At 32.8% G+C, this 57671-nt stretch carries 48 protein-coding genes and 5 pseudogenes; 33 read left to right on the top strand and 20 right to left on the bottom strand.

Features of this window, described 5'->3' with window-relative positions; all coding sequences use genetic code 11:
• Positions 1-49: 49 nt before the first annotated feature.
• The 16 genes and pseudogenes from ADIWIN_RS22270 to ADIWIN_RS00570 all read left to right on the top strand — a co-directional run.
• Positions 50-227: pseudogene (locus ADIWIN_RS22270) on the top strand (DapH/DapD/GlmU-related protein); the annotation flags it as partial.
• A gap of 106 nt (positions 228-333) precedes the next feature.
• Positions 334-1224 (top strand): alpha-1,2-fucosyltransferase, encoded by an 891-nt coding sequence (locus ADIWIN_RS00645; RefSeq protein ID WP_040756100.1) that lies wholly within the window; start codon positions 334-336, stop codon positions 1222-1224.
• On the top strand, positions 1209-2180 hold the full coding sequence (locus tag ADIWIN_RS19245) for a glycosyltransferase family 2 protein (RefSeq protein WP_020895732.1): 972 nt from the start codon (positions 1209-1211) through the stop codon (positions 2178-2180). The genes ADIWIN_RS00645 and ADIWIN_RS19245 overlap by 16 nt, the downstream gene beginning before the upstream one ends.
• 156 nt (positions 2181-2336) lie before the next feature.
• A complete protein-coding gene (locus tag ADIWIN_RS22050; RefSeq protein WP_051155377.1) occupies positions 2337-2687 on the top strand; it encodes an acyltransferase family protein in 351 nt (116 codons plus the stop codon).
• A gap of 794 nt (positions 2688-3481) precedes the next feature.
• Positions 3482-4246: a glycosyltransferase family 25 protein gene (locus ADIWIN_RS00625; protein WP_020895730.1), complete on the top strand. Its 765-nt coding sequence runs from the start codon at positions 3482-3484 to the stop codon at positions 4244-4246.
• A 1-nt stretch (position 4247) separates the two neighbouring features.
• Entirely contained in the window at positions 4248-4748 is a 501-nt protein-coding gene (locus ADIWIN_RS00620) for an acyltransferase (protein ID WP_020895729.1), read from the top strand.
• A gap of 2 nt (positions 4749-4750) precedes the next feature.
• Positions 4751-5812 carry an O-antigen ligase family protein gene (locus ADIWIN_RS00615; protein ID WP_020895728.1) on the top strand — a complete coding sequence of 354 codons (1062 nt, stop codon included), beginning with the start codon at positions 4751-4753 and terminating at the stop codon, positions 5810-5812.
• Between the two features lie 115 nt (positions 5813-5927).
• Positions 5928-7019: a glycosyltransferase gene (locus tag ADIWIN_RS00610; protein WP_020895726.1), complete on the top strand. Its 1092-nt coding sequence runs from the start codon at positions 5928-5930 to the stop codon at positions 7017-7019.
• Between the two features lie 4 nt (positions 7020-7023).
• Positions 7024-8160 carry a glycosyltransferase family 4 protein gene (locus ADIWIN_RS00605; protein WP_020895725.1) on the top strand — a complete coding sequence of 379 codons (1137 nt, stop codon included), beginning with the start codon at positions 7024-7026 and terminating at the stop codon, positions 8158-8160.
• Between the two features lie 13 nt (positions 8161-8173).
• The gene (locus tag ADIWIN_RS00600) at positions 8174-9124 is read left to right on the top strand and encodes a UDP-glucuronic acid decarboxylase family protein (protein WP_020895724.1); all 951 of its coding nucleotides are present in this window, start codon (positions 8174-8176) and stop codon (positions 9122-9124) included.
• A 14-nt stretch (positions 9125-9138) separates the two neighbouring features.
• Positions 9139-9690, top strand: a complete 552-nt coding sequence (locus ADIWIN_RS00595; protein WP_040756095.1) for a WcaF family extracellular polysaccharide biosynthesis acetyltransferase — start codon at positions 9139-9141, stop codon at positions 9688-9690.
• A complete protein-coding gene (locus ADIWIN_RS00590; protein ID WP_020895722.1) occupies positions 9691-10440 on the top strand; it encodes a glycosyltransferase family 2 protein in 750 nt (249 codons plus the stop codon). It begins immediately after the preceding gene.
• 90 nt (positions 10441-10530) lie between these two features.
• Positions 10531-11640: an MraY family glycosyltransferase gene (locus tag ADIWIN_RS00585; RefSeq protein WP_020895721.1), complete on the top strand. Its 1110-nt coding sequence runs from the start codon at positions 10531-10533 to the stop codon at positions 11638-11640.
• Positions 11641-11724: 84 nt separating this feature from the next.
• A complete protein-coding gene (locus tag ADIWIN_RS00580; protein WP_040756093.1) occupies positions 11725-12483 on the top strand; it encodes a polysaccharide biosynthesis/export family protein in 759 nt (252 codons plus the stop codon).
• Between the two features lies 1 nt (position 12484).
• Positions 12485-14821: a GumC family protein gene (locus ADIWIN_RS00575; protein WP_051155375.1), complete on the top strand. Its 2337-nt coding sequence runs from the start codon at positions 12485-12487 to the stop codon at positions 14819-14821.
• A gap of 96 nt (positions 14822-14917) precedes the next feature.
• Positions 14918-15337, top strand: coding sequence for a CBS domain-containing protein (locus tag ADIWIN_RS00570; RefSeq protein ID WP_020895718.1), 420 nt, complete (start codon positions 14918-14920; stop codon positions 15335-15337).
• 407 nt (positions 15338-15744) lie between these two features.
• Here ADIWIN_RS00570 and rpe read toward each other — a convergent pair whose 3' ends face one another.
• The 9 genes from rpe to rpsO all read right to left on the bottom strand — a co-directional run bounded on the left by rpe (position 15745) and on the right by rpsO (position 25714).
• Positions 15745-16407: a ribulose-phosphate 3-epimerase gene (gene rpe / locus ADIWIN_RS00565; protein ID WP_020895717.1), complete on the bottom strand. Its 663-nt coding sequence runs from the start codon at positions 16405-16407 to the stop codon at positions 15745-15747.
• Between the two features lie 298 nt (positions 16408-16705).
• Positions 16706-17569, bottom strand: a complete 864-nt coding sequence (locus tag ADIWIN_RS00560) for a sigma-70 family RNA polymerase sigma factor (protein ID WP_020895716.1) — start codon at positions 17567-17569, stop codon at positions 16706-16708.
• Between the two features lie 94 nt (positions 17570-17663).
• On the bottom strand, positions 17664-18038 hold the full coding sequence (locus tag ADIWIN_RS00555; protein ID WP_040756091.1) for a hypothetical protein: 375 nt from the start codon (positions 18036-18038) through the stop codon (positions 17664-17666).
• Positions 18039-18126: 88 nt separating this feature from the next.
• The gene (locus ADIWIN_RS00550; protein ID WP_020895714.1) at positions 18127-19326 is read right to left on the bottom strand and encodes a glutamate-5-semialdehyde dehydrogenase; all 1200 of its coding nucleotides are present in this window, start codon (positions 19324-19326) and stop codon (positions 18127-18129) included.
• 103 nt (positions 19327-19429) lie between these two features.
• The gene (gene proB, locus ADIWIN_RS00545) at positions 19430-20209 is read right to left on the bottom strand and encodes a glutamate 5-kinase (protein WP_020895713.1); all 780 of its coding nucleotides are present in this window, start codon (positions 20207-20209) and stop codon (positions 19430-19432) included.
• A 5-nt stretch (positions 20210-20214) separates the two neighbouring features.
• The gene (gene proC / locus ADIWIN_RS00540) at positions 20215-21021 is read right to left on the bottom strand and encodes a pyrroline-5-carboxylate reductase (protein ID WP_020895712.1); all 807 of its coding nucleotides are present in this window, start codon (positions 21019-21021) and stop codon (positions 20215-20217) included.
• Between the two features lie 298 nt (positions 21022-21319).
• The gene (locus ADIWIN_RS00535) at positions 21320-22693 is read right to left on the bottom strand and encodes a glycosyltransferase family 2 protein (protein WP_040756089.1); all 1374 of its coding nucleotides are present in this window, start codon (positions 22691-22693) and stop codon (positions 21320-21322) included.
• Between the two features lie 304 nt (positions 22694-22997).
• A complete protein-coding gene (locus ADIWIN_RS00530; protein WP_020895710.1) occupies positions 22998-25253 on the bottom strand; it encodes a polyribonucleotide nucleotidyltransferase in 2256 nt (751 codons plus the stop codon).
• A gap of 191 nt (positions 25254-25444) precedes the next feature.
• Positions 25445-25714: a 30S ribosomal protein S15 gene (gene rpsO, locus ADIWIN_RS00525; protein WP_020895709.1), complete on the bottom strand. Its 270-nt coding sequence runs from the start codon at positions 25712-25714 to the stop codon at positions 25445-25447.
• A 192-nt stretch (positions 25715-25906) separates the two neighbouring features.
• On the opposite strand from rpsO, the gene ADIWIN_RS00520 reads away from it, so the two are divergent.
• Both ADIWIN_RS00520 and ADIWIN_RS00515 read left to right on the top strand, forming a co-directional pair.
• Positions 25907-27013, top strand: a complete 1107-nt coding sequence (locus ADIWIN_RS00520) for a sensor histidine kinase (protein WP_020895708.1) — start codon at positions 25907-25909, stop codon at positions 27011-27013.
• A gap of 133 nt (positions 27014-27146) precedes the next feature.
• Positions 27147-28259, top strand: a complete 1113-nt coding sequence (locus ADIWIN_RS00515; RefSeq protein ID WP_020895707.1) for a sensor histidine kinase — start codon at positions 27147-27149, stop codon at positions 28257-28259.
• 77 nt (positions 28260-28336) lie between these two features.
• Here the strand turns inward: ADIWIN_RS00515 and accD are convergent.
• The 3 genes and pseudogenes from accD to tamL form a co-directional block, all read right to left on the bottom strand.
• Positions 28337-29193 (bottom strand): annotated as a pseudogene (accD, locus tag ADIWIN_RS00510) (acetyl-CoA carboxylase, carboxyltransferase subunit beta).
• Between the two features lie 298 nt (positions 29194-29491).
• Complete coding sequence (gene fbaA / locus ADIWIN_RS00505) at positions 29492-30559, bottom strand: class II fructose-bisphosphate aldolase (RefSeq protein ID WP_020895705.1); 1068 nt, start codon at positions 30557-30559, stop codon at positions 29492-29494.
• Between the two features lie 160 nt (positions 30560-30719).
• Positions 30720-33305 carry a translocation and assembly module lipoprotein TamL gene (gene tamL, locus ADIWIN_RS00500; protein ID WP_235046948.1) on the bottom strand — a complete coding sequence of 862 codons (2586 nt, stop codon included), beginning with the start codon at positions 33303-33305 and terminating at the stop codon, positions 30720-30722.
• A gap of 164 nt (positions 33306-33469) precedes the next feature.
• On the opposite strand from tamL, the pseudogene ADIWIN_RS00495 reads away from it, so the two are divergent.
• Positions 33470-34203 (top strand): annotated as a pseudogene (locus ADIWIN_RS00495) (TrmH family RNA methyltransferase).
• Here ADIWIN_RS00495 and porT read toward each other — a convergent pair.
• Positions 34190-34857 (bottom strand): annotated as a pseudogene (porT, locus tag ADIWIN_RS00490) (type IX secretion/gliding motility protein PorT/SprT). The pseudogenes ADIWIN_RS00495 and porT overlap by 14 nt on opposite strands.
• Before the next feature lie 49 nt (positions 34858-34906).
• Positions 34907-35638, bottom strand: a complete 732-nt coding sequence (gene ubiE, locus ADIWIN_RS00485) for a bifunctional demethylmenaquinone methyltransferase/2-methoxy-6-polyprenyl-1,4-benzoquinol methylase UbiE (protein WP_020895700.1) — start codon at positions 35636-35638, stop codon at positions 34907-34909.
• 135 nt (positions 35639-35773) lie between these two features.
• Here ubiE and trkA point away from each other — a divergent pair, with 135 nt between their 5' ends.
• The 5 genes from trkA (at position 35774) to ADIWIN_RS00460 (ending at position 39852) form a co-directional block, all read left to right on the top strand.
• A complete protein-coding gene (trkA, locus tag ADIWIN_RS00480; protein WP_020895699.1) occupies positions 35774-37123 on the top strand; it encodes a Trk system potassium transporter TrkA in 1350 nt (449 codons plus the stop codon).
• Between the two features lie 7 nt (positions 37124-37130).
• Positions 37131-38633 carry a TrkH family potassium uptake protein gene (locus ADIWIN_RS00475; RefSeq protein ID WP_020895698.1) on the top strand — a complete coding sequence of 501 codons (1503 nt, stop codon included), beginning with the start codon at positions 37131-37133 and terminating at the stop codon, positions 38631-38633.
• A gap of 164 nt (positions 38634-38797) precedes the next feature.
• Positions 38798-39046 carry a hypothetical protein gene (locus ADIWIN_RS00470; RefSeq protein ID WP_020895697.1) on the top strand — a complete coding sequence of 83 codons (249 nt, stop codon included), beginning with the start codon at positions 38798-38800 and terminating at the stop codon, positions 39044-39046.
• A 122-nt stretch (positions 39047-39168) separates the two neighbouring features.
• On the top strand, positions 39169-39417 hold the full coding sequence (locus ADIWIN_RS00465) for a hypothetical protein (protein WP_020895696.1): 249 nt from the start codon (positions 39169-39171) through the stop codon (positions 39415-39417).
• A gap of 180 nt (positions 39418-39597) precedes the next feature.
• The gene (locus ADIWIN_RS00460; protein WP_020895695.1) at positions 39598-39852 is read left to right on the top strand and encodes a hypothetical protein; all 255 of its coding nucleotides are present in this window, start codon (positions 39598-39600) and stop codon (positions 39850-39852) included.
• Positions 39853-39976: 124 nt separating this feature from the next.
• On the opposite strand, the gene ADIWIN_RS00455 is transcribed toward ADIWIN_RS00460, so the two are convergent.
• Positions 39977-41161, bottom strand: coding sequence for a pyridoxal phosphate-dependent aminotransferase (locus ADIWIN_RS00455; protein WP_020895694.1), 1185 nt, complete (start codon positions 41159-41161; stop codon positions 39977-39979).
• Between the two features lie 32 nt (positions 41162-41193).
• A complete protein-coding gene (locus ADIWIN_RS00450; RefSeq protein ID WP_020895693.1) occupies positions 41194-42291 on the bottom strand; it encodes a fatty acid desaturase family protein in 1098 nt (365 codons plus the stop codon).
• Between the two features lie 145 nt (positions 42292-42436).
• On the opposite strand from ADIWIN_RS00450, the gene rsmG reads away from it, so the two are divergent.
• The 3 genes from rsmG (at position 42437) to ADIWIN_RS00435 (ending at position 45803) form a co-directional block, all read left to right on the top strand.
• The gene (gene rsmG / locus ADIWIN_RS00445) at positions 42437-43066 is read left to right on the top strand and encodes a 16S rRNA (guanine(527)-N(7))-methyltransferase RsmG (RefSeq protein ID WP_040756085.1); all 630 of its coding nucleotides are present in this window, start codon (positions 42437-42439) and stop codon (positions 43064-43066) included.
• A gap of 168 nt (positions 43067-43234) precedes the next feature.
• Positions 43235-44827: a hypothetical protein gene (locus ADIWIN_RS00440; protein ID WP_020895691.1), complete on the top strand. Its 1593-nt coding sequence runs from the start codon at positions 43235-43237 to the stop codon at positions 44825-44827.
• Positions 44802-45803 carry a toxin-antitoxin system YwqK family antitoxin gene (locus tag ADIWIN_RS00435; protein WP_152487184.1) on the top strand — a complete coding sequence of 334 codons (1002 nt, stop codon included), beginning with the start codon at positions 44802-44804 and terminating at the stop codon, positions 45801-45803. The genes ADIWIN_RS00440 and ADIWIN_RS00435 overlap by 26 nt, the downstream gene beginning before the upstream one ends.
• A gap of 72 nt (positions 45804-45875) precedes the next feature.
• Here the strand turns inward: ADIWIN_RS00435 and ADIWIN_RS00430 are convergent, their stop codons facing one another.
• The 4 genes from ADIWIN_RS00430 to ADIWIN_RS00415 form a co-directional block, all read right to left on the bottom strand.
• Positions 45876-47564, bottom strand: a complete 1689-nt coding sequence (locus ADIWIN_RS00430) for a T9SS type A sorting domain-containing protein (RefSeq protein WP_020895689.1) — start codon at positions 47562-47564, stop codon at positions 45876-45878.
• Positions 47565-47709: 145 nt separating this feature from the next.
• On the bottom strand, positions 47710-49335 hold the full coding sequence (pruA, locus tag ADIWIN_RS00425) for an L-glutamate gamma-semialdehyde dehydrogenase (protein ID WP_020895688.1): 1626 nt from the start codon (positions 49333-49335) through the stop codon (positions 47710-47712).
• Positions 49336-49558: 223 nt separating this feature from the next.
• Complete coding sequence (apaG, locus tag ADIWIN_RS00420) at positions 49559-49945, bottom strand: Co2+/Mg2+ efflux facilitator ApaG/CorD (protein ID WP_020895687.1); 387 nt, start codon at positions 49943-49945, stop codon at positions 49559-49561.
• A gap of 173 nt (positions 49946-50118) precedes the next feature.
• Positions 50119-51372 (bottom strand): type IX secretion system plug protein, encoded by a 1254-nt coding sequence (locus ADIWIN_RS00415; protein WP_020895686.1) that lies wholly within the window; start codon positions 51370-51372, stop codon positions 50119-50121.
• Positions 51373-51534: 162 nt separating this feature from the next.
• Here ADIWIN_RS00415 and ADIWIN_RS00410 point away from each other — a divergent pair.
• The 6 genes and pseudogenes from ADIWIN_RS00410 (at position 51535) to nqrF (ending at position 57647) form a co-directional block, all read left to right on the top strand.
• Positions 51535-52883 (top strand): annotated as a pseudogene (locus ADIWIN_RS00410) (Na(+)-translocating NADH-quinone reductase subunit A).
• Positions 52884-52893: 10 nt separating this feature from the next.
• Positions 52894-54120, top strand: coding sequence for an NADH:ubiquinone reductase (Na(+)-transporting) subunit B (locus ADIWIN_RS00405; protein ID WP_020895683.1), 1227 nt, complete (start codon positions 52894-52896; stop codon positions 54118-54120).
• A gap of 3 nt (positions 54121-54123) precedes the next feature.
• A complete protein-coding gene (locus tag ADIWIN_RS00400) occupies positions 54124-54873 on the top strand; it encodes a Na(+)-translocating NADH-quinone reductase subunit C (RefSeq protein ID WP_020895682.1) in 750 nt (249 codons plus the stop codon).
• A gap of 6 nt (positions 54874-54879) precedes the next feature.
• Complete coding sequence (locus ADIWIN_RS00395; RefSeq protein ID WP_020895681.1) at positions 54880-55524, top strand: NADH:ubiquinone reductase (Na(+)-transporting) subunit D; 645 nt, start codon at positions 54880-54882, stop codon at positions 55522-55524.
• Between the two features lie 75 nt (positions 55525-55599).
• Positions 55600-56331 (top strand): NADH:ubiquinone reductase (Na(+)-transporting) subunit E, encoded by a 732-nt coding sequence (nqrE, locus tag ADIWIN_RS00390; RefSeq protein WP_020895680.1) that lies wholly within the window; start codon positions 55600-55602, stop codon positions 56329-56331.
• Positions 56332-56339: 8 nt separating this feature from the next.
• The gene (nqrF, locus tag ADIWIN_RS00385) at positions 56340-57647 is read left to right on the top strand and encodes an NADH:ubiquinone reductase (Na(+)-transporting) subunit F (protein ID WP_020895679.1); all 1308 of its coding nucleotides are present in this window, start codon (positions 56340-56342) and stop codon (positions 57645-57647) included.
• Positions 57648-57671: the final 24 nt, after the last annotated feature.

Here is a 57671-nt window from a genome sequence, read left to right as displayed (position 1 = left end):
GCATAAAAATGTGTTCGAAGAATTACCTAAAGTAAGCAAATCTAAATATGTCGTTGAAATCGGAAATGATGTATGGATTGGCTCTGGGGTTAAGATAGTAGATGGTGTAACGATAGGAGATGGGGCAATAATAGGGGCAAATGCAATTGTAACAAAGGATGTAGAGCCCTATTCAATTAATGTAGGTGTACCTGCAAAATTAATAAAATTTAGATTTTCCATGGATGAAATTGCATTTCTTGAGAAATTTAAATGGTGGGATAAAGAATTCGATTGGATTAAGAACAATGCATCAAAATTTATAAATATCAAAACATTAATGTCAGAACACAAATGAGTCAAGGTAAAATAATAGTCCGTTTACTAGGTGGTATGGGCAATCAATTATATGAATACGCCACAGCAAAAGCAATGGCGGTTGCATTAAATAAAAAATTAGTCATCGATCCTAGACCAATTTTAAAAGAAGCTCCACAACGCCATTATGATTTGGGTTTATTTAATATACAAGATGAAGACTTTGGGTCTCCTTTTGTGCAGTGGCTAGTAAGATGGGTAGCGAGTGTGCGTCTTGGTAAATTTTTTAAAACAATTATGCCTTTTGCTTGGTCTTACCAAATGATAAGGGATAAAGAAGAAGGGTTTGATGAAAGTTTACTGCAGCAAAAATCGAGAAACATAGTAATTGAAGGCTATTGGCAGAGTTTTAAGTATTTTGAAAGTATTCGCCCTACTTTGTTAAAGGAATTGTCTTTTAAAGACAAACCTAATGCTATAAACCAAAAATATTTAGATGAAATAGAATCGGTTAATGCAGTAGCGGTACATATTAGACGAGGAGACTATGTGGCCAATCCAGTGGCGAATGCTGTACACGGCTTATGTGATATGGATTATTACAAAAAGGCCATCGCTATTATTAAAGATAAGGTAGAAAATCCGTACTTTTTTATTTTCACAGATGATCCAGACTGGGCAGAAGATAATTTTAAGATATCAGAGCATCAAAAAATTATTAAACATAATATTGGAAAACAAGATCATGAAGATTTTAGATTACTAACTAATTGCAAGTATTTTATAATTGCTAATAGTTCATTTAGTTGGTGGGGAGCTTGGCTATCAGATTATAAAAATAAAATAGTGATTAGTCCAAATAAATGGTTTAATGTTGACGCAGTTCCAATTACAGAACGTATACCAGAATCATGGATAAGAGTTTAGGGCTAGTTAGTATTATAATACCCACATATAATCGTATTTCTTTTCTGCTTAAAGCTGTAGAGAGTTGTATAAATCAAGTTTACAATAATGTTGAGATTATAATTATCGATGATGGGTCAACAGATGGTACCGAAGAAATAGTATCTGCATTATTAAAGACAGATTGGAAGCTTCATAATATACAATATTATAGACAGACAAACGCTGGTGCTTCTGCCGCAAGAAATTATGGATTGCGCTTAGCTAAGGGAGAGTTTATCCAATTTTTAGATTCGGATGATTTGCTATTTGAAAATAAGCTTGAAAATCAAATTCAGTTTATAAAATCAAATAATTTAGAAGGCTGTAGTTGTTATGGATATATGGGAGAAGATCTAGAGAAACCAAAGGATCTTGAAGTTATAGGGAAACCATTTGATTCAATTAATCAATTAATTGATAAGTTATGTAATGGAGTGCATGTGATGCAAACCTCTGCACCTCTATGGACTAAACATATGCTTTTAAAATCTAAAGGATGGGATGAGCATTTGGGATTTGGTGATGATTTAGAATACCATATTAGAGTTTTATTAAAAACCAAACGATTTAAATTTCTTGAAGAACATCTGTTTTTTTTGAGGGTACATCAACAAGACCGACTAAGTGATGCTAGCTTAAGTATTAACGCCATATTGTCTGGGATTGAAACTCAAAAAAAAATAGTAAGAGCGTTAAAAGCAGAGCACCATTGGACGTCTGAAATAAATAAAGGTATTACAAAAAATTGTAGAACCTTATATGTAAACCTTCTTAATTATAAGAATGCCTTTGTAATTAAAGATTATGAAACATGGTTAATAAATGAATTAAAGATTGAATCAAAACCATTTAAAATTATGCTTTTAGCTAGAAAAGTTTTTGGTTCTCGTATTTTGATATTTTTAATTCAAATTATATTAAAATTAAAACTTTAATTATGCGATTTTTTGTTCTGTTAATATATAATAACTTTAATAGTGAGGCTATATTATAACAAAATTTGAAGTTTTGCCTATCGTTGATAATAAAGTCATGAGAGTTAAACTATTTTAGCAGATATAGATATTGCATTAATCCTTTAAAAATAAAAATTGAATTTTCCGAAACATTTATATAGTTTAGACTTTTCAAGAGGTTTTGCCGCTATGGCTGTTATTTTAGTACATTGGCAGCATTTTTTATTAAACAAAGTAAGTTCTAAAACCGATTTTCCTTTGTATTCAACGCTAAAATTATTTTATAACGACGGGGGTTTTGCTGTTCAATATTTTTTTCAGTTATCAGGTTTTATATTTTTTTGGTTATATTATGATAAGGTCAAGAACAATTTAATTGATTTTAAGAGTTTTTCTATAGCTAGATTTTCTAGATTGTACCCTCTACACTTTTTTAACTCTAATATTGTGTGTATTACTTCAGTTTGTTTATATAAGTCAAAATAATACAACTTTTGTATATGATAATTTTGATTTGAAGCATTTTATATATAATATTTTTTTTATTCAACATTGGGGTTTTAGTAATGGACTGTCATTTAATGGACCTTCTTGGTCTGTCTCGGTAGAAATTATTTTATATATTTCTTTCTTTATTTTTGCAAGAAAAAAATTGGGATCTTTATTAAGTTGTTTTATTGTGGCCTTTATTGGTTTTTTTTAGAAATAAAAACAGGTATTGCTACAGGTTTTTTTCATGGAGTTATTTCTTTTTTTATGGGCGCATGTGTCTACTATATTTTTAAATTTATTTTTGTAAGAAAAATAGATTTACATTATACGGTTATGATTACGACAATTTTATTATGGTTGATTGTTATCCTCTATTATTACTTAGGGATGACAGATAGTATCATGGATTCTATAGATAATAGAATAGTAATTTATTTATTTATTAAATTTTTGTCGTTTTTTCCTAGCTTTATATTAATGCCATTAACCTTGATGTTTTTTATTTATATAGATATATGTAATGACCAGTTGTTCAAAAAAACAGCTTGGTTTGGGAATATAACTTATTCATCTTATTTACTTCATTTTCCTTTGCAAATTGTATTTATGCTATTAGTATCGTGGGATTTATTTCCAAAAGATTTTTATAATAATTTGTTTTTTTAATACTCTTTTTTGCAATTTTAATACCCCTATCTTTGGCATCCTATTTAAAGGTTGAAATGCCTATCCAAAAGTATATTAGAGAGAAGTTTAGAAAAAAAATAATTTTGTAATATAAATTAATTATGCAAATATTCGTTGTTAATTTAGAGAGAGATATAGAAAGAAGAGCCTCTATTGAAGAGCAAATGACAAGTTTAGAATTGCCATTTGATTTTTTTAAAGCTTATTATGGGAAAGATTTATCATCAGATGAATTAGCAATACATTACAATGCTAAAAGGGCATACAGAAATTTTTCTTATCCTTTTCCTCCTGCAGTTATAGGCTGTGCATTGAGCCATGTAATGTTATATAAAAAAATGATCGCAGATCAAATTGACTATGCTTGTATTTTTGAGGATGATATAATTTTACCTCCCAACACAAAGAAAATTTTGCAGTCTATTGAAACTGTGATTTCTTCTACGGAACCGCAAATTATTTTATTATCACCTTCCAAATCTAAAGAAGAGGTATTGCATAATTTAGGGGCGTATCAATTGCGACCTTTTCAGTCTGGTTTTTTTACATCCTCATATATTATTAACCAATTAGGTGCTAAAGTTCTATTTGAAAACATGTATCCAGTACATCATGTTGCAGATTGTTGGGATTATTTAAAACGTCATAAATTAATCGATATACTAGCTGTAAATCCAACTTTAATAGAGCAAGATCAAGATACTTTTGGGTCATCGACCACTGAAGGGCAAAATGATCAGGATATAAAAAAAATTGCAAGTACATTAAAATATAAAGTTCACAGGGTTTTTTTTAAGTCTCTAGATTATTTGGTTGCTTTTTTTAATCGTAATTTTAAGCCTTATGGAGGTGTAAAGTCAAAATAAAATGAACACTTATAAGTTGTATCTCATTAGTTTTTTATTACCATTGATCCCTGAAACAAGAGGTTTTTCATTAAAAAGAAAACTTTATGCTTTTGCTGGGGTTATCTTGGGTGAGAATGTTCGTATTTGTTCTAGCGTAAAAATAAGAGGTCATGGTATAGTGCAAATTGGGGATAATACTTGGATAGGTCATAATGTACAAATTATTAGTTCTAGTAAAGTTGTCATTGGCAAAAATGTAGATATAGCGCCTAGTGTGTATATCGGTACAGGAACCCATAAAATAGATGTTAATGGGGACAGAGCAGCTGGAGAGGGGTATTCAGCAGAGGTTTTAATTGATAAAGGCACTTGGATTTGTACGGGTGCTCTAATCTTACCGGGCACAATAATAAAAGAAATGTGTGTTGTTGCAGCGGGAGCTGTGACTAGTACTACTTTTGAAGCTTTTAGTTTAATAGGTGGTGTGCCAGCTAAATTGATTAAAAGCCTTAAAAGTTAAGTATGTTATTCTCTCCTAAATTTGTTGCACTTGTAATAGCGTTGTTGGCCTTTAATAACGTTCTAATTGTTACACCAATTACACCTCCTTCTTTGTATTATGGGTTTATGGCTTTTACAGTATTCTTAGCTATTATAAATTCTAAACATAAAATAGATTATTTAACACTAACACTTGTATTTATTTGTCTCTTGAGTATTCAATTTAATACAATACCTGTTTTTTTTAAACCCTACAACCGTTTTATTGTGTTTGTAATTGCATTATTGGTTTTGTCTCCATTATTTTATGGTGACTATATTAATCAGGTAAAGCACTATTGTTTTAAATATACGAATCATTTAATAGTTTGGTTAACTTTACTATCTTTTGTAGGAAGAGTATCGGGAGTTTATTCTGGTATAGATAACGGGTCTAATTTTGGTGGTTTTACTATAAATTCTATGACGTTATCTCCTTTAGCAGGCATATCTTTATTATTATGCGTATTTAATTTAAAATATAAAGATTTAAAGAAAAAACAGAACTTGTTTTATAAGTTTATGATTGTAGTTTCTTTTCTAACGTTATTACTGTCAGCATCACGTATTGCAATTGTTAGTGCTGTAATAGCATTATTGTTTTTATCAATTCAGCTTTATAAAAAACGACTCGGAACGTTAATTCGAGTGTTATTGGGTATTTGTCTATTATCAATTCTTTCTTTTCCTTTATGGAGTCAATATACAGAGAACTTAATTGAAAAAACTGAAAAAAGAGCGGCTGACGGTGATGAATTTGGGTCGAGAGAGGAGTTATGGGCATATAGATTAGATGAGTTTAAGGAAAGTCCTGTTATTGGTATTGGATATTCAAACGCGTTATATGGTACAATTAATTATGACACAGGTACGGTTGAGCCAGGTACAAGTTGGGGAGTTATTTTAGCAATGACAGGAATATTGGGAATTGGAATTTTTGTTTTTTTAGTATTGCGAACATTTATAAGGAATAGTAAAATTGCTAAGTTTAAATCACAATTATCCCTTAATCATTTTTTAAATACATTACTTGTTTTTTTATGATACATTGGATAGCAGAGGGATATATGTTTGCGGCTGGTAGTTATTTGTTTTTCTATGCTTGGTTAGTGTTTGGAGTAAGTAAAGCTAGTGAGTCTGAATTAAAAATAGAAGTGTTATGACCTATGTATTTTGGCAGAATATTATTAGTATTCATCAGTCTGCATTTTTAAAGGCTTTAGCGGAAAAGAGTAAGGTTATTCTGGTTGTAGAGCATGAATTAAGTAATGTACGTAAAACATCTGGTTGGAAAGTTCCAGACATAGGAGATGTTGAATTACATATAGCACCTTCAGAAAACAAAATAAAAGGTTTGCTTGAAAAGAATAAGTTAGCTTATCATTTATTTTCTGGGCTTCATGCTTATGGGTTGCCAACAAAAGCTTTGCAATTTGGAGTAGAATTGAATTGTTCGAATTTAGCCATAGTTACGGAGTCTTTTAAAACTAGTGGGATAAAAGGTCTTTTACGTCGTATTAAATATTTAGGATTAAGTCTTAAATACAAAACAAAAATCAAAGCCATTTTTGTAACCGGTTTACCTGCTAGGCGTTGTTTTGAAAATTTGTTTTTTGATTCTAGAATTATATTCGATTGGGGCTATTTTACTGAATCTATAAATGAAGATAATTTTGAAAATGAAAAGCTAAATTTACCTAACCTGCTTTTTGTTGGTTCTTTAGATGATAGAAAAAATATTTTACCTTTTCTTCCAATAATACTTAGGCATAATTCTAATTTTAATAAGTTTTATATTGTTGGCTCAGGCCCTTTAAAATTTGACCTTTTGCAACAGATTTCAGAAAAAACAAGTGTAGAATATATAGAAGTTTTAGAGAATACTGAAATTCAAAAACTTATGTTAGAATGTGATTTACTGTTATTGCCTAGTATTTTTGATGGCTGGGGTGCTGTTGTCAACGAAGCATTAGGTAATGGCATGCGAGTGCTTTGCAGTAGTAGTTGTGGTGCTAGTATTTTGTTAGATTATGAAAATAGAGGAGGTGTATTTCATATTGATGATGAAGATTTTGAATCTCATTTAGTTAAATGGCTAAAAAAGGGAAGACTTTCAGAATTAGAAAGAAAATCTATTTCAGATTGGTCAAAAAATCATATCTCTGGTTCCGTTGCGGCTTCATATTTTAATAATTGTATTGACTTTTTAAATAATAACGCGCAGCATAAACCCAAAGCCCCTTGGCTCTAATATAATGAAGGATAAAAAAATAGTTTTAGCATTTATAGATTGGTACCGCCCAGGATACAAAGCAGGTGGTACAGTAACGTCATTTGGTAATTTTGTAGATTATTTAGAAAGTTTTTTTGACTTTAAAATTGTAACACGAGATACGGATTTTTTAGAGACTAAAGTTTATCCTAAAATTCATTCAGATGCATGGAATAAAATGAATGACAGCCAATGTTATTATTTTTCAAAGTCAAATTTATCTTATAGTACCATTAAAAAAATAATTTTAAATTCAGATTATGATTTTATATATGTAAATGGCCTATTTTCTTATTATTTTTCAATTTTACCTGTGTTCTTTTCAAAAAAAGAAAATTGTATTTTGAACCCTCACGGAATGTTATCAGACCAAGCTTTTAGTGTGAAGTCTTTTAAAAAGAAAATATTTCTAAAATTAGCGAATACCTTTAAGATATATAAACATGTAGTATTTCATGTTTCCAATGAAGATGAAGCGATTGCTGTTAGGAAGCGAATACAAGTATTTAAATCTATAGAAATAGCAAATCAATTTCCAAGAAAATTAAAATATATAGCCCAAGTAAAGGAGAAAAAACAGAACCCTGTTCGTTTTATTAATGTAGCACGAATTTCTATAGAGAAGGGCACTTTGGTGATGTTAAAAGCTCTAAACTTTATAATTGAACCTTTGGAATTAGATTTATATGGACCTATTTATGATGAGGCATATTGGTTAAAATGCCAAGAAGTAATATCGGGTTTACCAAAGCATATAAAAGTAACTTATAAAGGATTTATAAATAACGAAGCCATACCAATGACTTTGACTAAGTATGATTTTTTTGTGTTACTATCGGAGGGTGAGAATTTTGGTCATGCGATAATTGAAGCGCTTTCGGTAGGCCTTCCTGTGCTTATATCCAATAAAACTCCATGGAAAGATTTAAAATCTAAATGCATTGGTTGGGATATGGATATTACCAATGAGTCTAATATTATAATTAATTTCAACGAGGCAATAAAAATGCCTAATGAGGTGTATGAAAAATGGTCAAGTACTGCTACTAAATTTGTAATAGACTTTACTCTAAATACTGAAGTCATAGAACAAAATAAAGCCTTATTTTTGAACACTTAAAAAATTAATTAGCATGAAAAGAATTCTAGTCACAGGAGGAGCCGGATTTGTAGGCTCACATTTATGTGAACGTTTGCTTAATGAAGGAAATGAAGTAATATGCTTAGATAACTACTTTACAGGATCAAAGCAAAATATAGAACACCTAATGGATCACCATTATTTTGAATTGGTGCGTCACGATATTATTAACCCATATATGATTGAGGTTGATGAAATCTATAATTTAGCATGTCCTGCATCACCTGTACATTACCAGTATAATCCTATCAAGACGATAAAAACATCGGTTATGGGCGCTATTAATATGTTAGGTTTAGCAAAACGTGTAGGAGCTAAAATTCTTCAGGCTTCAACGAGTGAAGTGTATGGGGATCCTAGTGTACATCCACAACCAGAAAGTTATTGGGGAAATGTGAACCCTATAGGTTTGCGTTCTTGTTATGATGAAGGGAAACGTTGTGCCGAAACACTTTTTATGGATTATCATAAACAGAATGAGGTAGATGTAAAAATTATTAGAATATTTAATACCTACGGACCGCGTATGCATCCTCAAGATGGACGTGTGGTGTCTAACTTTATTATGCAAGCCTTAAAAGGCGATGATATCACCATCTTTGGTGAAGGCACACAAACACGAAGCTTTCAATTTGTTGATGACTTAGTGGAAGGTATGATACGAATGATGAGCAGTAGAGATGGTTTTGTTGGACCTGTAAATATTGGTAATCCAGTAGAGTTTACGATGCTAGAGTTAGCGCAACACGTTATAGCGTTAACCAATTCAAAATCTAAAATTATCCACTTGCCGTTACCTCAAGATGACCCTATGCAACGTCAGCCTAATATAGACTTGGCGAAAAAGGAGTTAAATGATTGGGAGCCCAATGTGCATCTTAAAGAAGGATTAGGAAAAACAATTGCTTATTTTGATGAGCTTATTAAAGCTAATAAAGCTTAATTGGTCCTTAATAAGTGAAAACGGATCTTTCGACATATAACAATAGTTGGTATCAGCCAGGCTCTAAATTAAAACGCATGCTATGGTATGTGACAAGTTTGATTTTTTTTGAAGGAGGCTGGAATATGTCTTCAGGATTAAAGATATTCTGGTTGAAACGGTTTGGAGCTACAATAGGAGAGGGTGTGGTGATTAAACCTAAAGTCACCATTAAATACCCGTGGAAACTGAGTATTGGCAATCATTGTTGGATAGGAGAAGGAGTTTGGATAGATAATCTCGATCAAGTGACCTTAGAAGATCATGTGTGTGTATCCCAAGGTGCTTTATTGCTTTGTGGTAACCACAATTATAAAACACCAAGTTTCGACTTAATGATTGCTCCAATTTATTTAAAAGAAGGCAGTTGGGTTGGTGCAAAATCTAGTGTGGCACCAGGTGTGATATTTGAAAGCCATGCGGTATTAAGCATGGGTTCTGTGGCAACCACCAAGCTTGAAGCTTATAGTATCTATAGTGGAAACCCTGCTGTAAAAGTAAAAACACGTCAATTTAATACGCCCTAAATGAAAGTCTCTATAATAACAGCAGTATATAATAGTGAAAAAACTATTGATGCCTGTATGGACTCTGTATTGAACCAAACCTACCCAAATATTGAATACATCATTGTAGATGGGGGTTCAAACTCAGAAACGTTAAGTAAACTGAATGCCGCTGCAAAAAAGTATCCAAATATAAAGCTAAGTTCTGAACCCGATAAAGGTATCTATGATGCCTTAAATAAAGGAATTGTAAAAGCAACGGGAGATATTGTAGGCTTTGTACATTCCGATGATTTTTTAGCAGATGCCACTATTATAGCTTCAATTGTTGAAGCGTTCAAAACAAAAGGGGTAGATGGTGTTTATGGTGATTTACATTATGTGGCTTTAGAAAACACAAATAAAATTATAAGAAACTGGATCAGTCAACCATTTAGTTACAAGCTGCTTAAAAACGGATGGATGCCTGCCCACCCAACATTGTATTTAAAAAAGAATTTGTATGATACATACGGTATGTTCGATCTGAATTTTAAAATCGCAGCAGATTATGACTTTATTTTACGTATCTTTAAACAGACCAGTTTAAACTTTTTCTATTTACCGAAAACCATTGTTAAGATGCGTGTTGGGGGAGCTAGTAATAAAAGTTTAAAAAATATTTTACAAAAATCGAAAGAAGATTACCGAGCAATAAAGGCTAATCAAACGGGTAATTGGTGGACGATTCTCCTTAAAAATGTAAGTAAAATCAAACAGTTCGGCACTTAAATCGATTTGTTTGCATATCCTAACACTTAAATTACATCGGTTTAAAATATTTAACAGATATTTACCAAAAAAAAGTAGAAGTAACAGAAAATGGTAAAAGAATTACTCGAGAATTTTATTCCACAAGATCATATAGGTTGGCTTTTTTTACTAGCTATTTTTATTTCATTTTTTGTGTCTAGTACAAGTTATCCTGCTATAATTAACGTCGCAAAATCTAAAAATTTAATGGCTTTTTCAGGTGGACGAAGCAGCCACTCTGGTAGTGTTCCAAACCTTGGTGGTATTGGGATATTTCTCAGTATTGCAGTGACAATCACAACAATTGGGGCAGTATTAGATACTAAAATCTTATTATTAATTCTGGGAGGTCTGACCTTATTGTTTTTTCTAGGTTTAAAAGATGATATCCTTATTTTGTCTCCTCGTAAAAAATTTACAGGTCAATTATTAGCCGCATTATTACTTATCCTTTTTACAGACACACGTATTGTGAGCCTATCAGGTATTTTTGATATTAATATTATGCCCTATTGGGTGTCTGTGGTATTTACACTGTTTGTGTATATTTTAATTATAAATGCCTTTAATTTAATTGATGGTATAGATGGTCTTGCAGGGACGTTAGCTTTAATGGCTATTGTGTCTTTTTCTTATGTATTTTATAAATATAAAGATATTAGCATGGTGGTTTTAGCAGCCTCTGTAATTGGCGCGCTAATTCCTTTTTTGTATTTGAATTTTTCAAAGCGAAACAAAATGTTTTTGGGGGATACCGGTTCCATGATCTTAGGTTTTGTAATTGCGTTATTCTCCGTTCGATTTATTAATAGGTCAGAATTGTCTCCTGATGCAATTTATCATAATGCTTCGCCCATATTAGTATTAGCTTTTTTGTTTTTTCCACTGTTAGATACCTTGCGTATTTTCTTTATTCGCTTGGTGATTCACAAAAAAAGTCCCTTTGCTGCAGATAGAAATCATTTACACCATCGCTTCTTAATTTTAGGCTTTTCTCATAGACAAACCACAGCTATTATTGTGATTACAAATAGTATTCTAATAGTGATAACGTTTTTGATTAGAAATTGGGAAATTAACTGGCAATTAGCAACACTGCTTATAAGTGGGACGATTTTATATTCGTTATACTTTGTCTTTAATTGGATAAGAGGTGAAAGTAAAATGAATATGTCGTAGTTTCCAATCAATTAGGTAGTAGTGTTATTACTTTGTGAATAGCATTATTGCACTTATATTTGTCACCTTATTAAACACTTACAAATGTCCAAATACGTTTATAGTTTATTCTGCTGTATATTAATATCTTCATGTGTCAGTCCGAAAGAAATTTTATATCTTCAAGATGCAGAACAGTATGCTAATAAAGAAATTAGTTATTCCAATGCGAAAATTTTACCTAATGACGTATTGCGTATTAATGTAAGTGCCCTAGTACCTGAGTCTGTAATTCCTTATAATAAGGTGTCTAGTAGTGCAGGTGGCATGAGCGTTGAATTAATGCAACTTGATGGGTATTTGGTGTCTGAAAATTTAACCATTAATTTTCCCATTTTAGGAATATTGTCTGTGGCAAATATGACGACTCAAAACTTCGCTGAGTTTCTTAAAAAGAAGCTTGAAGATGATGGGCACCTTAGAAACCCTACGGTTGATGTTAGATTAATTAATGCAAAAGTCACGGTGCTAGGACAAGTGAATCAACCAGGGACCTTTAATTTTACGGAACAAAATATTACCTTATTACAAGCTTTGGGATATGCTGGTGATTTGACGATTAATGGTAAACGTGAGGATGTTATGATTATGAGAGATGAAGAAGGGGTGAGGCAGATTACGCATATAGATTTGACGTCTGCAGATTGGTTAGAGGGACCTTATAATTTTATTAAACCTAATGATGTCATCGTTGTCAATCCTAATAACCCAAAAGTTAAAAGTGCTGGTTTTATAGGGAATATAGGAACTTTATTGTCTGTAGTTTCTATTTTATTAACTACAGTGGTTTTAATTACGAAATAAGATGAGTCAGATGGAAGAGAGTAATTACCAAAAAAGTGGTGATCAAGGGGAATTTATCAAAAAGGAAGTTCGTAAATATTTACGGTATTGGTATTGGTTTGCTCTAGGTATTATAGTGGCACTTATAGGTGCTTATATGTATTTAAGATATACACCTAAAGTTTACAGTGCAAGTGCTAAAATTAAGATCTTAAATAAGACGAAAGGATTAGAGTTACCGTCATCGGCCTTTATATTTAACCGCTCGAATATTAACTTAGAAAATGAGATAGAAATTCTAAAGTCCTACCGCATTATTGAGAATGTTGTGGATCGCTTAGATTTAACAATGCGCTTTTTTGAAGAGGGAAGTGTGCTCACCACTGAAATAAATCATTTACCGTTTTATATTCTTAAAACAATTAATAATGATAGTATTTATGGTGGATCGTCTTATAAAATTGAGGTGAAGTCTCAAGGGTTTGAGGTGATTCCTTCAAGTACAGAAAAACCTATAGTGTTTCCGAATTATGACACAACTAAAACCAAGCATAATTTACCTTTTGAATTAAGTTGGAGTCCGTCAGCAGAGAATCAGTCTTCAGTAGGAAAAACCTATATTGTTAAATTTGCACCAATAGCTGCTGTTACAGGGGGGGTAAAAGGAGGTGTTAATATTAATATGCTTGGTAAAGGCAGTGATTTACTTCAGTTAAATTATACAAGCCAAAGTAAAGCTAAGAATGAGCGTATTCTTAATACCCTAATAGAGGTATTTAATGAAGATGGCATCAATGATCGTCAAGATATCTCAAGGAGAACTATCGACTTTATAGATGAGCGTTTTAAGCTTTTGGCAAGAGAATTAGATTCTATTGAACTTGGTATAAAAGATTATAAGGAGAAAAACAATTTAATAACCTTAGAGTCAGATGCTGAACTCGGAATTTCACAACGTACTTTGTCTGAAGAGGAGTTGTTTGAAACTGAAAATCAATTAATCCTTTCGAGTTTACTTAAGGAAACTTTGGAGAAGCCCAATCCTAATTCTGCATTATTACCGGCTAATATTGGGGTTAATAACTCTAGTATTAATGGTTTAGTGAATAATTATAATACGCTGGTTTTAGAACGTGATAATTTAATCGTTAGTGCTGGTGAAAACAATCCAAACGTTGTACTATTAAAAAATAGATTACAAGATTTAAAATCAAATATATTTGCATCTATTGATTCTTATGCGAAACAATTAGAGGCCTCTAAAGCACAATTAACACGTAAGAATAGAAAATTTGCATCTCAAGTCTATAGCTTACCAGGTAAAGAAAAGAAAATAACGGATATCACGAGACAACGTGAGATAAAGCAAACCTTGTATTTGTTTTTACTTCAAAAAAGAGAGGAGGCAGCTATTAATTTGGCTATTACAGAACCTTCTATCAAAGTCGTTGAATATGCTATCTCAGGTGGTGGACCGATATCACCGAACTCAAGAAGCACCTATCTAATCGCATTTGTTTTGGGTTTAATCGTTCCTTTTGGTGTAATTTATGCTTCCGCACTCTTGGATACTAAAATAAAAGGGCGTGAAGACGTTATGCAATTGAACTCTAAAGTACCAATTGTAGGAGAATTACCAAAAGTAAAATCGGAGCAGCTTATTTTTAGTGATCCGGAGGATAGCTCTACCCAATCTGAAGCCTTTAGAATATTAAGCTCTAACGTTAACTATATTTTACCTTTAAAGAACGATAATAAAGGTAAAGTAATCTACTGTACATCTACCATTAAAGGGGAAGGAAAGACCTATGTGAGTATAAATCTATCGTTAGCTTTGTCTAGTATTAATAAAAAAGTGCTATTGATTGGAGCCGATTTAAGAAACCCACAGATTCATACCCATATTCATCAAGATAAACACAAGCCAGGCTTATCAAACTATTTACATGATCTTAATTATAATTGGAAAGATGCCTTAATTAATGGTTTTGAAAAACACCCTAATCATCATATCATACTATCGGGAAGTATTCCACCAAATCCAGCACATTTGTTAACCAATGGGCGTTTTACAAAACTTTTAGAAGAAGCAAAAGAAGAATACGATTATATTATTGTAGATACGGCTCCAACAATTTTGGTAACAGATACCATGTTAATCTCTCAATTAGCAGATGCAACTATTTATTTAACCCGAGCCAATTATACGGAGAAGAATCTTTTGAAATTTTCTAAAGATCTTTCGGAGTCTGGTAAGTTAAAGAATATGGCTTATGTTATTAATAGTGTAGGTTTAGGCAATTCTTATGGCTACGGTTATAACTATGGTTATAATTATGGTTACGGTAGTAAGGACTAACATTAAGATCATTTTACTGATGGTAAGGTGATAATTATCATGGTTTTTATTGATATTATAATTTACTTTTAATAGTGAATTATAAAGCAAAAAGTCATGAGGAATACCAAACCAATTTCTACAATAATGTCTACAAACATCATTACACTTAAAAAAGATGATGAACTTGAGACGGCAGAACTTTTATTTAAAAGACATAAAATTCGGCATATTCCTGTAGTGAAGAATGAGGCTATTATAGGAATGTTAAGTTATACAGATTTGTTGAGGATTAGCTTTGCAGATGCCGTAGATGAAACCGAAACGGAGATTGAAACGTTAGTCTATAATATGTTTACAATCGAGCAAGTAATGGCTAAAAATGTAATTACCGTGTCTTCGGATGCAAGTATAAAAGACGTTGCCTTGATTTTAGCTCAAAAAGAATTTCACGCCTTACCTGTAGTAGATGACGACCGATTAGTTGGAATTGTAACAACTACAGATTTAATAAATTATTTATTAAAGGAATTATAAACTGATGAGTTGTTATTAATTCCTTGAAGGGAATAGAGTATCTAAAAGTGTATCTTAGAAGGTGCTTGTTTTAGATAGAGAGAACAAAACGAAGTTTGAGAACTACGTTTAAAAGTAGGAGTATAAGTTTTTTTGAGGGAAGCCTTTTCATAAAACCCTTTTGATATGGTATCCATAGATACTCCATAGATACTCCATAGATACTCCATAGATAGTGTATAGATAGTGTATGGATAATATACATCAACAGATGTAATCAATTAGGTATTAAAACATTTATAAAAAAGAGCACACAAAATTTAAAGTTGTCGATTTGAGCGCAATCTAAAAAATAGATGTCGAATGTATTGTGATTGCGCTCAATTGGATATTTTAGTTGTAGTTATGCTATTCTGATCACTTCGCTCTTAAGAGTTAGCTAAATCCTTTAAGGCTTTAATAGTCGCTGTAGGGTTGTCACTTTTAAAAACATGACTGCCTGCAACAAAAGTGTCAGCACCAGCTTCCACTAGTTTTTTGATGTTTTTATCAGTAACACCTCCATCAATTTCAATACGTGTATCTAGACCTTGTTCATCTATCATTTTTCGAAGATTTTTTACGCGCTTATAGGTAATGTCTTCAAATTTTTGACCACCAAACCCAGGGTTTATAGACATCAACAATATCATAAAACATTCTGGTAAAATATCTTCTAAAACAGTTAGAGGTGTGGTTATATTAAGAACGATTCCTGCTTTACAACCGGCGTCTTTAATTTGTCTTATTGTCCTATGTAAATGAACGGTAGATTCGTAATGTACGGTAATAATATCTGCTCCAACTTTAGCAAATTCTTCAATATAGCGTTCCGGTTTTTCAATCATTAAATGGACGTCTAATGGTTTAGTTGCATGCTTTTTTATAGCAGCAATTACTGGCATTCCATAAGATATATTCGGTACAAAATGGCCATCCATTACATCGATATGAAACCAATCGGCATCACTATTGTTAACCATTTCAGTATCACGTTGCAAGTTGCCAAAATCGGCAGCTAACATTGAGGGTGCAATTAATTTTGAAGTCATTAAATGAAGTTCTATTAGGTTTCTGCAAAGGTAATTAAAATGTGAGGATTAATTTGTTCTATTTTAATTAGAACCCGAAAGATATTAAAAAAGTGAACCCACGGTAATCAGCCGTGGGTTCTTTCATCAATCAAAAAACGAACAGTTATGTTTGTAACTGTTGTTACCTTTATTAGGTTGGTCGTTAAAGATACGAAATCCTAACCTAAATTTGTCTTTATATGTTACTTCAGGTATGCACTATGACCACAGAATTTGCATAAGTGTTTCATAGTTTGGTAATTGAGCGTAGTCGAAATTAACCTAAATATGTTTTTAATATTTTACTTCTAGACGTATGCTTTAAACGTCTAATAGCCTTTTCTTTAATTTGTCTGACACGCTCACGAGTTAATTCGAAAGTCTCTCCAATCTCTTCTAAAGTCATTGGATGTTGATTACCTAAACCAAAATATAAACGAACAACATCAGCTTCACGAGGTGTTAAAGTTTCTAAAGCACGTTCAATCTCAGTTCGTAAAGACTCATGTAATAAATCTCTATCCGGATTTGGGGATTCACCACTTCGTAATACATCGTATAAGTTAGAATCCTCACCTTCTACCAAAGGAGCATCCATACTGACGTGACGACCAGAATTTTTCATAGACTCCTTAACATCGTTAATCGTCATGTCTAATTCTTTAGCGATTTCTTCCGCAGAAGGTGGTCGCTCATGGCTTTGCTCTAAAAAGGCAAAAGTCTTATTAATCTTATTAATAGAACCAATCTTGTTTAACGGCAAACGCACAATACGCGACTGTTCCGCTAAGGCTTGTAATATAGATTGTCTAATCCACCAAACAGCATAAGAGATAAATTTAAAACCACGTGTTTCATCAAAACGTTGTGCAGCTTTAATTAAACCTAAATTTCCTTCATTTATTAAATCGGGTAATGTTAATCCTTGATTTTGATATTGCTTAGCAACAGAAACCACAAAACGTAAGTTAGCTTTAGTTAATTTTTCTAAAGCGAGTTGATCTCCAGCTTTAATACGTTGAGCTAATTCTACCTCTTCGTCTGCTGTAATAAGATCTACTTTACCAATTTCTTGTAAATATTTATCTAATGATGCGGTTTCCCTATTGGTAACCTGCTTGGTAATTTTAAGTTGTCTCATTTAATTTTAAGATTTGTGTAATTTAAACACAACACGTGTTGCTTTTATTATACGTAAGAAAGCAATAAAATGTTACACAATAATAAAAAAACTTTTAAATTTTTACCAGTTTTACGGTATCAAGATTAATCGCATCTACAGTTTCATTGGTGAATTTATAGTGTCCTTTCATTGTTATGAGCCTAAATCGATACGATTTAATTTTACTCAACGTGTTTAAAAATAACCATTTTGATTTTAATAATCTAGGCTTTTCAGATTTTAAACTGAGGTCAAAAATATGTTTACGTCCCTCTTTCTCTGCAACAATGTCTGGAGTAACATCGATATCACTCCCTATTTTGTGATAAGATTTAGGTGTTTCATAACCTTCTAAATCTGCCTTGATATTAGAGTAACCTAAATTTTCAAGATAAGATATTGATGTACTTAATTCTTCCGCGTATTTAATTTTGTCTTGTGTAATCATAACCAAGAATATAAGTTTTTTTTATGTAAAATCCTAATTATTAGGCTTAAAACTTAGAATGAGCGCTTGTTTTATGTCCGTTCAATAACTAAATTCTAACCTGTCCATCTCCATAAACATAATATTTATTTGTCACTAATTGGTTTAAACCTAAAGGGCCACGGTGGTGTAATTTATCTGTACTAATGGCTAATTCAGCACCAACACCCATTTGACCTCCATCGGTAAATCGAGTTGAAGCATTATGATATACCGCAGCACTATCTACATTGTGCATAAAGGTCATCGCTTCTGCCTTATCTTCTGTGATAATTGAGGCGGAGTGTTTCCCCGAATACGTGTTAATCATCTCAATGGCTTCATCTAAAGAGTCTACTTCTCCAATAAGTAATTTTAAAGCTAAAAACTCTTCATGCCATATATCTAGATTGGAAACGGTTTCTTTTTCAGATAAAATATGAGATACTTTTTTATCCACTATAATTTCAACCTTATGCTGTTCTAGTTTTTCTTGAAGCATTTTCAGTTTCATTTCATATTGTGGTAGGTTCTTATTGATTAGAACTTTGTCTAAAGCATTACATCCAGAGATTTTATCTGTTTTTGCATTGATAATAACATTTACCGCTTTGCTCCAATCGGCATGTTCGGAAACATATAAAAAGTTATTGCCACGTCCACTTATTAAGACAGCACAAGTGGCATTTGTTTTTACAAAGTTGATTAAACGCTCGCCACCACGCGGTACAATTAAATCTAATGGTTCTGTAGGGTTTTTAAGAAAGGCTTGGGTTTCCTCACGTTTTAAGTGTAATAGTTTAATCCAGTCCTTAGATAATCCGTTTTCTTCTAAGGCTTCATGCCAACATTTCTCTAATATAAGGTTACTATTTAAGGCTTCTTTTCCTCCTTTAAGTAATATTTTATTATTCGCTTTAAACGCTAAAACGGCTGCCTCGATAGTAACATCTGGTCGTGATTCATAAATAATTAGAATAGTACCGAAAGGTGCTGTGGTATTAACGATGTTTAAATTGTTTTTTAAAGTTCTGTTAGTTATTTCTTTTCCAACAGGGTCGTCTTGAAGCATCACAGCTTCTACAGCAGCAATCATTTCATCTACCTTTTTATTATTCACAATTAAACGATCGTATAACGCTTGGTCTTCTTTTTCAAAAGCATTCAAATCTTTTTTATTCGCTTCTATAATAGCGTTTCGTTCGCGCTCTAAAATTTGAAGCATTGATTTTAAGACCTTATTTTTTATGTCTGTATGTAAAAGTTTCATGTGTTTTAATTTTGAAAACTATCGCATGCTATCCGCTATTAGTCAACTATTAGGATGATAAAGCTTTTAACATGCTTAGTTTATGTTGTACTATTGGTGTTATTTATGCACTAATAAATTTAGTTCCCACTTCTTTATTATTAATGATATCTACTATTATATTTTCTTTTTTGCCATTGGCGATATACGTTGGAATATTTTTATTGGCAGTGCCTTTCGCAATTTTTAATTTTGAAGCCATACCACCTCGTCCTTCACCTTCTTTTTTATCGGAAGCTTGAACATATTTTTCAACATCCTGATTAGTGATTACCGTATTCAGAATCCTAGAATCATCATCGTCCGGATTACCATCATAAAGCCCATCTGTGTCAGAAAGAATAATCAAACGGTCTGCATCAATAAGTTCTGCTACCAAACTTGCTAACTCATCATTATCGGAAAACATTGACATTGTAAGCGACACAGCATCATCTTCATTAGCGATCGGAATAACACCTTCAGCAAGTAACCCTTCGTAACAATTAATCATGTTTTTACGGTGTTTACCGATATCAAAATCGCGTTTTGTTGCTAATACTTGTGCGCATCGCATTCCATAGTCGTGAAAAAGACTATAATAATGTCTCATCATTCGTGGCTGACCTACTGCAGAATAGACTTGCCTTCTTATGGACTTGTCTTTAATGTTAGTTTCTCCTAAAATTTCCATGCCTGCCATTGCAGAGCCAGAGGATACTAGGATAACCATAATGTCTTTTTCATACAACACTGCGATTTGTCTTACCAATTCTCGAAGAACTGGCCCTAAAATTCTATTATCTTTATTTGTTAATACGTTGGTGCCTACTTTTATGACCACACGTTTTATCTCTTTATCCATAAATTTTATTTCTCTTTACCTAATTCAACAGCGCGATCAAAAGCTGCATATGCAGCATCTTGAATGAGTTGTTTTACATTATTATCATCCATAGAATCAATTGCGGCTTGGGTTGTCCCTCCTTTTGATGCCACTTTTTCTATCCAAGATTTTGGAGATATACTATTTTGATTGAAGAGTTCTATAGCTCCTTCAAATGTGCTGCTTACCAAAATTTTAGAATCATAATCTGAGAAGCCCATTTTTTGTGCAGCTTCTAACATTGATTGCATAAAATAAAATACGTAAGCAGGTCCACTTCCAGAAATCCCTGTGGAAGCATCAATGAACTTTTCTGTATTGACATGTATTGATGTTCCTGTGGTGTCTAAAAGGTTTCTTACCATTAACATTTCTACTTTAGAAACGTCGCTAGACTCTGTGTAGGATGTAACACCTTTACCAACTTGTGCAGGTAAATTAGGCATTGTTCTAATTACCTTTTTTGCATTCAATTTTTGTTGAATGGTATCTATTGTAACACCTGCCATCAGAGATACAAAAATTTGACTGTCGTTAATCATTAATTTCATTTCTTCAAATAAACCGTCACTATGGTAGGGCTTAACCGCTATAAATACAATATCTGCTTTCGGTAAGCAATCTTCTAAATTATCAAAAACATTAAATCTTGTGTCTTTGCTTAAACTTTCTATTTTTTTTGGATCAGTATCATAAATTCTCAAGTTGTGCTTACTAAGGAGTGGTGATTCTGCCATTCCTTCTGCATACGTTAAACCCATGTTTCCAGCTCCAATTACTAATACTCTCATAATTTGTTTTTATTTTAACTAACCTTGCTGTCAGTTGCTTTAGTAGCCGCAATTACTATGCGACAGTGCCAAAATGAAATTATGATTTAAAGAATTTTGATATCCTAAGGTTTTTATGTGATATGTTATGGTATTGAAAATTTTTAGGACCATTGGTTCCGAAATTGAAATTTGGGAAAAATCAGAAATCCTATAATTATGACAGGTTGTCGGTGACAAAACGGGAATTCACAATAAAAAAGCCTACAAAACATATAATTTTGTAGGCTTATAATTATTATACTAGAAAAGGTGATATTTACTTCTTTTCTTCTAATCCACGTGTTAACCAGCCTCTTCTATTCGCTGTTGCAATAGCATATGGTGTAATCCAGAATAGGCCAAATGTAAATAGTATGCTATAAGAATATGCCCAAAAGCCTTCTGTAGTTTTATATTGACTAGCAAAGAACAATACTGAAAATGTTGAAATCACAAAGATACTAACGAGCGTAGAGCCAATAAAAAGTAAAGGATGTACCATTACAAAGAATAACATTGAAATTAATAAAGGATAACTCATTAATATTTTCAGGAATTGACTTATGAATAAGATTCTAGTTCCAGATTTACCTTTTGCTCTGAAATTTGTAAATACATATTTCGCCATTTCTAAATTTTCCCTCACGTTACTTCTTCCCCAACGGATAAACATTTTGTATAATCCCATATATTGTTCTGGGACGTTGGTAAAAGCGACCGCATTCTTCTGAAATAATACGTGTTTACCTTGTTTTAAAATCATATTAGTCATGGCTCTATCTTCACCAATATCTGAAGGTTGCCCCATAAACGTTTGATTAATCCATTGCGGTAAACACTCATGAACCGCTGTGCTTTTGTATGCAGCTAATGCTCCAGGTGTACATAAAACAGAATTTAGATTACTTTCAGCAGAACGTACAAATTCAAAACTTAATACAAAACTGACATCTAACATTTTAGGCAACATTTCCTTTTTGTTATTTAAAACTCTAATGTTTCCTGCAACGGCACCACAGTTGTCATCTTTAACAAATGGACTAACTAAGTTTCTAAGTGTGTCTTCTGTAACGATTGAATCACTATCTACAGTGACGTAAATCTCACCTGTACCTAAATTAAACCCACGGTACAGTGCGTGACGTTTTCCTTGGTTTTCAGGTTGTTGGTAAATCTCTAAACGGTCTCCTAATTTTGTTTTAGCATCAAGCATCCAATCCCATGTATCGTCTTTACTGCCGTCGTCAATAGATATAATTTGTATTTTCTCTTTTGGATAGTTGCTATTGTCTAAGCTCATTAAGGTAGCCCAAACTTGTTTACCTTCATTATATGCAGGGACAATAACGGTAATAGTTGGTAATTCTTTATCTGAAACAGATGCAATAGGCTTGTATTTAAAATAATTGTAAGCTTTATAAAGAAAGAATGAGACTTTGAAAGCCATAAGAGTAGTTGCTATAGCAATAAAGGTTAATCCTATCGTAGAACTCATTTTGTCTAGGTTTAATTGTTCAAAATCACCATAAAAGACAGAAAGGAAGTACACACCCAAAAGCATCAGTAAAAACGTACTAAAGAGTACAATTTTGTTGTTAGGGTTTTCAGTTTTTGACTTACTGTTAACAAATAAATTTAAACTATTTGTTATTTTTTTGTTCTGCTTTTAGTGCTTGAAAGAATAATATTTGAGGTTGGTTTTTCTGAAGCCATAAATTATGAGGTGTTAGGTTTGTGATTGATTAACTAAAACAGATGTACGTTGGTTTTTAGACTTTAGACTTTTTTTAATTTTTATTTAACATAGTGAGAGTATAGGCTGGATGGGTAAAACTGGTTTTTAAAGACAAAAAATAAATGTCTTATTAGCTTGATTCAATTTCATTTTAACGCAAAAAGAAACCCTAAATAGAATAGTTCTATTTAGGGTTTTTTATAAAGTTTAGAATTAAGAATTAATCTTCCTTCTTATCTTCTCTAGGCTTACGATCATCACGTCTGTTATCACGTCCACGATTATCTCTTCCTCTATTGTTATCACGTCCACCACGATCGTTATTTTCTCTTGGTGGTCTTGCTACATAACCTTCTGGTTTTGGCAAGATAGCTTTACGAGATACTTTTTCTTTACGAGTTCTTGGGTCTTGTCCAAAATACTTCACATCAAAAACATCTCCCATGTTTACAACGTCAGATACATTTTCTGTACGTTCCCAAGCTAATTCACTTACGTGTAATAAAACTTCGTTTCCTGGGGCATCCATATATTCTACAACAGCACCAAAGTCTAACATTTTAATAACTTTTACTTCGTAAACGCTACCAACTACTGGCTTAAATAAAATAGCATCGATTTTTGCCATAACAGCATCAATACCTTTTTTGCCTACACCTAAGATTTCAACAATACCTTCTTCAGTTACTGGATCTTCGTTAATAACGATAGTAGTCTCAGTTTCTTTTTGCATTTCCTGAATGACTTTTCCACCAGGTCCAATTAAGGCTCCGATAAATTCGTTAGGAACACGTCTTGTTACCATTGTAGGCGCATGTTCTTTAACATCTGCATTAGGTTTAGCAATTGTATCTGTCAATTTCTCTAAGATATGTAAACGACCAGCACGTGCTTGTTGTAAAGCATTTACTAAAATCTCGTAAGACAATCCTTTTACTTTGATATCCATTTGACAAGCTGTGATACCATCTGCAGTACCAGTGACTTTAAAGTCCATATCTCCTAAGTGATCTTCATCACCTAAAATATCAGATAATACAGCGTACTTTCCAGAATCTGCATCAGAAATTAATCCCATTGCAATACCAGACACTGGTTTTGTCATTTGAACTCCGGCATCCATTAACGCCATTGTACCAGAACAAACGGTTGCCATAGAAGAAGAACCGTTAGATTCTAAAACTTCAGATACAACACGTACTGTGTAAGGACAATCTGCAGGAATCATTCCTTTTAATGCACGTTGTGCTAAGTTACCATGTCCAACTTCTCTACGAGATGTTCCACGGATTGGTCTTGCTTCACCTGTACAAAAAGGAGGGAAGTTATAGTGTAAATAGAAACGTTCTTCACCTTCTTTAGATGGCATATCTATTTGATTTGCATCTCTAGAGGTTCCTAAAGTTACAGTAGCTAAAGCTTGAGTTTCTCCACGTGTAAAAATTGCAGAACCATGTGTAGAAGGTAAGTAATCTACTTCACACCAGATTGGTCTAATCTCGTCAGTCTTACGACCATCTAAACGTAAACCTTCATTTAAGGTTAAATCTCTAATCGCGGCTTTTTCAGCTTTACGATAATAATCAGAAACTAAACCACCATAATCTGCTAATTCTTCTTCAGAAAAAGTAGCTTTAATATCTTCTTTTATTTGTTGAAAAGCAGCACTTCTTTCATGTTTAGCAGATCCTGCTTTTGCAATAGCATATACTTTATCGTATGCCATGTCATGCACTTTCTTCTCTAAATCTTCATCTGTTCTTTCAGCTTCATATTCACGAACGTCTTTCTTTCCAAATGCTTCTGCTAATCTAATTTGAGCAGCACATTGAACTTTAATAGCTTCGTGTGCAAACTTAATAGCGTCTGCCATTTCTTCTTCAGAAATCTCATCCATTTCACCTTCTACCATCATTACTGAATCTGCAGAAGCACCAATCATCATGTCCAAGTCAGACTCTTCCATTTGTGCTGGTGTAGGGTTGATTACAAATTCTCCGTTTACACGTCCAACTCTAGCTTCAGAGATAGCACATTCAAAAGGGAAATCTGATAATTGAATTGCAGCAGAAGCCGCTAATCCTGCCATAGCATCTGGCATAACTTCTGGATCATGAGACATTAACTGAATCATCACCTGAGTTTCAGAATGGTAATCTTTTGGGAATAATGGACGTAAAACTCTGTCCACTAAACGCATTGTTAATACTTCTCCGTCACTTGGTCTTGCTTCTCTTTTGAAGAAACCACCTGGATAACGACCAGCAGCAGCAAATTTTTCTCTATAATCTACCGTTAATGGTAAAAAATTAAGGTCTTTTTGCTCATAATTGGAAACAACTGTACATAATAACATACATTTTCCTGATTGCACAACAACGCTACCATGCGCTTGTTTTGCTAATTTTCCGGTTTCGATAGAAATTTCTCTACCATCACCAAGGTCTATGACCTCTCTAAAAACTTTTGGAATCATAAATTTTTTAATTCTAAATTAAACAATGGTCGTTGTGTTGTTGTGTAGTTGTTGTTGGTGACCAATGAAAAACCGCGAATCCTAAAATCATTTTAGGATTTTTCTGCTATTTTTTTACGATTGTTTTACTCTTACGTTTGAGTTGTATAAAAACAAAAAACCACGCTAAATGCGTGGCCTTTATATTGAGATTATTTTCTTAATCCTAATTCTTTAACTATCGCACGATATCTTAAGACATCTTTCTTAGTTAAGTAATCTAATAAGCTTCTTCTCTTACCTACTAACATTACTAAAGAACGTTCCGTATTATAATCTTTACGGTTTTTCTTTAAGTGTTGTGTTAAGTGTTCTATTCTATGTGTGAATAATGCAATCTGTCCTTCTGCAGAACCAGTATTCTTTGCATTACCACCATGTTTAGTGAATAACTCTTCTTTTGCTTTTTGATCTAAATACATGCTAATATTATTGTAAATGATTTTTATGTACACGAAAGCCTCTCTTTCGAGCGGCAAATATACTACTTTTTTGTGATTTGGAATTTTTTTCGTAACTTTTTGATATCCTAAGGCGTATAATTATGTCCTAACTAAAATTTCCCTAATAGCAAAAATAGCTTTCAATTGATTAATCCTTATTAAACGATATGTATGAAAGTTTCAAATCATCTGAGGAATTTCTCAAACGCTTACGACGTTTTAGAGCGCACGTTTAACAATACTTATAATGGTATTGCTATTGTGAATTTAAATGGGAATTGGTTAAAAGTTAATGAAAGCGTCTGCGATATTTTTGGATATACGCGATGGGAACTCTTTAATATGGACATTAATAATATTGTCTATGCTCAAGATCTTGGTGTTCACGAAGAAAAGTTTGAAAACCTTATCAACGGTAAAATTGATAAATACCGTGTAAAGCAGCGCTATTTTCATAAAGGTGGATCCATTATTTGGATGTTGATATCTGTGTCGTTGGTCTATTTTAAGGAAGGAAGACCACACATGATATGGCAGTTTACAGATATTACCAACCGCAAGAAAAGTGAGGACAAGTTAAAAACCATGCTAAGTGTGGCCAAAGAACAAAACGAAAGGCTAACATCATTTGCTAATATCGTGACTCATAATTTGAGATCCCATTCGGGTAATTTGTCTTCTTTAACAGAGTTTTTAGAGGAAGATTATGCTTGTTTGAAAAAGAATGAGAATTTTCAATTATTAAAACATGCAATTGATAATCTTCAAGAAACCGTTTCGCATTTAACTCAGGTGGCTAAAATTAGAGAAATTGAGGAGTCTAAAATGGATGTCCTTAATTTATATGATTATACCGAAAAAGCCACTTACAACATTATAGCATTAGCTCAAAATGCGGAAGCTATTATATATAATCATATAGATGATGATGTTTGTATAAAAGGCATACCAGCTTATTTAGATAGTATAATTCTTAATTTTCTAACCAATGCCATTAAATATAGATCTGAAAAAAGGAAGCCTATTATAGAATTGAGCTCTGAATTTAAAAATGATTTTGTGGTGCTCAAAATTAAAGATAATGGACTAGGTATTGATTTAGTGAAATTTGGAGATAAACTATTTCAAATGTATAATACCTTTCATTGTAATTCAGATGCGATTGGTATTGGACTTTTTATTACTAAAAATCATATAGAATCTATAGGTGGAAAAGTAGAGGTGAAGAGTGAAGTAGATGCAGGAACGGAGTTTACTGTTTATTTTAAGAAACCTTAGATTCAGTTTAGTCACAGCTGTTTAAAATGATAATTTGTTGGATTTAAGCTTTTATGGTAACATAATAATCTATTGAGTTAAAACTAATATGTAGTATAATTTAATTTTGTTACTCAATACAGAATGCTATTTCATGCCAAAAAATCTCGATCGTTTAAAAAATAAAGTATTTCAAAATATTTTTGATAATGCAAATGGAGGGATTTCTATTGTGAGCCCTGAAGGTGTATGGATAAAGGTCAACCAAAGTATCGTAAACTTATTAGGGTATGAGAAAGTAGAATTGTATAAACAGAATTTCAGAGATATTACGCATCGCGATGACTTAGAACTAGATTTAGCTTACATGCGACAATTAATTGAAGGGGAAATTGATAGCTATCAAATAGAGAAAAGGTATTTTCATAAAAAAGGGTATGTGGTTTGGGCGCTATTATCTGTTTCTTTAGTTAGAGATGAAAATAATAAACCTATTTATTTTATTGCTCAAATAACAGATATATCGGCTCAAAAATCAGCAACATGGCATTTGGAGTTTTTAATGAATGTTATTAAAGGTCAAAATGAAAAATTAAAAGATTTTGCACATATTGCTACTCACGACATAAGGACACATGTTGGTAATTTATTTTCAATTACTGAATTTCTTGAAGAAGAATTTGAAGACAATTTAAAATCCAACGAAAATTACAAAATGTTAAAGGGGTCTTTAACAAATCTTGATGAAACCATAAATCACCTTAATTTAATTCGATTAGACAAACCTAAAAAGTTTAATATTTTAAGTAAACTATCGTTGCATAAGTATATCGAAAATTCTATTTATAACGTTAGTGCTATTGCGAAAAGGGAAAAGTGTAAAATTATAAATAAGGTTGATAGAGGGTTTTCTATTATGGGAATTGAAGCTTATATTGATAGTATTATTCTCAACTTTCTTACAAATTCAATAAAATATAAATCAGCTGAGAGATTGGCTACTATTGAGCTTTCTAGTTGTTTAAAGGATGAGTTTGTGGTACTTAAAATTAGAGATAATGGATTAGGTATTGATTTAAAATCTAATTATAATAAGCTTTTTACATTAAATGGTACTTTTCACGAACATCCTGACTCTAGAGGCGTCGGGTTGTATATTACCAAAAATCATATTGAAAGTATAGGTGGCAAAATTGAAGTGGAAAGTAAAGTTAATGAAGGTACTTGTTTTTCTGTCTATTTTTTAAGTGCTTTAACTACAGCGTAGCTTTAATAATGTATGTTGTCAACATTATAAATTAAAACAAAAAAAGAGGTTATTACACCTCTTTCTTCGTTTTCTATTTAAGCTCGTACAGGTTGATTCTTTATCAAATCAATATAAAGATTAACTTGTTTCTTAAGATCTTTACGATGTGTAATAAAATCTAAGAATCCATGTTCTAATAAAAATTCAGAAGTTTGAAATCCTTCAGGTAATTCTTTTCCTGTAGTATCTCTTACAATTCTAGGGCCAGCAAAACCAATTAATGCACCAGGTTCTGCAATGTTAATATCTCCAAGCATCGCAAAAGAAGCTGTTGTACCACCCGTTGTTGGATCTGTACATAAAGAGATATAAGGAATACCTGCATCTGCCATCTGAGCAAGTTTTACAGAAGTCTTAGCTAATTGCATTAATGAAAGAGCGGCTTCCATCATACGTGCACCACCAGATTTACTTATAATCATTAATGGTAATTTCTTCTTTATAGCATAGTCTGCTGCTCTAGCAATTTTTTCACCGACAACACTTCCCATAGAACCACCAATAAAAGCAAAATCCATACATGCAATAACTAAATCTTCACCTTTAGATTTACCAACAGCTGTACGTACCGCATCTTTAAGATTCGTTTTTTCTTGTGCAGCTTTTAAACGGTCTGGGTATTTTTTAGTGTCTTCAAATTTAAGCGGATCCTTAGAAGTTAAATTAGCATCTAATTCCGTGTACTTGTTATCGTCAAAAAGGATTTGGAAATATTCGTTACTTCCAATTCTTACGTGATAACCATCTTCTGGACTCACATAAAAATTTTGCTCAAGTTCTTTTGTGTCTATTATTTTACCTGTTGGAGATTTATACCAAAGTCCTTTAGGTGTATCTTTTTTTCTTCTGTTGAGGTATGAATACCTTTATCTTTTCTTTTAAACCAAGCCATATTAGGTTACGATTTTAATCCTTCGATACTACTATTTGGATGCTTTGGCTGTACTCAGCAAAAGTTCTAATTAGTTAGAGTCTTAGGACAGGTTTACGATTATTGATTTTAGTCTCTAATCGGTATTTTTAGTTCGTTATATTTTGCTTTTAAAAAGCGTACAAACTTACTATTTTATTAAATATAACTCAAAAATAGAGAAAAGTATCTCAATGTTCGCGTTTTATTAACCAATAAAAACCCATTAAAACTCTGATTATAAGTTCTAATGGGTCGATAAATATTTAATAAAATAAACTTATAATGTGTCTACATTGTTTAAATCTTCGAATGCTTTTTTAAGTCTTTCTACAAATGCATCTTCACCTTTACGTAACCAAACACGAGGATCGTAGTACTTTTTGTTAGGTACATCACTTCCATCTGGGTTTCCGATTTGAGTTTGTAAATAGTCCTTTTTATCTTGTACGTAATCTCTAACGCCACTTAAAAATGCATATTGCATATCAGTATCAATGTTCATTTTGATGACTCCGTAACCAATTGCTTCTCTAATTTCTTCTACAGTAGAACCAGATCCACCGTGGAATACAAAATCAATATGATTGTGAGGTAAATTGTGCTTTTTAGATAAGAATTCTTGAGAGTTCTTTAAGATTTTTGGCGTTAATTTTACGTTTCCAGGTTTGTAAACACCGTGAACATTCCCAAAAGCTGCTGCAATAGAAAATTGGTCACTTACTTTGCTTAATTCTTCGAAAGCATAAGCTACTTCTTCTGGTTGTGTGTATAACTTAGAATCATCAACATCTGTGTTATCAACACCATCTTCTTCACCACCTGTAATACCTAATTCAATTTCTAAAGTCATACCAATTTTGCTCATGCGCTCAAGGTATGTTTTACAAATTGCTATATTTTCTTCTAAAGGTTCTTCAGATAAATCAATCATATGAGAACTATATAATGATTTTCCTGTTTCCTTGTAATGTTGTTCACTTGCATCTAATAAACCATCAATCCAAGGTAATAATTTCTTTGCACAATGATCTGTGTGTAAAATTACTGGTACACCATAAGCTTCCGCCATAAGGTGAACATGTTTTGCACCTGCAATAGAACCTGCTATCGCTGATTTTTGATCTTCATTACTTAAGCTTTTACCTGCGTTAAATTGCGCTCCACCATTCGAAAATTGAATAATAACTGGTGCGTTTAATGCTTTTGCGGTTTCTAAAACAGCATTTATAGTGTTAGAGCCAATGACATTTACTGCTGGTAAAGCATAGCCTTTTTCCTTAGCATGTTTAAAAATATTCTGAACTTCTTTTCCTGTGGCAACTCCAGGTTTAATATTATGACTCATAATTTTTTGAATTGAAATTTTATGTTATCAAAAATACGTAAAATTTCAGTATTTATGATGCCTAAACAGTTATAAAATGTCGAAAACGTTGTAGTGTTAAGCGAATAATATATTCGAAGTTTTTTGAAATTTTATGACCTAACAATTATAAAAGGACCTCTTAAAAAGGGTAATTGATACCTATATTGTAAACTGCATTTCTAAAATTGTAATCTCTAAACCATCGTTTATTCTGATCTAGTGAAGGGTCGTATGTTTTAAAACCGGTGTCAAAACGTAATACAAAAAAATCGAAATCATAACGGATTCCAAAACCAGAACCTACTGCAATATCTTTTAGAGAATTAAAATTTGTAAAGGTGGCTGCATCTTCTGTAACGTTATCTAAAACATTCCAAATATTACCAGCATCTATAAAAATAGCTCCCTGAAAAGACCCAAGTAAACTAAATCGTTGTTCTGCACTTAGGTGAATTTTAAAGTTAGCTTCATTAAATTCATTAGTGGTTTGGGAGCTTCCAGGCCCTAAGTTATAAGCCGTCCAAGCTCTGTTGTCATTTGGGCCTCCGGCGAAAAAACTTTCAGCAAAAGGAATACTGTTAGAATTGCCATACGGAATGGCTATACCAGCATAGCTACGAAACGCTAATACGTTTTTACTACCCAAATCTACATATTTTACATAATCCACCTCGGTTTTAATGTATTGCGAGAATGCGACACCAAATACTTCGTAATTACCAGCGTCGTTTTTAGTGTTTCCTGTGACGCTTGAAATACTAGATAATAGATTTCCGGCCAGTTCAATTCTCCATTTAATAACGGAGAAGTCGTTGTCAAAAATATTTTTTCTCTTATCTTTTTTATAATCGAAACTTGTTGAAAATATAAGGTTGTTTTCCGTAAGTCGTTCTTTTCGTTCTTCAATATTATTTACAGATAGATAATCATCATCACTAGATGTTAAACTCGTGTTACCACTTAAAACATCATTAATAAATATATCAGCAGGCGAATATTGATTTGTTAAACTTTCATCATAAAGGCTAGCGTCACTATCAATATAACCAATGTCTCGGGCAATGCTATTTAGACTTGAAAAAGAATTGGTATAGACACCAAAATAATTACTGGTGTTTAAGTTTTTTACATAATTAATATTAAATAAGTCTACAGAGTTAGTCACCGTAGATGATGGAAACCAATTATAACTAAATATACCAGAAAGCGCTTGTTTGTCTAATCCAATGTTTTGTTGACTTGTTGCAGACAAGTTAATGATGGTATTTGGCGACATGTATTTTGGAATGATCTTATCTGTATTAAATGGACTGAATAATCTCGGAATAGTTAAACGAATATTTCCTCCAAATTCATTAATGTCAAAGAAAGAATCTTCTAAAACATTTCGAGTTTTGGATGCGCCGATGGCAGCAATACCTGATATTTCTAAGGATTCTGCACCTCTAAAAACATTTCTTATTTTTAAACCTGTACCAAATGAGAATCCTATGGTTTGGATATTACTAGTGTTAATTTCAGGATCAAAACTTAAGGCATATTTCTTTTTGGGTTCTAAAAATATATTAGCCGTAAGGGTTGTGTCATTTTCGTTTTCAATAAAATCAATATTTGGGTATCTAAACATTTGCAAATCGTTGAGATAGCGCGATGTTCTACTTCTTGCTAAATCGCTATAATTGTCACCTGCATTTATGAAAACAGCATCGGTTAATGCCTTAGGTCTAAATTTTAATTTGTCTTTACTGTAAAGGGTAAAACCTTTGTGAACTGTAGTATCTGAAATCGCTCTAAATCGATTCTCAAAATTGTCATCCGTAAAAATGTTGACTTCTTTAATTTTATAAATTTTAAACGGTGTCGTTGTTGTAGAATCGTCACCTCTAATAGTTCGGTTAGCTATAATTAAATCGGTGTTTATTTTATGATTGGTGTCAATAGTATCCATTTCAAAACGGACATAATCTTGCCCAAAATAGTAAAAACCAGCATTTCTTAAGTACGTGTTGATGCGTTCTCGCTCGTTTTCATAATTCTGTTCATCATATTGCTCTCCTTTTTTTAGTAAGGTCGCTTTAATGAGTTTTTTGTAAATAGAATCTATTGCCGGACTGCTTATTGAAGGTTTTAAAGAGTCTAAAATATAAGGTTTCTTTTTTGTAACGTTATAAATTACTTTGGCCAACTTAGTACTATCTTTTTCTACATTGTAAGTCACTTCGTTATTAAACCAACCTTTGCTATAATAATATTTTCTTAAGTTTTTAGACGTTTTTATGGTTTGGTCTTCATTATAAATAACAGGAGCTTCACCAGTTCGCTTTAACCAAGCATTAAAATCGCGTCGTGATTCTATTTGTTTATCGAATTGCTTTTTAGAAAGTAAAGCTATTCTTCGTTTTACTTTAGTAGAATCACTTAAAACGTTAGCATTTATAATAGAATCGATGTTTGGTCTAGCCAAATTATACACATGAAGTTTTAAAGGAAAGCCTAAAAACTTTCGCATACCAGAGTTTACCTTTTGCGAAATTATATTGTTAATACGTTCGTCAGATACATGAATACTATCTTCTAGAATTTCGTTACTAGTAATAAGATGATCTCCGGCCTTAACACGTTTTACAACATTACAAGAACTCACCATTAGTATGCATAGCAAAAGTAGCATATAGCGATACAATGACTTGTAGGTTGTAACTGGTATTAAAGTGAACTTTTGCAAACTTAAAAGAGGTGTCTTATTTAATTGATTGTTAGTGAAACAAAAATAATACCATTTCTCCTTTAGAAATAGTATAGTCAATTTAATTTCGAAACGATTTTAAATCAAAAAAGGTTTACTTTGTCTTTTTAAGCGTTTCATCTAACAAATGTAAAGACATTTTAATGTTATCAAAGAATCAAATAAAGTTAATTAAAAGTTTAAGTCAAAAAAAAGGCAGACAACAAAACGGTCTGTTTATTGTTGAAGGGATAAAGGGAGTTTCAGAATTTCTAAAGTCCGACTATAACTTGAAACATCTCTATACCACGGAGTCTATTTTTGATGCTTCAATTGATTTGACTTCAGAAATTTCAGAAGTTGAATTAAAAAAATATCAGCACTTAAAAACCCGAATACAGCTTTAGCGATTTTTGAAATTCCTGATGAAATTCCATCTCAAGACAATGGTTTAATTGTAGCTTTAGATGACGTAAGAGATCCTGGTAATTTAGGAACCATAATTAGGCTTTGCGACTGGTATGGTATTAAGGATTTGGTGTGTAGTTTAAACACTGTAGATTGTTATAACTCTAAAGTAGTACAAGCAACGATGGGGTCTTTAACGCGTGTAAATGTGCAATATGTAGATTTAGAGGGGTATTTAGAATCTTGTAAAACAGAAGTGTTTGGTACGCTTTTAGCTGGTGAAAACATCTATACAACAACCTTACCAAATGAAGGCATTATAATTCTCGGAAATGAAGCTAATGGGATTTCAGAAGCCATTAAAGAAAAGGTGAATAGAAAAGTAACTATTCCTCAATTTGGAACCATTAAAGAAACAGAAAGCTTAAATGTAGCCAATGCAACAGCAATACTTTTAAGTGAGTTTAGACGACGGACTATTGAAAAGTAAAATTGATAAAAACACCTCTAGTTTGCATTTGTGAGATGTTGCTTGTCCATGGACTATCAGGATCAACATCTTGAATGATTTCGTCATTTAGAGAAAATATGCCACGTATAGACGGTGTAAATTTAAAGTAGGGTAGGTAGAAATCAATTCCGAAACCCAATTCATAGAAATAGGTGTTCTTAGTCATTCTAAACTCTCCAGAACTGTTATCGTTAGGGTTGTCTTCATTACTAGATAAGTTTAAAGCCGTAGAAAATCCTCCAATGATAAAGGGTTTAAAATTGTTAATACGCTTTGTAGATATTTTTAATAATAAAGGAATGTGTACATATGTGGATTTAACTTCTCGCAGTAAATCGGAGTCATTAAATTCAGTACCCTGAAAATAACTTTCGCTATAATTTAGATTTCTTGTCGTAAAAAATACACCGGGCTCAAGTCTTAAATTCATGTATTCATTGATACGCATGTCACCAATAAGTCCTAGGTGAAACCCAAAAGTTTTATCCACTAAGACATCTTCTAAATTTTCATAATAGTCGAAATTAAAGTCGTATTGGTTGAAACCTAAAAATAACCCCAAGTCAAAAACTTTTGATCAATATTATCTACAGCATTTGCTACTTTTTCTTTTGTGAAAAGTTGAGCAGACATGCTTTGAAATGCTAGTATAAATACTAAAAGAAAAATAAACGCTTCATTACTATACTTTAGATGCTGAATAAATAGTTGCCACTCCCATCGTTTGAGGTTTGTGTTCCACATTAATAAACCCAATTTTTCTTAAAATATTGTTTAAGGCCTCTCCGTAAGGAAAAACAGAAGCTGATTCGCTTAGATAATTGTAAGCAACTTTATCTTTTGAAAATAGTTTTCCTATGGTTGGCATAATTAGTTTGCAATGAACATTGTAACCCGCTTTGTAAATAGGGTTTGTAGGAACTGAAGTTTCAAGAATAACAAAAATACCATTAGGTTTTAATACTCTTAAAATTTCTGCAAGACCTTTTTCTAAGTGTTCAAAATTACGAACTCCAAAAGCTACTGTTATGGCATCAAAAGTATTGTCTTCAAATGGTAAATCTTCAGAGTCACCAATAATCATAGAAATAATACCGTCTAAATTTTTAGAGCTAATTTTTTTACGACCAACTTCTAACATACCATCGCTAATGTCTAAACCAATGATCTCTTTAGCGTTTGTAGAGGTTAAACTAATGGCTAAATCACCTGTTCCTGTAGCAATATCTAAGATGTTTTTAGGTTTGGTTTTGGCTACCATTTCTACAACCTTATTTCTCCATTTTACATCTATTCCAAAGGAAATTACACGGTTTAAACCATCATATTCATTAGAAATAGTATCGAACATTTTAGTAACCTGGTCTTTTTTAGACTGGTCGCTGTCCTTATATGGGTTTACTTTTTCAGACATAAAAATTTTTGGCAAATATACTAAGAAGTTACAAGGGGAGCTAAAACTTATAAGTTTATCAGTACCTAAAGTGTTTAAAGTTGTACCTACTAAGAAGTTCTTAGTATATTTGTACTCTTATTTCAAAGAAATATAATGAAAATAATAATCGCAGGTGCAGGTGAAGTAGGATTTCACCTGGCGAAACTTTTATCCTACGAATCACAAGAAATTACTTTAATTGATACAAAAAAAGATAGTTTAGGATATGCTGCTGAACACTTGGATATTAGAACTATTAAAGGCGATGCTACGTCTATTGCAATTTTAAGAGATGCGCGTATAGATACAGCAGCTTTATTTATTGCTGTAACATCTTCGGAAACTACAAATATTACCGCTTGTGTTTTAGCAAAGCAATTAGGTGCAAAACGAACTATTGCTAGGATTTCTAATACTGAGTTTATTGACAATAAGGAAACTGTTGGGTTTTCTAAATTTGGAATTGATGAATTAATTTCACCAGAATCTTTAGCGGCTTCAGAAATTGGATTGCTTCTAAATCAGTACGGTTTTAATGATACGTATGAGTTTGAAGACGGAGCATTAACCATGCTAGGTTTACGTTTGTCTAGAACAGCAACTTTTGTAGATAAAACGGTGAAAGAAGCTGCGGAGATTTATCCGGAATTAAATTTTATTCCTATTGCAATTCAGCGTTTAGGGACACAATACACTATTATTCCACGTGGTGATACCATTTTTAAAGAAGGTGATAAAGTTGTTTTTGTGACGTCTAAAGGAGGTGATGATGAGTTATTTAAATTATCAGGAAAGGTTAAAGTTGCGATTAAGAATGTTATGGTTCTAGGAGGAAGCCAAATTGGTTTCCAAACGGCTAAGGATTTGTGCTCAAGTAAGTTTAATGTTAAGTTGGTTGAAAGTAGGAGAGGTAAAGCTGAAGAATTAGCTGAAGATATTCCTAATGCTTTAGTTATTTGCGGTGATGGTAGAAATGTAGATATTTTGGATGAAGAAAATATCTCGGATATGGATGCTTTTATTGCGGTAACAGGTAATTCAGAAACTAACATTATGTCTTGTCTACTAGCGAAGTCCAAAGGTGTAAAGAAAACTATTGCCTTGGTTGAGAATATGGATTATTATCAATTATCGCAGTCGATTGGAATTGATACATTAATCAATAAAAAATTATTAGCAGCTAATAATATCTTTAGATACATACGAAAAGGTGAGGTGGTTGCCATGACTAAGTTAACCAACATGAATGCCGAACTTTTAGAGTTTGTCGTTAAGCCAAAATCTAAAATAACGAATAAGGTTATTAAAGATGTGAAATTTCCAAAATCCGCTATTATTGGTGGAGTGATTAGAGATGGAAAAGGCTCAATACCGTTAGGAAGTTTCAAAATTCAACCTGGAGATCGTGTTGTGGTTTGTTGTTTACCTCGGTCTATTTCTGAAGTAGAACGTTTTTTCTCTTAATTGCTATATGTCTCGTATAAAACTCAATTATAAAATTATTTTTCACTTCTTCGGATTGCTATTGTTGTTTAATGGAGGCTTTATGCTTACGGCAACTTTAATAAGCCTTATCTACAAAGACGGTGTAACTTTAGAATTATTTTTATCGGGTCTCGTAACTCTTTTAATTGGGGTTTTGGCAATGTATAGAACAAAAGGACATCGCAAGGAAATGAACAAGCGCGAAGGTTATATTATTGTTGCTTTTGGTTGGATTGTGATGTCACTTACAGGAACACTACCTTACATAGCCACAGGAGCTATTCCTTCTTTTACCGATGCTTTTTTTGAAACCATGTCTGGCTATACGACGACTGGTGCTAGTATTTTAAATGATATTGAAATCATTCCTGAAGGCGTTTTGTTTTGGAGAAGTATGACGCATTGGATTGGTGGTATGGGTATTATCGTTTTAGCGATTGCGATATTACCACTATTAGGAGTAGGTGGTATGCAATTGTTTACTGCTGAAGCTCCAGGACCAAGTGCAGATAAGTTACACCCTAGAATAACAGATACAGCTAAGCGCTTATGGCTTATTTATGTGGGATATACAGTTGCCGAAACTGTATTGTTACAACTTGCTGGTATGTCCTTCTTCGATGCCATAAACCATGCGTTGAGTACATTATCTACGGGAGGTTTTTCTACTAAAAATGCAAGTGTTGCCTATTGGAATGATAATCCTTTAATACAGTACATTATTATATTCTTTATGTTTTTGGCGGGTACTAATTTTGTGCTGAGTTATTATTTATTTAAAGGAAAAGTGTCTAAAATTTTAAAAGATGAAGAATTTAGACTCTATTTTAAATTTATTGTAATTTTTACGCTAATAGCGGCCGTCTTAATCTATTTTAAAGCAGATGTGTCTCAATCCACCATAATTCACCCCATGGTTTTAGGTGAAGCGGAAAGTGCGTTAAGACATGCGTTGTTTCAGGTGTTGTCTGTAATAACAACAACAGGTTTTATAAGTGCGGATTATACCATGTGGACTCCCTTTTTAACGGTGTTCTTTTTTGGAATGATGTTTTTAGGTGGTTCTGCCGGAAGTACTTCTGGTGGAGTAAAAGTAATGCGTCAATTGATTTTAATTAAAAACAGTTTTTTAGAATTTAAGCGTGCTTTACATCCTAATGCTATTATTCCTGTGCGTTATAATGGTAAATCGGTATCTAAAGATATTGTATTTAACGTGCTTGGATTCTTTATTCTTTACATGTTGTCCTTTATTGTTGGAGCCTTAGTATTTTCTATGTTTGATATGGATTTTACATCTGCGATCGGATTGTCAGCATCTAGTTTAGGAAACGTTGGACCTGCTTTGGGTGATTTTGGACCTGTTAATAATTATGCTGCGTTGCCACCTTTAGGAAAATGGTGGGCTTCTTTTTTAATGCTTATTGGACGATTGGAATTGTTTACAGTATTGATATTATTGACTCCTTTTTTCTGGAGGAATAGATAAATTTTCAACTTTTTTGAAGATTTTTTCAAAACATAGCTAGCCTATATTTTCACTAATACTTTGTGAGTTTGTAAAGCTCAAATTCCTGCTATAGTTGAAACACAAGCTGTAACATTTATATGGATTGTACGTCTTATTTGTATAATCAATTAAAATCATCAATCATGGAATTTGCATTAAACACCGCATTAGAATTTGTACCAGAACCCATTGCGGTATCTCATTTTACAACTCAAGGATTGTTAAATTCAAATTACAAATCCATAGTGAAACAAAACTTTAAAACGTTAGCTTCAAAATCTGTATTTGGAATTAGGCAACGCTCAAAGTCTATTCAATTCAATACGGTAAATCATACAGCTGTTATCTTAAAATTAGCTGTATTTGCCACCTTTCTCATCGCTTTATTTTAAACGTAGACATTGATCCTTTTAACTGACACAGTTTCGTGTCTTTTTACAACCTATATCACATATTTACTATGTGTTGATGTGAATCACTATATCTCATTTTTAAATTTAAGACCTAAAGAATTATGCCTTCTAACGCAATGAATGTCATTAATTATAATCGAAGTCAGCTTCCACAGCGAGATAGGTTTAAGAATGTGCTTGGTGGTTATAATAAAAGAAGGAAAGTTGAATACGATTTACCAAAAGCAACACCCCAACAATTAAAAATGATCAGACATAAATTAAAAAAGGAAAATCAAATACTTTGGTTAAAAGTAATCGGAGTGTCTCTATTAATATTAGGAGGTTTGCTTTGGGTGGTGATGTCCTAATCTTAAAAAGGTATCTTAAGTTTTTATACGTATTGAGTATTGTGAAAAAATGTAATTAGTTCACTTTTTGAGTTGATTTTGCTTTAAAATGGTAATAATTGGTCGATTTTTTAAGTATTTGATAAATAATTTCGTATTTTCAACATTAACAATAGTTTCATTACTTAAACAGTTTTATATATGAAATCAAGAAAGACAAATGATATGGAAGATAAAACAGTACACGCGAAGCGTTCACATTTTACAACTAAAGGTTTATTAAATTCCGATTATAAACGCACTGTGAAATCTAATTTCAAAAGGGCAAGTAAAAAATCCTTGTTTGGTATTAAACAACGTGCTAAATCACCCAAAATGTGCAATACTAGTCATGCAACTTCCATGGTATTAAAAGTATCGGTATTTGCGAGTGTTGCTCTTGTGGCTTGTGTTTAAAGATTATCGAACCTTTTTTCTTTACGTTTTTATTTTATAAAACGTTTTAGTTAAAAAAAAATGCATAAAAAAAGTTGTAACATTTAATGTTACAACTTTTTTATTAAAATAGTTTGCTATATGTTTAACTCAACGCAGTTTTAATACGTCTTATGGCTTCCGTTATATCTTTTTGTGATGCTGCATAAGAAATTCGAATACAATCCTTATTTCCAAAAGCTTCACCTGTAACAGTGGCAACTAAAGCTTCCTCAAGTAAAAACAGAGAAAAATCAGAGGCGTTATTTATTGTTTTTCCTTTAATGGTCTTTCCAAAGTATGAAGAAATATTAGGGAATACATAAAATGCTCCTTCTGGCTCATTGGTTTTAAAACCGTCGATTTCGCTCAATAAATTCAATATAAGTGAACGTCTTTCTTTAAACTCATCAACCATATACTTAATACTTGATGGATCTGCTTCTAAAGCCGTAATCACTGCACGCTGTGCAATACAATTGGCCCCACTCGTAATTTGACCCTGCATCTTGTTACATGCTCTAGCGATCCAATCTGGTGCTCCGATGTAACCAATTCTCCAACCTGTCATGGCAAATGCTTTAGACACTCCATTCACAGTTATAGTTCTGTCGTACATATCATCAAATTCAGCCATACTAAAATGACCTCCTTTAAAATTAATATGTTCATATATTTCGTCTGAAACGATATAAATATTTGGATACTTTTTAAGGACGTCAGCCAAAGCTCTTAATTCAGCTTTACTGTAAACTGATCCACTTGGGTTACAAGGAGAACTGTACCAAATCATTTTAGTTTTTGGTGTAATGGCAGCTTCTAATTGTTCGGCCGTCATTTTAAAATCATTCTCAATTGAGGTTTGAACTTCTACAGGAACTCCATCGCTCAACTTTACAATATCACTATAACTTACCCAATACGGACAAGGTAAAATAACTTCATCTCCAGGATTAAGCATAACAGCAGCAATATTAGCTAATGACTGTTTTGCTCCAGTAGAAACTACAACTTGTGGTAACGTATAGTTGAGGTTATTATCGCGTTTAAATTTTGTTATAATGGCTTCTTTCAATTCTACATAACCATCTACAGGAGAATAGCTATTATAGTTTTGATTTATAGCTTCAATCGCAGCATCTTTAATAAAATCAGGTGTATTAAAGTCTGGTTCTCCCAAACTTAATCCAATAATGTCTTTTCCTTCTGCTCTAAGTTCTCTAGCTTTTGCTGCCATAGCAAGTGTAGCTGAGGTGGCTAGATTATTAATTCTATCCGATAGTTGATTCATTGTGGTTGGTTGTTTTAAAACTGGAACTTATATTATGCCATACTCGGCTTTCTACCTAATTCTTTTAGTTGTTGATAATGCTCGGAAATAGCTTTCCAAATAGAATTGTATTCGTTGTAAGGTAAACTAAATTCATGTGCCGTTTCTCTTACGATATCTGCTATATTTTTATAGTGAACATGACTAATGTTTGAAAACAAATGATGTTCAACTTGTCTGTTTAAACCTCCAGTGTAAAACTCTACAATCCAACTTTTAGGTGAAAAATTAGATGTTGTAAATAATTGGTGAATTGCCCAAGTATTCTTCATGTTACCATTTTCGTCTGGTATAGGCATATCTGTATTTGGCATAACGTGTGCTAATTGAAAAACAACACTTAGAATCATACCAGCTGTATAATGCATAATTAAAAATCCGATTAAAACTTGCCACCAAGCATAACCTAGAACCAATGGTAAAACAACCCAAATAGAATAGTATAAAATCTTACCAATAATTAACTTCGTCCATTGTGTCGCAGGATTTGGAAATTCACCATAAGATAATTTTCTTTTAAGGTATTGGTACGTTTGCTTAAAATCTGTTGTAATTGCCCAATTCACAGTTAATAAACCATATAATAAGAAGGCATAATATTTTTGGTACTTATGAATCTTTAACCATTTAGAGTGCTTAGAGAAACGAATAATTCGTCCGGCATCAATGTCTTCATCATGGCCTTGAATATTGGTATAGGTATGGTGCAGTACATTGTGTTGTACTTTCCAATTATAATCGTTACCAGCTAATATATGAATGCTGCTTCCCATCAATTTGTTGACCCATTCTTTACTAGAAAAGGAACCATGGTTGGCATCGTGCATAACGTTCATGCCTACACCTGCCATGCCAACACCAATAATCATCATCGATATAATTTGAAGCCATACGGGTATGTTGTCAACCGTTAATAATACTACTAATGGTCCAAGTAATAATGTAAACATTATTATAGCCTTTGTGTATAGTTTCCAGTTTCCTGTTTTTTTAATATTATTGTCTTTGAAGTAACTATTAACGCGTTTGTTAAGTGTTCTGAAGAACTTTGCAGAATCCGTTCGAGAGAATTTTACGGTTTGTTGTGCCATTTAATCAGTTTTTTTATATTATAACGTTAGGGATTAGAAATCATTATAACAATGCAAAGATAGTTAATAAATAAAAAGCAACCTTATTCGACGAACGTTAAATTATGCAGATTAAAATTAAGTATTTTTGCTAAAATTTTTAAAAATGGAATTGATCTTAAAATACTTCCCAAATTTAACTGAAACTCAAATTCAACAATTTGAAGCTTTAGAAGCGTTATATAAAGATTGGAACAGTAAAATCAACGTGATTTCTCGTAAAGATATTGATGAGTTATATTTAAGACATGTCTTACATTCTTTAGGTATTGCTAAAGTGATCAACTTTGCACCAGGTTCTTCAATCTTAGATGTAGGTACAGGAGGAGGATTTCCGGGTGTGCCTTTAGCGATTTTGTTTCCAGAATGTCAATTTCATTTGGTGGATAGCATCAATAAAAAGCTAAAAGTTATTAATGCAGTTGCTGAAGCATTAGAACTCACCAATATAAAAACAACGCATAGTAGAGTAGAAGCTATTGATGAAACTTACGATTTTATTGTAAGTAGAGCTGTAACGACGATGCCAGAATTCACAACTTGGGTAAAAGGAAAAGTAGCCCGTACTCAGAAAAATGAGTTAAAAAATGGTATCCTTTATTTAAAAGGTGGTGATTTAACAGAGGAATTAAAGCAATATAAAACGGTGAAAGCATTCTTACTTTCCGATTATTTTGAAGAGTCGTTTTTTGAAACCAAAAAAGTGATTCATTTACCATTAAAATTTAAAGCTTAATAAGTAGATATTTTTGGAGTTGTCTAAATACTACTTTTAGAAATAGGCTGTTGACCTATGTTTAGTATTGAAAATTTCACAAGCTAAAAATTTATGACGCTGAAATACGTTACTCAAATAGATGTATTTTTTGAATTATATCTATATCATTTTAAAAATTATTCAACAATGATTTTATCAAATTCTATTAAAACTGCTGTACTTCTATTTATGGTCAGCCTTTTCTTTATGCCTTTAAATTTGGAGGCGCAACAAGACACTATTTATTACACTATATCTTGGAAGCAAACCATAAAAGATAGTGCTGCTTTTTTTAGAGCACCAGTAAAAAAGGAAGGAGATCTATTTAGAATTGAAGATTATTACATATCAGGGCAAAAACAAATGAGCGGATTGTCTAAGTATGAAGACAAGGATTTTTGGGTAGAAAAATTGAGCTGGTTTACGGAAGACGGCAAGTTATACCAACAAGGTAATTACACCAAAAACAGATTAGATGGAGAGTTTATTACCTTTTTAAATGACAAGAAATTGACTGCTATTTATAAAAATGGTCATATTAAATCAGGAGCTCAGAATCATAATCAATCAAGTAATCACATATATACAGAAGTTAAAAACGATACCGTTAAAGAAGTTATATACGGAAATGATATCAACGGAATTCGTTACGAAAGTTTCAGAACTCTTAAAAAAGGTCATTTCCGAACGAAATATTATGATAAAAAAGGGGATGCCATTGGTGAAATCAACACCCTAAATAATGGATTTCGTAAAGGTGTTGAAGTGTTTTATTATTTCGGTCCCATGAGAATTAAGCAGATTAACTATTATCCGTTTGAGAGGTTGTTAGGTCATGAGGATTATTATCCTAATGGTCAGATTCGGACAAAATTCCAAACTGAACCAGAATATAAAAAGACTTATTTTACTGAGGATGGAACCGAAATAGGGAGTGTTACTTACAATCTTTATAATGACTATTTAAAACCTATGGAAGGCACCGAAATTGTGTTTTCGTACAGTTATAAGGAAGAGGTCATGGGGCAAATTTTGTCTTCTAGAACCTACAATAATGGTCTACTTGAAAAAGAAGAGCTATACTATGATGGCGGTAAGATAAAATCTCTAACAACATATACTAACAACATTAAAGAGCTTCAAGTTAGTTATGATCACACAGGCAATGAATTGTCTCGGATGGTTTATAAAAGCTATTACCCATATAATGGTGTGGAAATTAGTGGAAACAAAACATCAACTTACAAAGAAGGGGAACTTATAGAGGAGCTAAAATATTATACGGATACTAATATTCTCTTTAGTAAAAAGAATAAAGAAGAAGAGGTCTATTATAATAAAGAAGGTGTTGTAATGGGAATCTTAAAAGTGGAGTATAAAAATAGATATGCGCAACCTTTAAATGGTACACGTTACGAAATTGGCTACGATTCTAAAATTTCAAATATTGAAACCTACAAAGATGGTAACGTTATTGAGCGGACTAAATTTATAACGAAATTAGTGGGTAAAGATAATTTGGTTGATTTTAAGGTCACCGAATACTATAATATTGATCAATATAGTAAAACGAGAGAGGTTAACTATTACAGTAATGGGGCTAGACAAAGCGATATCACATACACGGATTATGATAAAACATTAGGGAAATTTTACAATGACAAAAACGAATTAATAGGTACTTACGATTATGATAAAAAACATGGTAAATTATATGAATTTTTTCAATCTCTCAGATGAAATAAGGTTTATTAAAGAGGAAAAAAATGGTGATTTAGTGGCGTCAAAACGGTTTGATTATGGTGTGGGAAGAGCTTATGGCATTATAGATCCCGTGTTAATCGAAGACGTTGATGTTAACTGTTGTGCTACGTTCTTTGACAAGTATGGAGAGGTCTTAGCTAAAGTTAATTTTAAAAACAAATTACCCTGGGATGGTGAAATGTACGATATGGCCTCAAGAGTTATGTACACTGTAAAAGAAGGAAAACGTAATGGAGCTTATAAGAAGTTTAATTATAATCACGAAATTGTTCTAGAAGAGGGGCACTATGTGAATGATAAAAAAGAAGGCACCTTTAATCTTTACAATCAGTCTGGTCTATTACAATTTACAAGCACTTATAAGAATGATATTTTAGAGGGGAAATCTATCAATTATAACGAAGACGGAAAAGAGGTCTCTAGCATCATATATAAAGACGGAAAGCCTTTTGAAGGCACTAAGGTGCTGCCTGTAGGTTATAATAGTAAGTCTACTCAAGAAATTTATAAAAATGGGCTCATCACGAAACGTATTTCTCATGATCTTCATGGTAAAAATGTGTCAACCTATAAGAATGGTGAGGTTACTGAAACTATAGCATATCATATAGATTCTAATCATAAGCGATTGCAATATTCTTTAAATGAAAATTATATTGATGGTGAAGTCATTCGTTATGATAAAAACGGTAAAGAACAACATCGTGGTGTCGTAAAAAACTATAAATTAGAATCGGGTGTCATTTATTTATCAGCCCATAGTTTATATGATAATAGGGTGGCCTATATTATCTTAAAACGAAAAGAGGATATCGTACAATTAACTTTAGTAGGCGAAAAAGAAGAAACGCTCTTTTACGCTGAAGAAAAAGTGGAAGAAGGTTATGGCATGAAATACATTGATAAATTAAATATCTACATCGATTACCTGCACCCAGAGTCATTATACTAATATAGTTTGTAGAGCACAAAAAAAGACCGTTTAAACTTATTTAAACGGTCTTTTTTAGTAGAAATATGAATTTTATTTGCTGACTATAAATCGGGTTGTAAACGTACTAACTTCACTAGTGATATTTAAAATGTAAAATCCTGAGTTTAAATTAATTGTTATAGCATCTCTGCCTGTTAATTCTTGAGAGGAATTGTAAACAATTTTTCCTGTTAAGTCACTGATTAAAATAGAGGCTTTACTATTTAGATTAGAAAGAAGTACTAATTCATTTTTAATAGGATTCTTCTCTAGTTTTACGGAGTATAATTCTGAATCAGAAATGCGTAATGGTATATTTAATATTTCGTCTAAAGCAAAAGCGACATTGGCTTCGGTCAGCTGAACATGTGGTTCATTATCATTTGGGGTAAATGTATTGGCGAAAGGTGTATTGGTTGTTGGGTTAGAACCCTCTAGATCTATGGTGTGGTTCCAATTTATTTCATCATTTGCAAATGCTACTGCTAAAGCACTAACTGAAGGGATAAAATTAAATTTATCGATAGCGAGGGCATTTACAAAATCGCCGGCAACTCCTCCTTCTGATCCTAACTCATCAGTGAATCCAAATAAATCAAATAAACCTCCTGGCGCAGCATCTACACCATCAGAATAACTAAAAGATTCACTTTCTGCTTCAGAGCCTTCAATTTCAGATCCAAATAATTCTATTGAAATACTACTTACAGTATTTGTTTCTCCTGCCTCTGGAGTGAAATTTACATCAATTATAATGTTAGCTGTGAAAATAGAAAAAGGAACACTTAGCGTGGTGCTTAATACGGGATAGTTATTGGTAACCGTTGGGCCAGAATTCCCTACTGCGAAATATGTATTATTAATGCCACTTCCATTAATTATAGAGACGTTTCTTGTCATCTCTGGAAATCCTGTTGGAGTTAATGCATTTATATTAGTTTCAAATATACCTCTAAACGGATGTGCTACGGGTAATTTAAGTGCTGGATCAAACGATACTAAATCCGCTCCAGATAAATGGGCTTCTAAATGATCGGTTAATAATTGTCTTGCTGCTGCGGATTTTAATAGTCCATTAATTAAAGGTTGTACTTCTGCAACTGCATTGGTGTCATTATTGGCTAAAAAGTTTAATTGATGTTGTAAACCAATTGGGACATTTGCTCCATGATGAGGCGAATCAAAAGAGATGTAAAGTCTGGTATCTGCATCTATTGAATTTGCTTCCATGTAATTTAATGCATAACGCGCAATTACTCCACCCATGCTTGGGCCAATAATTACATTTTGTTCTGGGCTGTTTCCAGCTTTACCTGCGTTTATAGTTTCGAGAAGCTCTACTAATATCATGGCATTTCGTTCCATAAAATCAGCTCCTCCATCTACAGTTGCATCATCAGCGGTCCTTGTGTATGTAGGAAAGTTTAAAATGATAACGTCAAAACCTTCATCACGTACCAAATCAGCTAAATTTTGACTTCCTGCTGTTCCTACAAAGTCTAATGAGTTATATAGGCCAGTAATATCTCTTGCATCTCCGGGATCAAAACCATCAACTACAAAAATAGGTTTGTCTAAAAGATTATCTGGACTTAGAAATATTTGATATTCACCTTCGCCAGGATAGTTTGTGGTTTCTCCATAAGCAGATAAATCTGGGGTAATTCCAGAAGTTATTGAAATTTGAGCAAAACTTAGAAAAGGTAACAATAATAAAAGAATAAAGTAATGTTTTTTCATAAGTACAGAATTTGAATTGTTATCTTGAAAAGATACAAACTTAGATTTGTAAATTGTTGATTATTAATGTGATTTCTATTAAAAGCAAAAAAATCCTTAAAAGTATATAACTTCTAAGGATTTAGATTTCAATATTGTATAGGTCTTATCCTAAAAAAGGATATCTGTAATCTGTCGGAGTTACAAATGTTTCCTTAATTAACCTAGGAGATACCCAACGTAATAAATTTTGAGGACTTCCGGCCTTGTCATTTGTTCCAGAAGCTCTAGCGCCACCAAATGGTTGTTGGCCAACAACAGCACCAGTTGGTTTGTCGTTTATATAGAAGTTTCCAGCGGCATTCTGAAGCGCTTTTGTTGCTTCTTCAACGGCATATCTGTCTCTAGAAATAATAGCACCAGTTAATGCGTATTCACTTGTTTCATCAACCAATTTTAAAGTCTCAGAGTAAGCTTCATCTTCATACACATATATTGTAATTACAGGACCAAATAATTCTGTAGACATTGTTGTGTATTTTGGGTCAGTAGTTACGATGACTGTTGGCTCAATAAAGTAACCTTTAGATTTATCGTAGTTACCACCAGCAATGATTTCTGCATCGCTATCTGCTTTCGCGGCATCAATATATTTTGCTAATTTATCAAAAGAACCTTCATGAATGACTGCAGTAATAAAGTTGCTCATGTCTTCTGGAGATCCCATTTTGAAAGACTCCATATCTTCAATTAAATACTTCTTTACATCTGCCCAAATTCCTTTAGGCACATAAGCTCTAGATGCTGCACTACATTTTTGACCTTGAAATTCAAAAGCACCACGTGCAATAGCGGTTGCTACTTGTTTTGCCTCTGCTGTTTTGTGTGCTACTATAAAATCTTTTCCACCTGTTTCTCCAACAATTCTAGGGTATGTTTTGTAGTTATGGATATTGTTTCCAATTTGCTTCCATAATTCTTTAAACACATGCGTAGAACCTGTGAAATGTAAACCAGAAAAATCAGGACTTGCTAATACTGTATTTGTAATCATTACAGGATCTCCAAAAACAACATTGATAACACCATCAGGTACACCAGCTTCTTTAAAAATATCCATAATTACTTTTGCAGAATAGACTTGGCTATCACTAGGTTTCCAAACGACAACATTACCCATTAAAGCCATACATGCTGGTAGATTACCTGCAATTGCTGTAAAGTTAAAAGGAGTTACAGCGTAGGTGAAACCTTCGAGAGGTCTGTATTCTACTCTGTTCCATGCTGCACTAGTGCTTTCTGGTTGCTCCATGTAAATGTCTGACATAAACTGAACATTAAAGCGTAAGAAATCTATAAGTTCACAAGCTGCATCAATTTCAGCTTGATAAATGTTTTTAGATTGTGCAATCATCGTTGCAGCATTAATTTTAGCTCTATATGGACCAGCAATTAATTCTGCAGCTTTTAAGAAAATACCTGCGCGTTGTTCCCATGGCATTTGCGACCAAGATTTACGTGCTTCTAATGCTGTAGAAATAGCGTCTTCAACATGGTTTTTTTCTGCTAAATGATATTCACCTACGATGTGTTGGTGATCGTGAGGAGGAGACATGGTTCTGGTATTTCCAGTTTTCACGTCTTTTCCATTTATATATAAAGGAACTTCAACCTTAGAATTAAACATTGATTTGTAAGCCTCTAAAACTGCTTTACGTTCATCAGAACCAGGTGCGTAAGACATAACAGGTTCGTTAACTGCTACTGGTACATTAAAGAATCCTTTTCCCATAATATATTTGTTTTTTAGTTTGAATTTTGAAAGTGCAAAGTTACAATTTTTATAGGAGAATAGTTTGTTGAAATGTTATAGTTGTGTGAAGATTAAAAATGTAGTTTTATGGTTTGTCATTCTATATTTTATCTATAAAGACAAAATAAAAGCTCAGCTTTAGAGTCTATAATATAAAAAATAAACTCAAACAAGAAGAAGGTGAAATAGGACTTATAACGTCTTAGTTTAAGGCAAAAGGAGCACTTAATTTAAACGAAGGAATATAGACTTTAAATTTATTGGTTTTTGATAAGTTTATCATATTGTAATAACCGCTCATCGCTCCAAAAGGAGATGTTAGTAAACAACCAGAGTTATAAGTGTGCGATTCTCCAGGTTTTAATACCGGCTTTTTACCAATAACACCTTCTCCTTCTATAATTTCTTCATTATTTAAAGCATCAAGTATTTTCCAGTGTCTAGAGTTTAGCTGAACAGAATCCTTACTTTGGTTTTCAATAGTGACTTTATAGCCAAAGGCAAAATGCACTTTATAATTTTTATAAAATGTACCTTCAAAATTGGTTTCTACAGTGATTTTTATGCCGCTAGTTACTTGTTGTACCATGATTATGATGTTGTTCTATGCTAAAATAGCATAATTTTTTAATGAAGCATTATAAATCGGTTGAGAGGATGTCATTTTTTAACAAATTGGTTATAAATGTGGTAGGTGATGTGAATATGTTAATAGTTTTGCTGTTATTTTATGTTTTAATAATTGATGGGTTAGAAAAAGGTTTAATTAGAAATGTTTACAGAAGTAGCTTCCCCAAAACCAATTAGTCTGTCGTAACGCGCACCAAGATCTTTGTAGTAAACTAGGACTTTATAATTATTTTCAGTTTCCCAAAAATTACCACTAATAGCTCCTTCGTCTAAGACACCCGTCTTTTTATCTACAGCGACAAATTTGTAGTTGTAAAACCCTTGTTTTAGTAGTAGTGTCGTTTCGTAACGTTTACTTTCAGGATTAAAAACCATTTGAGTTAACGGTTCGAGCATAAAATAATTAAAATTGCCATAAACATAAATGTCTTTAGACTTCAATTTCTCTTGCAATAAAGAAAAGTGAACCATAACATAATCGGCTTCTATATCTGGATTATCTCTGTCTAATATTGTAACTAAAAAATTCCCATTTATATCAGGATTATAGGTGTAGGGTCTGTTTTTACGATTAATATTAGTGTATAGGAAGTTGTGGTAAAGATCCCTTAATTCAATAAATTGAACGCCAACGTTCGCGGCTCTAACATCTTTGTTTTCGAAAAATAAATATTCATTTCCTCCCCAAAATGCAGATTCAGTATCGTAACGATAAATAAGTTCGTTACCCAAGGTATATTGTGGTTTTAAATCTGTAATTGCTGTATTGAGATTGTTATTTTGAATAATAACTGTTTTAATAGTTTCCAATGGATTGTTCAGGTTCATGCCATTGGTGGTGATAACAAGATCCACAGATTGTTTTTCGGCAATAACTTTTACGTCTCTCGAACGCTTTACATTTACGCCAACACTAGCTAGACTTTCATAAACCATAAATTTTCTACTGAACATCAGTTCGTCATAATCATCGTAAATGGAAATCATATAGTTTCCACTTTTTAATAAGCCACGTGTTTGTGTATTTGGAATGACTAAGTTGTAATGTGAATAAATTTGATAGGTGTTAAAAGAGTTTTCATAATCTAAAATGCGCTGATTATCTAAACCACTCAAGTATTCTGACTTTACTAAATTAGAAGGAGTCCAATCAAAATTAAAATGTTCAATAACGTAATAGAAGTCTTCCTCTTCACCTGTTAAGGCGTCAAACTCTAACATTAGAGATTCACCAAGCTTTAAAACAGGTAGTTGCCCTTGTGTGGTGTTACTCTTAAAGGTTACTGTTTTTATAAAATCTGGAGGGTTAAGTTCATTAACAACTTGAGAGAGCAGAATTATAGGAAATAGTAAAAGTACTGAAAGGCTAAAAAAGTTTTTTTTCATTTTATTTGAAATCTAAGCGTATAAATATAATCAAAATCTGTGCCTTAACACAAATCCGTTATTTATAATCGTTACAAATAAAAAAGAAGCTTTAATTTGGGTCTTTTTTAAGCTTTAATTCGTAAATTTGCACCGATTTTTAGGTAACTAATCTTTAAGTATATGTCAAAAGACATCAAAATTAAAAAGGGTTTAGATATAAAGTTGGTCGGTGAAGCCGAGCAAACGATAGAGAACGCTATTATTAGCAATTTCTACTCTATAAGACCCGAAGATTTCCACAGTATTATTCCAAAACTTGTTGCAAAAGAAGGGGCACGTGTAAAAGCAGGTGAGACTTTATTTTATAACAAGGATAACGAAACGATGAAATTTGTTTCTCCAGTTTCTGGTGAAGTAACGGAAGTGCAGCGTGGTCCAAGGCGCCGCATAGACGCTATTAAAATAACAGCAGATAAAGAACAAACTTATGTAGATCATGGTAAGTTTGATTTGGCTTCAGATGCGGAAAAAACTAAAGCTCATTTGTTAGCTTCAGGTTGTTGGGCTTTTATTAAACAACGTCCTTACGATGTTGTCGCAAAAGCAGACAGTACGCCAAAAGCTATCTTTATTTCTGGTTACGCAAGTGCACCTTTAGCAGCGAATTTAGACTTTACCTTAGCTGGTAAGGAAGCTGAATTGCAAGCTGCAGTTACTGCGTTGTCTAAATTAACAGATGGCGGAGTGCATATTTCAATAGGCAGTTCTAAGTCTCCTTTCGTTAATTTGCAAAATGTAATAACGTATAACGTTTCTGGCCCACATCCATCAGGGAATGTAGGTACTTTAATTAATAAGGTTAGCCCTGTTAATAAAGGCGAAACAGTTTGGACCGTTAATGCACAAGATTTAGTAATTATTGGTGAATTACTGCTAACAGGAAAGTTTAATGCAGAGCGAGTTATCGCCTTGGCAGGATCTTCAGTTAAGAAACCGCGTTATTTTAGAACTAAAATAGGTTCTGAAATTGCAACTATGGTTTATGATAATGGAGTTGAAAGAGATGGTAACGATCGTTTTATTTCAGGAAATGTATTGTCAGGTAAACAAATAAAGCCAGATGGTAATTTAGATTATTACAGTAATATTATTACTGTGATTCCTGAAGGCAATGACTATGAGTTATTTGGATGGAATAAACCAGTTTTTGATAAAGTATCTAATACTAGAGCTTTAACTTTTCTTGGTTAACACCAAATAAGAAATACGATTTAAGTACCAATATGAATGGTGAACATAGAAATTTTGTTCTTACAGGTAATTACGAGCAAGTTTTTCCATTAGATATATATCCAATGCAAATCTTAAAAGCGTGTTTGTATAAAGACTTAGACGAAATGGAAGCTTTAGGTATGTACGAAGTTGCACCAGAAGATTTTGCTTTAACAGAATTTGTGTGTGTGTCTAAGCAACCACATCAGCAAATTATTAGAGCAGGCTTGGATTTAATGTTAGAAGAAATCGGTTAAAAAATAGATAATGGGTTTAAAACAAAACTTACATAGCTTAAGAGAAAAATATAAAGGAACTAAGATGGCTCCGGCTTTCAATGCCTTACATACTTTTCTTTATACGCCTAATGATACTGCACATGGTGGTACACATATTAAGGCAGCAGACGATTTAAAACGTACTATGAACACGGTAATTATGGCTTTAATTCCGTGCTTAATCTTTGGTATGTTCAATGCAGGTTATCAGCATTATGTAGCAGCAGGAGAAATAGAAGCGGTAACAAGTGGTTTCTTTAGTAGTGAATTCTGGACTTTACAGAATTTTACTTTAGGCTTTTGGAAAGTACTACCGATATTACTAATTTCTTATGGAGTTGGTTTAGGTGTTGAATTCCTTTTCGCAGTTATTAAAGGACACGAAGTTGAAGAAGGCTACTTAGTAACAGGGATGTTAGTGCCATTAATTGTACCAATCGATATTCCATTATGGATGTTAGTTGTTGCAGTTGTTTTCGGTGTTGTTATCGGTAAAGAAGTATTTGGTGGTACAGGGATGAATATATTAAACCCTGCATTAACCATTAGAGCATTCTTATTCTTTGCTTATCCTACTTGGATGAGTGGTGATAAGGTTTGGGTAGAAGGAGCTGTAGAAAGAACTAGAGAAATTGCAAATGGTTCAACCGCTGATGCTATTTCTGGTGAAACTATTTTAGGTAGTTTAGCCCAATCGCATGGAGTTGACTATTCCGTAATGGATATGTTTTTCGGTTTTATTCCTGGTTCAATAGGTGAAACATCAACATTATTAATCTTGTTAGGTGGTTTATTTCTGATTTTCACAAAAATTGGAAGCTGGAGAATAATGCTCAGTTCTGTTATTGGTGCTTTAGTGATGGGGTATATCTTTAACCTTGTCGTAGCAGCAGGATGGATCACAGATACAAGTAAATTTTACGGATTAATGAGTACCGAGTTCTGGCACCATTTATTAATTGGTGGTATGGCATTTGGTATTGTGTATATGGCAACAGATCCTGTTAGCGCATCGCAAACTAATAAAGGGAAATGGATATACGGTTTCCTAATAGGTTTTGTATCTATAATGATTCGTGTATTTAATCCAGCGTATCCAGAAGGAGTAATGTTAGCAATATTGTTAATGAATGTGTTTGCACCAACCATAGATCATTATGTAGTGCAGGGCAATGTGAAAAGAAGATTAAAAAGAGCAAAATTAAAAACAGCTTAAATTATGGCAATCGATACAGAAAAAAATAGTTATACCATTATTTTTGCCATTGTAATGGTGTTGGTAGTGGGTTCTATACTTGCAGGACTTGCTTCTGGCTTAAAACCATTAGTGGATGCTAATAAACGTTTTGAAAAACAACAGAACATATTGTATGCCATGGGCATTAATGCCAATGAAGGTACAAGTGATGTTGCATTTATTTCTACAGATAAAGTAGAAGAAGAATTCAAGAATACAATTACTAAGCAATATATAATTGAAGGTACTGAGGCTACTGTAACTCCTGAAGCATATTTAATAGATATTAAAAAGGAAGAAACAAAAGCAAAAGACCCAAATTATACAAGAAAACTACCTTTATTTGAAGGAGTGAAAGATGGTAATCCTATTTACGTAATTCCAATCCGAGGGAAAGGATTATGGGATGCTATTTGGGGATTTGTAGCTGTTGATAAAGAAATGACAGTTCAAGGTGTCTTTTTCGATCACGCTGGGGAAACACCAGGTTTAGGTGCTGAGATTAAGCAACGCTATTTTATGGATGACTTTGCTGGCGAACATATTTTTGGTGATTCTAATACATTTAAAGGTATTACAGTCGCTAAAGGTAATGCAGATCCTAAAAACGAGAGAAAAACGGATAATGCCGTAGATGCAATTGCTGGAGCGACCATTACAGGTGATGGTGTAACCGCAATGATTAAGAAAGATTTAAAAATGTATGTGCCTTATTTCAAGACATTAAAATAAAAATGTATGGGACTTTTATCAAAAAAAGATAGTAAACTAATTTTAGATCCATTAGCGGATGATAACCCTATTACCATTCAGGTATTAGGTATATGTTCTGCATTAGCAATTACGGCACAACTAAAGCCATCTATTGTAATGGCAATATCTGTAGTTTTTGTACTAAGTGTAGGTAACGTAGTCATCTCTTTAATGAGAAACATTATACCTTCTAAAATTAGAATTATTGTACAATTAATAGTTGTAGCAACTTTAGTTATTATCGTTGACCAAGTGTTAAAAGCATTTGCTTATAGTTTAAGTAAAGAGCTCTCTGTATTCATTGGTTTAATTATTACCAACTGTATTATTATGGGACGTTTTGAAGCTTTTGCTTTAGCGAATAAACCTTGGAGATCCTTTCTCGATGGTATTGGTAACGCTTTAGGTTACGGTGTAATTCTTATTATAGTCGGATTTTTCAGAGAGTTATTAGGATCAGGTACATTATTTGGTTTTAAAGTTCTTGGTGATTCCGTTGAAAAAACAGGATTATACGCATTTGGCTATGAAAACAATGGGTTTATGGTATTACCTCCAATGGCATTGATTGTCGTAGGTATTATTATTTGGGTACAACGTAGTAGAAATAAAGAATTAATAGAAGACTAAACTTAGTTTATAGTTACTAGTTGTTTGTAGATAACCTCTTCAACAATTAAAGACTAACAACTAAAAATAAAATATATGGAACATATAGAATTATTTTTCAAATCGATATTTGTAGATAACATGGTATTTGCATACTTCTTAGGAATGTGTTCATACTTAGCAGTATCTAAAAAAGTATCTACAGCGGTAGGATTAGGAGCTGCCGTGATTTTTGTATTAGCAATTACAGTGCCTTTAAACTGGTTATTGGATCAATACTTATTGCAAGAAGGAGCATTAACATGGTTAGGACCAGAATATGCAGATTACGATTTAGGTTTTCTATCATTCATTATGTTTATTGCAACCATTGCAACAATGGTTCAGTTAGTTGAAATCATTGTAGAAAAGTTTTCTCCTTCATTATACAATTCATTAGGTATATTTTTACCATTAATCGCTGTAAACTGTGCCATATTAGGTGGTTCATTATTTATGCAATCTAGAGAAATTGAAACTTTAGGCTTAGCTTTAAATTATGGTATTGGATCTGGAATTGGTTGGTTTTTAGCTATCGTAGCAATTGCAGCAATTAGAGAGAAAATTAGATATAGTAATGTACCACCTGCTTTAAGAGGTTTAGGTATTACATTTATCATTACAGGTTTAATGGCTATTGGGTTTATGAGTTTTGGAGGTATGCTTACAGGTGGTGAAGAAGAAGCAACAGAAGAAACTGTAGAAAACAATGTTGGTATGGTCACTAATACTGACGAAGAGACTTCTAGTCTAGCGATTGAAACAATAACCGATACAGACAAAAATTAATAAGGAATATGGTATTAGCAGCAAGCACAATAGGAACGGTGATCGCTACAGTAGCCGCGTTTTTAGTAGTTACTTTATTATTAGTAACGCTTTTACTCGTGGTGAAACAAAAACTGTCTCCATCAGGACCCGTTAAAATCACTATTAATGGTGAACGTGAAATAGAAGTAGGTTCAGGTGGTAGTTTACTAGCGACCTTAGGAGCTCAAAAAATATTCTTACCATCAGCATGTGGTGGAGGTGGAACTTGTATTCAGTGTGAATGTCACGTTCTTTCTGGTGGAGGTGAAGCTTTGCCAACAGAGACACCTCACTTTAGCAGAAAAGAATTGGCACATGGTGCGCGTTTATCTTGTCAGGTAAAAGTAAAGCAGGATATGGAAATTACCATTCCTGAAGAAGTTTTTGGTATTAAGAAGTGGGAAGCAACTGTTGTACGTAATTATAATGTAGCGTCATTTATTAAGGAATTCGTAGTAGAAATTCCTGAAGATATGGGTTATAAAGCTGGTGGTTATATTCAAATTGAAATTCCAAATTGCGAAGTAAAGTTTGCAGACATGGATATCACAGCACATCCAGAAGAACACGAAACACCAGATAAATTTCAGGCAGAATGGGACAAATTTAACCTTTGGCCTTTAGTTATGAAAAACACTGAAACAGTAGAAAGAGCTTATTCTATGGCTTCTTACCCTGCTGAAGGACGTGAGATTATGCTTAATGTTCGTATAGCAACTCCGCCATGGGATCGTGCAAACAACGGTTGGATGAATGTAAATCCAGGTGTAGCATCATCATATATTTTTAATCAAAAGCCTGGTGATAAAGTAATTATTTCTGGTCCTTATGGTGAATTTTTTATCAATGAATCAGATAGTGAAATGTTATATGTTGGCGGTGGAGCAGGTATGGCACCAATGCGTTCGCACCTATATCACTTATTCAAAACCTTAAAAACAGGTCGTAAAGTAACCTATTGGTATGGTGGACGTTCTAAACGTGAATTGTTTTACTTAGAGCACTTCCGTGAGTTAGAAAGGGATTTCCCTAACTTTAAGTTTTACTTAGCATTATCTGAACCAATGGAAGAAGATAACTGGAAAGTAAAAGAAACTATTGATGCACCAGGAGATGGTTTTGTAGGATTTATTCACAATTGTGTAATAGATAATTATTTAAGCCTTCATGATGCACCAGAAGATATCGAGTTATATTTCTGTGGACCACCATTGATGAACCAAGCCGTTCAGAAAATGGGTGAAGATTTCGGAATCCCAGATGAGCATATTAGATTTGATGACTTTGGAGGGTAATCTGAAGTTTATATAAAATAAAAA

It is taken from the genome of Winogradskyella psychrotolerans RS-3, assembly GCF_000427335.1.
Classification (GTDB): Bacteria; Bacteroidota; Bacteroidia; order Flavobacteriales; family Flavobacteriaceae; genus Winogradskyella; species Winogradskyella psychrotolerans.
This window is presented reverse-complemented; position numbering and strand designations above follow the sequence as displayed.

What these genes read in the sequence shown, in the direction of transcription:
- rsmG (WP_040756085.1), top strand. Translation starts at nt 42,437, where the DNA reads ATGGAATTGATCTTAAAATACTTCCCAAATTTAACTGAAACTCAAATT.
- ADIWIN_RS00620 (WP_020895729.1), top strand. Translation starts at nt 4,248, where the DNA reads ATGAACACTTATAAGTTGTATCTCATTAGTTTTTTATTACCATTGATC.
- ADIWIN_RS00610 (WP_020895726.1), top strand. Translation starts at nt 5,928, where the DNA reads ATGACCTATGTATTTTGGCAGAATATTATTAGTATTCATCAGTCTGCA.
- ADIWIN_RS00645 (WP_040756100.1), top strand. Translation starts at nt 334, where the DNA reads ATGAGTCAAGGTAAAATAATAGTCCGTTTACTAGGTGGTATGGGCAAT.
- ADIWIN_RS00580 (WP_040756093.1), top strand. Translation starts at nt 11,725, where the DNA reads ATGTCCAAATACGTTTATAGTTTATTCTGCTGTATATTAATATCTTCA.
- ADIWIN_RS00515 (WP_020895707.1), top strand. Translation starts at nt 27,147, where the DNA reads ATGCCAAAAAATCTCGATCGTTTAAAAAATAAAGTATTTCAAAATATT.
- ADIWIN_RS00405 (WP_020895683.1), top strand. Translation starts at nt 52,894, where the DNA reads ATGGGTTTAAAACAAAACTTACATAGCTTAAGAGAAAAATATAAAGGA.
- ADIWIN_RS00560 (WP_020895716.1), bottom strand. Translation starts at nt 17,569, where the DNA reads ATGAGACAACTTAAAATTACCAAGCAGGTTACCAATAGGGAAACCGCA.
- ADIWIN_RS00585 (WP_020895721.1), top strand. Translation starts at nt 10,531, where the DNA reads ATGGTAAAAGAATTACTCGAGAATTTTATTCCACAAGATCATATAGGT.
- ADIWIN_RS00465 (WP_020895696.1), top strand. Translation starts at nt 39,169, where the DNA reads ATGCCTTCTAACGCAATGAATGTCATTAATTATAATCGAAGTCAGCTT.
- proB (WP_020895713.1), bottom strand. Translation starts at nt 20,209, where the DNA reads ATGGATAAAGAGATAAAACGTGTGGTCATAAAAGTAGGCACCAACGTA.
- ADIWIN_RS00395 (WP_020895681.1), top strand. Translation starts at nt 54,880, where the DNA reads ATGGGACTTTTATCAAAAAAAGATAGTAAACTAATTTTAGATCCATTA.
- ADIWIN_RS00455 (WP_020895694.1), bottom strand. Translation starts at nt 41,161, where the DNA reads ATGAATCAACTATCGGATAGAATTAATAATCTAGCCACCTCAGCTACA.
- ADIWIN_RS00460 (WP_020895695.1), top strand. Translation starts at nt 39,598, where the DNA reads ATGAAATCAAGAAAGACAAATGATATGGAAGATAAAACAGTACACGCG.
- ubiE (WP_020895700.1), bottom strand. Translation starts at nt 35,638, where the DNA reads ATGTCTGAAAAAGTAAACCCATATAAGGACAGCGACCAGTCTAAAAAA.
- ADIWIN_RS00575 (WP_051155375.1), top strand. Translation starts at nt 12,485, where the DNA reads ATGAGTCAGATGGAAGAGAGTAATTACCAAAAAAGTGGTGATCAAGGG.
- nqrE (WP_020895680.1), top strand. Translation starts at nt 55,600, where the DNA reads ATGGAACATATAGAATTATTTTTCAAATCGATATTTGTAGATAACATG.
- ADIWIN_RS00475 (WP_020895698.1), top strand. Translation starts at nt 37,131, where the DNA reads ATGTCTCGTATAAAACTCAATTATAAAATTATTTTTCACTTCTTCGGA.
- ADIWIN_RS00570 (WP_020895718.1), top strand. Translation starts at nt 14,918, where the DNA reads ATGAGGAATACCAAACCAATTTCTACAATAATGTCTACAAACATCATT.
- proC (WP_020895712.1), bottom strand. Translation starts at nt 21,021, where the DNA reads ATGAGAGTATTAGTAATTGGAGCTGGAAACATGGGTTTAACGTATGCA.
- ADIWIN_RS00550 (WP_020895714.1), bottom strand. Translation starts at nt 19,326, where the DNA reads ATGAAACTTTTACATACAGACATAAAAAATAAGGTCTTAAAATCAATG.
- nqrF (WP_020895679.1), top strand. Translation starts at nt 56,340, where the DNA reads ATGGTATTAGCAGCAAGCACAATAGGAACGGTGATCGCTACAGTAGCC.
- ADIWIN_RS00415 (WP_020895686.1), bottom strand. Translation starts at nt 51,372, where the DNA reads ATGAAAAAAAACTTTTTTAGCCTTTCAGTACTTTTACTATTTCCTATA.
- ADIWIN_RS00430 (WP_020895689.1), bottom strand. Translation starts at nt 47,564, where the DNA reads ATGAAAAAACATTACTTTATTCTTTTATTATTGTTACCTTTTCTAAGT.
- fbaA (WP_020895705.1), bottom strand. Translation starts at nt 30,559, where the DNA reads ATGAGTCATAATATTAAACCTGGAGTTGCCACAGGAAAAGAAGTTCAG.
- apaG (WP_020895687.1), bottom strand. Translation starts at nt 49,945, where the DNA reads ATGGTACAACAAGTAACTAGCGGCATAAAAATCACTGTAGAAACCAAT.
- ADIWIN_RS00600 (WP_020895724.1), top strand. Translation starts at nt 8,174, where the DNA reads ATGAAAAGAATTCTAGTCACAGGAGGAGCCGGATTTGTAGGCTCACAT.
- ADIWIN_RS19245 (WP_020895732.1), top strand. Translation starts at nt 1,209, where the DNA reads ATGGATAAGAGTTTAGGGCTAGTTAGTATTATAATACCCACATATAAT.
- ADIWIN_RS00555 (WP_040756091.1), bottom strand. Translation starts at nt 18,038, where the DNA reads ATGATTACACAAGACAAAATTAAATACGCGGAAGAATTAAGTACATCA.
- trkA (WP_020895699.1), top strand. Translation starts at nt 35,774, where the DNA reads ATGAAAATAATAATCGCAGGTGCAGGTGAAGTAGGATTTCACCTGGCG.
- ADIWIN_RS00590 (WP_020895722.1), top strand. Translation starts at nt 9,691, where the DNA reads ATGAAAGTCTCTATAATAACAGCAGTATATAATAGTGAAAAAACTATT.
- ADIWIN_RS00520 (WP_020895708.1), top strand. Translation starts at nt 25,907, where the DNA reads ATGAAAGTTTCAAATCATCTGAGGAATTTCTCAAACGCTTACGACGTT.
- ADIWIN_RS00440 (WP_020895691.1), top strand. Translation starts at nt 43,235, where the DNA reads ATGATTTTATCAAATTCTATTAAAACTGCTGTACTTCTATTTATGGTC.
- ADIWIN_RS00470 (WP_020895697.1), top strand. Translation starts at nt 38,798, where the DNA reads ATGGAATTTGCATTAAACACCGCATTAGAATTTGTACCAGAACCCATT.
- pruA (WP_020895688.1), bottom strand. Translation starts at nt 49,335, where the DNA reads ATGGGAAAAGGATTCTTTAATGTACCAGTAGCAGTTAACGAACCTGTT.
- ADIWIN_RS00435 (WP_152487184.1), top strand. Translation starts at nt 44,802, where the DNA reads ATGAATTTTTTCAATCTCTCAGATGAAATAAGGTTTATTAAAGAGGAA.
- rpsO (WP_020895709.1), bottom strand. Translation starts at nt 25,714, where the DNA reads ATGTATTTAGATCAAAAAGCAAAAGAAGAGTTATTCACTAAACATGGT.
- ADIWIN_RS00615 (WP_020895728.1), top strand. Translation starts at nt 4,751, where the DNA reads ATGTTATTCTCTCCTAAATTTGTTGCACTTGTAATAGCGTTGTTGGCC.
- ADIWIN_RS00625 (WP_020895730.1), top strand. Translation starts at nt 3,482, where the DNA reads ATGCAAATATTCGTTGTTAATTTAGAGAGAGATATAGAAAGAAGAGCC.
- ADIWIN_RS00400 (WP_020895682.1), top strand. Translation starts at nt 54,124, where the DNA reads ATGGCAATCGATACAGAAAAAAATAGTTATACCATTATTTTTGCCATT.
- ADIWIN_RS00530 (WP_020895710.1), bottom strand. Translation starts at nt 25,253, where the DNA reads ATGATTCCAAAAGTTTTTAGAGAGGTCATAGACCTTGGTGATGGTAGA.
- ADIWIN_RS00450 (WP_020895693.1), bottom strand. Translation starts at nt 42,291, where the DNA reads ATGGCACAACAAACCGTAAAATTCTCTCGAACGGATTCTGCAAAGTTC.
- ADIWIN_RS00605 (WP_020895725.1), top strand. Translation starts at nt 7,024, where the DNA reads ATGAAGGATAAAAAAATAGTTTTAGCATTTATAGATTGGTACCGCCCA.
- rpe (WP_020895717.1), bottom strand. Translation starts at nt 16,407, where the DNA reads ATGACTTCAAAATTAATTGCACCCTCAATGTTAGCTGCCGATTTTGGC.